Origin of the sequence: Bacillus bruguierae, from assembly GCF_037104725.1 — a bacterium.
GTDB lineage: Bacteria > Bacillota > Bacilli > Bacillales > Bacillaceae_G > Bacillus_A > Bacillus_A bruguierae.
In genome coordinates this window covers 326,436-384,106 of record NZ_JBAWSX010000001.1, presented here as the reverse complement: position 1 = coordinate 384,106, position 57,671 = coordinate 326,436, and the positions used below count along the sequence as shown (strand labels likewise).

Annotated in this window: 60 protein-coding genes and 2 tRNA genes (1 of these 62 only partly in view); 16 read left to right on the top strand and 46 right to left on the bottom strand. The window is 37.0% G+C overall.

The window, feature by feature from the left end; translation table 11 throughout:
- Positions 1-236 precede the first annotated feature (236 nt).
- The 4 genes from tig to WAZ07_RS01875 form a co-directional block, all read right to left on the bottom strand.
- A complete protein-coding gene (gene tig / locus WAZ07_RS01890) occupies positions 237-1,520 on the bottom strand; it encodes a trigger factor (RefSeq protein WP_336471098.1) in 1,284 nt (427 codons plus the stop codon).
- 322 nt (positions 1,521-1,842) lie between these two features.
- Positions 1,843-2,847, bottom strand: a complete 1,005-nt coding sequence (locus tag WAZ07_RS01885) for a hypothetical protein (RefSeq protein ID WP_336471097.1) — start codon at positions 2,845-2,847, stop codon at positions 1,843-1,845.
- 206 nt (positions 2,848-3,053) lie between these two features.
- Complete coding sequence (locus WAZ07_RS01880; RefSeq protein WP_090920311.1) at positions 3,054-3,302, bottom strand: hypothetical protein; 249 nt, start codon at positions 3,300-3,302, stop codon at positions 3,054-3,056.
- Between the two features lie 269 nt (positions 3,303-3,571).
- A complete protein-coding gene (locus WAZ07_RS01875) occupies positions 3,572-3,781 on the bottom strand; it encodes a group I intron-associated PD-(D/E)XK endonuclease (protein ID WP_336471411.1) in 210 nt (69 codons plus the stop codon).
- Between the two features lie 50 nt (positions 3,782-3,831).
- On the opposite strand from WAZ07_RS01875, the gene WAZ07_RS01870 reads away from it, so the two are divergent.
- A complete protein-coding gene (locus tag WAZ07_RS01870; RefSeq protein ID WP_336471096.1) occupies positions 3,832-4,446 on the top strand; it encodes a PH domain-containing protein in 615 nt (204 codons plus the stop codon).
- Positions 4,447-4,887: 441 nt separating this feature from the next.
- Here the strand turns inward: WAZ07_RS01870 and WAZ07_RS01865 are convergent, their stop codons facing one another.
- The 7 genes from WAZ07_RS01865 to WAZ07_RS01835 form a co-directional block, all read right to left on the bottom strand.
- On the bottom strand, positions 4,888-5,373 hold the full coding sequence (locus WAZ07_RS01865; RefSeq protein WP_336471095.1) for a hypothetical protein: 486 nt from the start codon (positions 5,371-5,373) through the stop codon (positions 4,888-4,890).
- Positions 5,374-5,720: 347 nt separating this feature from the next.
- Positions 5,721-5,794 (bottom strand) — tRNA-Arg (locus WAZ07_RS01860).
- Between the two features lies 1 nt (position 5,795).
- A tRNA-Gly gene (locus WAZ07_RS01855) sits at positions 5,796-5,869 on the bottom strand.
- A 101-nt stretch (positions 5,870-5,970) separates the two neighbouring features.
- Positions 5,971-6,477, bottom strand: a complete 507-nt coding sequence (locus WAZ07_RS01850) for a metallophosphoesterase (protein WP_336471094.1) — start codon at positions 6,475-6,477, stop codon at positions 5,971-5,973.
- A 165-nt stretch (positions 6,478-6,642) separates the two neighbouring features.
- Positions 6,643-7,254, bottom strand: coding sequence for an XTP/dITP diphosphatase (locus tag WAZ07_RS01845; protein ID WP_336471093.1), 612 nt, complete (start codon positions 7,252-7,254; stop codon positions 6,643-6,645).
- 11 nt (positions 7,255-7,265) lie between these two features.
- Positions 7,266-8,003 carry a ribonuclease PH gene (rph, locus tag WAZ07_RS01840; protein ID WP_336471092.1) on the bottom strand — a complete coding sequence of 246 codons (738 nt, stop codon included), beginning with the start codon at positions 8,001-8,003 and terminating at the stop codon, positions 7,266-7,268.
- A gap of 135 nt (positions 8,004-8,138) precedes the next feature.
- Positions 8,139-9,179 (bottom strand): GerMN domain-containing protein, encoded by a 1,041-nt coding sequence (locus WAZ07_RS01835; protein WP_336471091.1) that lies wholly within the window; start codon positions 9,177-9,179, stop codon positions 8,139-8,141.
- 606 nt (positions 9,180-9,785) lie between these two features.
- Here WAZ07_RS01835 and nirB point away from each other — a divergent pair.
- Genes nirB through WAZ07_RS01810 form a run of 5 tightly spaced genes read left to right on the top strand, consistent with a single transcriptional unit; the run spans position 9,786 to position 15,154 of the window.
- Positions 9,786-12,191: a nitrite reductase large subunit NirB gene (nirB, locus tag WAZ07_RS01830; protein ID WP_336471090.1), complete on the top strand. Its 2,406-nt coding sequence runs from the start codon at positions 9,786-9,788 to the stop codon at positions 12,189-12,191.
- Positions 12,192-12,203: 12 nt separating this feature from the next.
- The gene (nirD, locus tag WAZ07_RS01825) at positions 12,204-12,521 is read left to right on the top strand and encodes a nitrite reductase small subunit NirD (protein ID WP_336471089.1); all 318 of its coding nucleotides are present in this window, start codon (positions 12,204-12,206) and stop codon (positions 12,519-12,521) included.
- A gap of 59 nt (positions 12,522-12,580) precedes the next feature.
- Positions 12,581-14,005: a uroporphyrin-III C-methyltransferase gene (locus tag WAZ07_RS01820; protein WP_336471088.1), complete on the top strand. Its 1,425-nt coding sequence runs from the start codon at positions 12,581-12,583 to the stop codon at positions 14,003-14,005.
- A complete protein-coding gene (locus tag WAZ07_RS01815) occupies positions 14,002-14,712 on the top strand; it encodes a sirohydrochlorin chelatase (protein ID WP_336471087.1) in 711 nt (236 codons plus the stop codon). Before WAZ07_RS01820 ends, WAZ07_RS01815 begins: the two co-directional genes overlap by 4 nt.
- Positions 14,705-15,154 (top strand): precorrin-2 dehydrogenase, encoded by a 450-nt coding sequence (locus WAZ07_RS01810; RefSeq protein WP_336471086.1) that lies wholly within the window; start codon positions 14,705-14,707, stop codon positions 15,152-15,154. Before WAZ07_RS01815 ends, WAZ07_RS01810 begins: the two co-directional genes overlap by 8 nt.
- A gap of 356 nt (positions 15,155-15,510) precedes the next feature.
- On the opposite strand, the gene racE is transcribed toward WAZ07_RS01810, so the two are convergent.
- Both racE and gerE read right to left on the bottom strand, forming a co-directional pair.
- Complete coding sequence (gene racE, locus WAZ07_RS01805; RefSeq protein ID WP_336471410.1) at positions 15,511-16,311, bottom strand: glutamate racemase; 801 nt, start codon at positions 16,309-16,311, stop codon at positions 15,511-15,513.
- A gap of 179 nt (positions 16,312-16,490) precedes the next feature.
- On the bottom strand, positions 16,491-16,715 hold the full coding sequence (gene gerE / locus WAZ07_RS01800) for a spore germination transcription factor GerE (RefSeq protein WP_020060005.1): 225 nt from the start codon (positions 16,713-16,715) through the stop codon (positions 16,491-16,493).
- A 346-nt stretch (positions 16,716-17,061) separates the two neighbouring features.
- Between gerE and WAZ07_RS01795 the strand changes: the two genes are divergently transcribed.
- Together WAZ07_RS01795 and WAZ07_RS01790 are read left to right on the top strand one after the other, a co-directional pair.
- Positions 17,062-17,253 carry a PspC domain-containing protein gene (locus WAZ07_RS01795; protein ID WP_090919609.1) on the top strand — a complete coding sequence of 64 codons (192 nt, stop codon included), beginning with the start codon at positions 17,062-17,064 and terminating at the stop codon, positions 17,251-17,253.
- Between the two features lie 183 nt (positions 17,254-17,436).
- Positions 17,437-18,072, top strand: coding sequence for an NAD(P)-dependent oxidoreductase (locus WAZ07_RS01790; protein WP_336471085.1), 636 nt, complete (start codon positions 17,437-17,439; stop codon positions 18,070-18,072).
- Between the two features lie 42 nt (positions 18,073-18,114).
- On the opposite strand, the gene WAZ07_RS01785 is transcribed toward WAZ07_RS01790, so the two are convergent.
- From WAZ07_RS01785 to WAZ07_RS01775, 3 genes are all read right to left on the bottom strand, one after another.
- Complete coding sequence (locus tag WAZ07_RS01785) at positions 18,115-18,546, bottom strand: Rrf2 family transcriptional regulator (RefSeq protein WP_090919615.1); 432 nt, start codon at positions 18,544-18,546, stop codon at positions 18,115-18,117.
- A gap of 307 nt (positions 18,547-18,853) precedes the next feature.
- The gene (locus WAZ07_RS01780) at positions 18,854-20,080 is read right to left on the bottom strand and encodes an ABC transporter permease (protein ID WP_336471084.1); all 1,227 of its coding nucleotides are present in this window, start codon (positions 20,078-20,080) and stop codon (positions 18,854-18,856) included.
- A 2-nt stretch (positions 20,081-20,082) separates the two neighbouring features.
- The gene (locus tag WAZ07_RS01775; protein WP_336471083.1) at positions 20,083-20,967 is read right to left on the bottom strand and encodes an ABC transporter ATP-binding protein; all 885 of its coding nucleotides are present in this window, start codon (positions 20,965-20,967) and stop codon (positions 20,083-20,085) included.
- A gap of 211 nt (positions 20,968-21,178) precedes the next feature.
- Between WAZ07_RS01775 and WAZ07_RS01770 the strand changes: the two genes are divergently transcribed.
- Positions 21,179-22,012: a 5'-nucleotidase, lipoprotein e(P4) family gene (locus tag WAZ07_RS01770; RefSeq protein ID WP_336471082.1), complete on the top strand. Its 834-nt coding sequence runs from the start codon at positions 21,179-21,181 to the stop codon at positions 22,010-22,012.
- Positions 22,013-22,243: 231 nt separating this feature from the next.
- Positions 22,244-23,035 carry a M15 family metallopeptidase gene (locus tag WAZ07_RS01765; protein ID WP_396548884.1) on the top strand — a complete coding sequence of 264 codons (792 nt, stop codon included), beginning with the start codon at positions 22,244-22,246 and terminating at the stop codon, positions 23,033-23,035.
- Positions 23,036-23,060: 25 nt separating this feature from the next.
- On the opposite strand, the gene WAZ07_RS01760 is transcribed toward WAZ07_RS01765, so the two are convergent.
- From WAZ07_RS01760 to WAZ07_RS01745, 4 genes are all read right to left on the bottom strand, one after another.
- The gene (locus tag WAZ07_RS01760) at positions 23,061-23,507 is read right to left on the bottom strand and encodes an acyl-CoA thioesterase (RefSeq protein ID WP_336471081.1); all 447 of its coding nucleotides are present in this window, start codon (positions 23,505-23,507) and stop codon (positions 23,061-23,063) included.
- Between the two features lie 269 nt (positions 23,508-23,776).
- The gene (gene sdhB / locus WAZ07_RS01755; RefSeq protein WP_090919635.1) at positions 23,777-24,538 is read right to left on the bottom strand and encodes a succinate dehydrogenase iron-sulfur subunit; all 762 of its coding nucleotides are present in this window, start codon (positions 24,536-24,538) and stop codon (positions 23,777-23,779) included.
- Positions 24,531-26,324 carry a succinate dehydrogenase flavoprotein subunit gene (gene sdhA, locus WAZ07_RS01750; RefSeq protein WP_090919637.1) on the bottom strand — a complete coding sequence of 598 codons (1,794 nt, stop codon included), beginning with the start codon at positions 26,322-26,324 and terminating at the stop codon, positions 24,531-24,533. The genes sdhB and sdhA overlap by 8 nt, the downstream gene beginning before the upstream one ends.
- 13 nt (positions 26,325-26,337) lie before the next feature.
- A complete protein-coding gene (locus tag WAZ07_RS01745) occupies positions 26,338-26,964 on the bottom strand; it encodes a succinate dehydrogenase cytochrome b558 subunit (RefSeq protein ID WP_336471080.1) in 627 nt (208 codons plus the stop codon).
- Between the two features lie 301 nt (positions 26,965-27,265).
- Between WAZ07_RS01745 and WAZ07_RS01740 the strand changes: the two genes are divergently transcribed.
- Positions 27,266-27,715 carry a YslB family protein gene (locus tag WAZ07_RS01740; RefSeq protein WP_336471079.1) on the top strand — a complete coding sequence of 150 codons (450 nt, stop codon included), beginning with the start codon at positions 27,266-27,268 and terminating at the stop codon, positions 27,713-27,715.
- A 198-nt stretch (positions 27,716-27,913) separates the two neighbouring features.
- Here WAZ07_RS01740 and uvrC read toward each other — a convergent pair whose 3' ends face one another.
- The 16 genes from uvrC to WAZ07_RS01660 form a co-directional block, all read right to left on the bottom strand.
- Positions 27,914-29,695, bottom strand: a complete 1,782-nt coding sequence (gene uvrC, locus WAZ07_RS01735) for an excinuclease ABC subunit UvrC (protein ID WP_336471078.1) — start codon at positions 29,693-29,695, stop codon at positions 27,914-27,916.
- A 15-nt stretch (positions 29,696-29,710) separates the two neighbouring features.
- Positions 29,711-31,120, bottom strand: coding sequence for a hypothetical protein (locus WAZ07_RS01730; protein WP_336471077.1), 1,410 nt, complete (start codon positions 31,118-31,120; stop codon positions 29,711-29,713).
- Between the two features lie 47 nt (positions 31,121-31,167).
- Positions 31,168-32,073 carry an FTR1 family iron permease gene (locus WAZ07_RS01725; protein ID WP_336471076.1) on the bottom strand — a complete coding sequence of 302 codons (906 nt, stop codon included), beginning with the start codon at positions 32,071-32,073 and terminating at the stop codon, positions 31,168-31,170.
- An 18-nt stretch (positions 32,074-32,091) separates the two neighbouring features.
- The gene (locus WAZ07_RS01720; RefSeq protein WP_336471075.1) at positions 32,092-32,847 is read right to left on the bottom strand and encodes a hypothetical protein; all 756 of its coding nucleotides are present in this window, start codon (positions 32,845-32,847) and stop codon (positions 32,092-32,094) included.
- A 63-nt stretch (positions 32,848-32,910) separates the two neighbouring features.
- A complete protein-coding gene (locus WAZ07_RS01715) occupies positions 32,911-33,657 on the bottom strand; it encodes a glycosyltransferase family 2 protein (RefSeq protein WP_090916505.1) in 747 nt (248 codons plus the stop codon).
- Positions 33,657-35,129: an alkaline phosphatase family protein gene (locus WAZ07_RS01710; protein ID WP_336471074.1), complete on the bottom strand. Its 1,473-nt coding sequence runs from the start codon at positions 35,127-35,129 to the stop codon at positions 33,657-33,659. The genes WAZ07_RS01715 and WAZ07_RS01710 overlap by 1 nt, the downstream gene beginning before the upstream one ends.
- Positions 35,117-36,079 (bottom strand): lysylphosphatidylglycerol synthase transmembrane domain-containing protein, encoded by a 963-nt coding sequence (locus tag WAZ07_RS01705; protein WP_336471073.1) that lies wholly within the window; start codon positions 36,077-36,079, stop codon positions 35,117-35,119. Before WAZ07_RS01705 ends, WAZ07_RS01710 begins: the two co-directional genes overlap by 13 nt.
- Complete coding sequence (locus tag WAZ07_RS01700; RefSeq protein ID WP_336471072.1) at positions 36,012-36,959, bottom strand: SDR family NAD(P)-dependent oxidoreductase; 948 nt, start codon at positions 36,957-36,959, stop codon at positions 36,012-36,014. The genes WAZ07_RS01705 and WAZ07_RS01700 overlap by 68 nt, the downstream gene beginning before the upstream one ends.
- Positions 36,960-37,197: 238 nt before the next feature.
- Complete coding sequence (locus WAZ07_RS01695) at positions 37,198-38,370, bottom strand: hypothetical protein (RefSeq protein ID WP_336471071.1); 1,173 nt, start codon at positions 38,368-38,370, stop codon at positions 37,198-37,200.
- Between the two features lie 168 nt (positions 38,371-38,538).
- Positions 38,539-38,853 carry a thioredoxin gene (gene trxA / locus WAZ07_RS01690; protein ID WP_336471070.1) on the bottom strand — a complete coding sequence of 105 codons (315 nt, stop codon included), beginning with the start codon at positions 38,851-38,853 and terminating at the stop codon, positions 38,539-38,541.
- 210 nt (positions 38,854-39,063) lie between these two features.
- Positions 39,064-40,041: an electron transfer flavoprotein subunit alpha/FixB family protein gene (locus WAZ07_RS01685; RefSeq protein ID WP_090916497.1), complete on the bottom strand. Its 978-nt coding sequence runs from the start codon at positions 40,039-40,041 to the stop codon at positions 39,064-39,066.
- Positions 40,042-40,072: 31 nt separating this feature from the next.
- Entirely contained in the window at positions 40,073-40,846 is a 774-nt protein-coding gene (etfB, locus tag WAZ07_RS01680; RefSeq protein WP_336471069.1) for an electron transfer flavoprotein subunit beta, read from the bottom strand.
- 78 nt (positions 40,847-40,924) lie between these two features.
- Positions 40,925-41,698, bottom strand: a complete 774-nt coding sequence (locus WAZ07_RS01675) for an enoyl-CoA hydratase (protein ID WP_336471068.1) — start codon at positions 41,696-41,698, stop codon at positions 40,925-40,927.
- Positions 41,699-41,714: 16 nt separating this feature from the next.
- Complete coding sequence (locus WAZ07_RS01670; protein WP_461781904.1) at positions 41,715-42,302, bottom strand: TetR/AcrR family transcriptional regulator; 588 nt, start codon at positions 42,300-42,302, stop codon at positions 41,715-41,717.
- Positions 42,303-42,410: 108 nt separating this feature from the next.
- Positions 42,411-44,096 (bottom strand): long-chain-fatty-acid--CoA ligase, encoded by a 1,686-nt coding sequence (locus WAZ07_RS01665; RefSeq protein ID WP_336471066.1) that lies wholly within the window; start codon positions 44,094-44,096, stop codon positions 42,411-42,413.
- Between the two features lie 318 nt (positions 44,097-44,414).
- Complete coding sequence (locus WAZ07_RS01660; protein WP_336471065.1) at positions 44,415-44,999, bottom strand: RNA polymerase sigma factor; 585 nt, start codon at positions 44,997-44,999, stop codon at positions 44,415-44,417.
- A 365-nt stretch (positions 45,000-45,364) separates the two neighbouring features.
- On the opposite strand from WAZ07_RS01660, the gene WAZ07_RS01655 reads away from it, so the two are divergent.
- Complete coding sequence (locus tag WAZ07_RS01655; protein ID WP_336471064.1) at positions 45,365-45,868, top strand: DinB family protein; 504 nt, start codon at positions 45,365-45,367, stop codon at positions 45,866-45,868.
- A gap of 127 nt (positions 45,869-45,995) precedes the next feature.
- Entirely contained in the window at positions 45,996-46,454 is a 459-nt protein-coding gene (locus tag WAZ07_RS01650) for an NUDIX hydrolase (protein ID WP_336471063.1), read from the top strand.
- A gap of 124 nt (positions 46,455-46,578) precedes the next feature.
- On the opposite strand, the gene WAZ07_RS01645 is transcribed toward WAZ07_RS01650, so the two are convergent.
- From WAZ07_RS01645 to WAZ07_RS01610, 8 genes are all read right to left on the bottom strand, one after another.
- A complete protein-coding gene (locus WAZ07_RS01645) occupies positions 46,579-46,737 on the bottom strand; it encodes a hypothetical protein (RefSeq protein WP_336471062.1) in 159 nt (52 codons plus the stop codon).
- A gap of 190 nt (positions 46,738-46,927) precedes the next feature.
- Positions 46,928-47,620: an ABC transporter permease gene (locus tag WAZ07_RS01640; RefSeq protein ID WP_336471061.1), complete on the bottom strand. Its 693-nt coding sequence runs from the start codon at positions 47,618-47,620 to the stop codon at positions 46,928-46,930.
- 28 nt (positions 47,621-47,648) lie between these two features.
- Positions 47,649-48,329 carry an ABC transporter permease gene (locus WAZ07_RS01635; RefSeq protein WP_336471060.1) on the bottom strand — a complete coding sequence of 227 codons (681 nt, stop codon included), beginning with the start codon at positions 48,327-48,329 and terminating at the stop codon, positions 47,649-47,651.
- Positions 48,322-49,245, bottom strand: coding sequence for an ABC transporter ATP-binding protein (locus WAZ07_RS01630; protein WP_336471059.1), 924 nt, complete (start codon positions 49,243-49,245; stop codon positions 48,322-48,324). Before WAZ07_RS01630 ends, WAZ07_RS01635 begins: the two co-directional genes overlap by 8 nt.
- Before the next feature lie 265 nt (positions 49,246-49,510).
- Positions 49,511-50,446 (bottom strand): HAMP domain-containing histidine kinase, encoded by a 936-nt coding sequence (locus tag WAZ07_RS01625; RefSeq protein ID WP_336471058.1) that lies wholly within the window; start codon positions 50,444-50,446, stop codon positions 49,511-49,513.
- A 1-nt stretch (position 50,447) separates the two neighbouring features.
- The gene (locus WAZ07_RS01620) at positions 50,448-51,143 is read right to left on the bottom strand and encodes a response regulator transcription factor (RefSeq protein WP_336471057.1); all 696 of its coding nucleotides are present in this window, start codon (positions 51,141-51,143) and stop codon (positions 50,448-50,450) included.
- Between the two features lie 189 nt (positions 51,144-51,332).
- Positions 51,333-52,700: a DUF4179 domain-containing protein gene (locus WAZ07_RS01615; RefSeq protein ID WP_336471056.1), complete on the bottom strand. Its 1,368-nt coding sequence runs from the start codon at positions 52,698-52,700 to the stop codon at positions 51,333-51,335.
- On the bottom strand, positions 52,690-53,265 hold the full coding sequence (locus WAZ07_RS01610; protein ID WP_336471055.1) for a sigma-70 family RNA polymerase sigma factor: 576 nt from the start codon (positions 53,263-53,265) through the stop codon (positions 52,690-52,692). The genes WAZ07_RS01615 and WAZ07_RS01610 overlap by 11 nt, the downstream gene beginning before the upstream one ends.
- Positions 53,266-53,722: 457 nt before the next feature.
- On the opposite strand from WAZ07_RS01610, the gene WAZ07_RS01605 reads away from it, so the two are divergent.
- The 3 genes from WAZ07_RS01605 to WAZ07_RS01595 all read left to right on the top strand — a co-directional run bounded on the left by WAZ07_RS01605 (position 53,723) and on the right by WAZ07_RS01595 (position 55,031).
- Complete coding sequence (locus WAZ07_RS01605; RefSeq protein WP_336471054.1) at positions 53,723-54,346, top strand: kinase; 624 nt, start codon at positions 53,723-53,725, stop codon at positions 54,344-54,346.
- A 319-nt stretch (positions 54,347-54,665) separates the two neighbouring features.
- Complete coding sequence (locus WAZ07_RS01600) at positions 54,666-54,839, top strand: hypothetical protein (RefSeq protein ID WP_336471053.1); 174 nt, start codon at positions 54,666-54,668, stop codon at positions 54,837-54,839.
- Positions 54,840-55,031: a YwbE family protein gene (locus WAZ07_RS01595; RefSeq protein WP_020060052.1), complete on the top strand. Its 192-nt coding sequence runs from the start codon at positions 54,840-54,842 to the stop codon at positions 55,029-55,031. It begins immediately after the preceding gene.
- 226 nt (positions 55,032-55,257) lie between these two features.
- On the opposite strand, the gene WAZ07_RS01590 is transcribed toward WAZ07_RS01595, so the two are convergent.
- Positions 55,258-56,454 (bottom strand): class I SAM-dependent rRNA methyltransferase, encoded by a 1,197-nt coding sequence (locus tag WAZ07_RS01590; protein ID WP_336471052.1) that lies wholly within the window; start codon positions 56,452-56,454, stop codon positions 55,258-55,260.
- A gap of 201 nt (positions 56,455-56,655) precedes the next feature.
- On the bottom strand, positions 56,656-57,671 hold the 3' portion of the coding sequence (locus tag WAZ07_RS01585) for a nitric oxide synthase oxygenase (protein ID WP_336471051.1). The gene runs 61 nt beyond the window's last position; 1,016 of the gene's 1,077 nt are visible here — the last part of the coding sequence; its start codon lies off the right edge, out of view — the gene reads right to left on this strand; its stop codon occupies positions 56,656-56,658.

Genomic DNA, 57,671 nt, shown 5'->3' with positions numbered 1-57,671 from the left:
AACCTTGCCTTCGTATGTACACGATAAATGTATCGTATGTAAATACATATTATGTCACTACGTGGCGAGAAATACAAATAATATAGTTAGTTATGTACAAATAAAAATTTTTAAAACTTTTGAAATATGTATATTCGACTTTTGAAGAATCATTTCCTTCTTCATAACAAAATGTTTTACAAATATATTTATATTTATAAAACAAGGCACGAGCAATGTCGCGCCTTGTTATTTTATTATGCAGTCTTGCTGTTATCTACTAAGAAATCTACTGCTTTACGAACTTGAAGATCTTCTTTTACACCTTCAACGTTACCAAGAGCTTGTTTCACAGCGTCTACTGGCATGTTGTACATTTCAGCCATTTTTTCAATTTCTGCATTTACTTCTTCATCTGTTGCTTCAATGTTTTCAGCTTTGATGATTGCTTCAAGAACAAGGTTAGTTGTTACGCGTTTTGCAGCGTCTTCTTTCATTTGTCCTTTTAATTTCTCTTCATCAGTACCTGTGAATTGGTAGTAAAGTTCTAAGTTCATGCCTTGGTAGCTTAAGCGTTGTTCGAATTCGCGAACCATACGATCTAACTCAGTTTCGATCATAGCTTCTGGAATATCGATTTCTGCATTTGCAGAAGCTTTTTCTACTACTTCATCACGAACTTTGTGTTCAGCTTCTTGCTTTTTGCTTACTTCTAAGTTTTCACGAATTTTTGCTTTTAACTCATCAAGAGTTGCAACTTCTTCGTTTGCATCTTTCGCGAACTCATCATCTAAAGCAGGAAGTTCTTTCACTTTAATTTCATGAATTGTTACTTTAAATGTAGCTGGTTTACCAGCTAGTTCAGCTGCATGGTATTCTTCTGGGAATGATACTTCCACGTCTTTTTGTTCGCCAGCTTTTAGACCAACTAATTGCTCTTCAAAGCCTGGAATGAATGTGCCAGAACCGATTGCTAAAGAGTAGTTTTCGCCTTTTCCGCCTTCAAATGCTTCGCCATCAACGAAACCTTCGAAGTCGATTACAGCTGTATCACCGTTTGCTACAGTACCTTCTTCTTTCACTACAAGCTCAGCTTGACGCTCTTGTAAAGATGTTAATTCATTCTCTACATCTTCGTCAGTTACAGTAGCATCCATTTTCTCTACTGTTAAGCCTTTGTATTCGCCTAATTTCACTTCAGGTTTTACAGTAACTTTTGCAGTGAAAATTAAGTTTTGACCTTTTTCGAATTTCTCGATGTCGATTTCAGGATGAGCAACTGGGAAGATACCCGTTTCATCGATTGCTTCTCCGTATGCTTTTGGTAAGATGATATCTAAAGCATCTTGGTATAAAGATTCTACACCGAAGCGTTGTTCGAATAGCGGACGAGGCATTTTCCCTTTACGGAAGCCCGGTACATTAATTGTTTTTACTACTTTTTTGAACGCAGCGTCTAAAGAGTTGTTTACTTCTTTCGCATCAACTTCAATTGTTAAAACGCCAACGTTCCCTTCTAATTTTTCCCATTTTGCAGCCATTTATTCTTTCCCTCCAACTATAATAATGTATGCACATACCTTTAGAGATCGAGGCCTTTATCGTTTCTCAAAAAGAAACAACAAACGCAAACTGATAAATTCAGCCTTCTATCCACTATAAAAAACTTGGGACATATACTTCTCAATCTACTATTTGCCCAAAAGACAAATACGGTATATTTTGTTCGAGAATAATATGAAACATATAAGTAAGAGAATATTTGTTTCTATTCTCTTATAAAAAGGCAGATTTAAGCCTTTTGCAACCCTTACATTATAACATAGAATACTCTCGTTTCAATAACTGAAACATTCTTTTTCATTATACTGGCATAAACCCTTCTTTCTCAATACGTAAAAACCACTGATATGCAATATGGTATTCTTCCAGTGTAATATCATATTCACGAAGAAGCTTTTCTTCATCGATTGGCATTCCAAAGCGCTTCCTTCCAACTCTCTCTAAAACAGCTGCCCATAACTCGTCTTTGTCCGTTAATAGAGGAAACGGGAAGAGACTTGTCTGCATTTCTTTCCAATATGTAATCATTGCCCCATACATCGATGGATTATCATGCTCTAATCGTTCAGATAATATATGTAACACTTCTCCTGTATCATATTGATTATAAGCCAAATTAGCCGGTATAACTGTTATTATCTCACCAAATTTTTCTACATCTATCTTTTCTTGCATTCCAAATTCCATCAATGCGTATAAGATAGAAGTTTTAATATACGGGTGTTTCGTTTCATCTAATAAAAATGTACGCAACGTCGGCAACGCCTTCTCGACATGTTTAGTCGCAAGACGATTCACCGCGCGCAGTTGCTCCCCGTAGTCACCAGTCAGCAAGGCATCCACAAACGCAGGTTCATCAAAAGATAAACCGTCATCTATCTCTACTACTTCTTCACTCTCTAGCATACTCTTTGCAAACAAAGCAAGTTGTGCTAACTTTTCCTTTTGCTCTACTGTTATTTCTTTCGTTTGCAAAACAGACTGAACCGTTTCAATAATACCTTCATAATCATTTATTTGCACTAAAATCGTAATATACGTTTCGAGAATATCTTGAAATAAGAACTCACCTGTTTCAAGCAATTTCTCGCATCGCTCTTTTGCTTCTTTCATTTCCTTTAATTCTAGCAAACAAATAACTGAAGCTAATTCTGATTGCTCTGTCTGCGCACCGTATTGGCGCAACATTTCGAAGTTTTTTAACGCATCTTCAAACCGACGCTCGCGCAATGCAATAAATCCTTCATCGGTAAATCGCGCTGACAATTGCGGAAACAATACGACCGTACTTTCTTTTTTATCCATACGCTCGCCTCTTTTTTTAGATTTTCAATACACTTTAAAGTTAATATAACAAATGACAGTTCGGAACACAATAATTGACATCTGTTCGTTTTTATTGAGAAAATGCCGATTTCTGTTATACAAAAGATTGAACATATCAGCGGGAAATATGAAAGCAGAAATTTCATAAATAAAACAAAAAACTCTCTGCTGCCGATGCGGAGAGTCTAATGGAAAGCTTTTATAATAGTAGGGTATATAAAGAGGGTTATCATTTGAAGAACAATAAACGTCATCACGATGATGCTAAAAAAGACAATAAGCTTACTACGCTTCATTAACAACATAATAATTATGATTGTACCGATGATTAAACAGATGAAAAATATACTTACACTTGAGCTTAATAATCCACTTGGAAACATGAATAATAAGATTACACTACAAACTCCAATCATTCCTAATAGCCATTCCATTCTCTGTCCCCTTAAGTCTGTATTTATGCTATTAACTGTTTTACAACCTCAATCATGTGAGTCAGTTTATCATACGCAATAACTCCAAAAGCAATCGTTAAAGCTGCTACAGCTAATCCTTTCATCATTTTTTCCTCCTCGATTCGTCTTTGTTACCTTTATTATAAAATGTTTAAAAATAGTTACCATCGAACTACCTTACATATACCTTACAGAATTGTAAGATTTCTCAAAAAATACCACCTCAGTTAACATACACTGGGGGAGTTTTATGGTATTTCCCTATATTCATCTGCAAAATTTATATTCTTTTCTTGATAATTTTTAGGAGCTTTAACTCTTAAATTAATTGATTTCCGAAAGACTTTAGGATTGAAATAATAACATAAATCGGTTTGAGGACAATATACACTATAAAGTTTCATTTCACCGTTCGTTTCTTCCTTCTTATATTTAACATTTCTTTCTGCATAAATGATATAATACTATTGCGATTATTCTGAAATTAATAACGAAAGGATGATTCACTATGTTCAAAAAAGTAGCAGCTGATATGCTTGGCTTAAGTGATATTGGAACCGTCATTACCCTTGCTGATTACGATAAAGTAGATGCTGATGATTATGTCATGCATGAAGAAAATGAAAAAATTTATTTTTTAATCAAATCAAAAACAGACGAATATTGCTTTACAAATACAGCTCTTATTCACGTTGACGGAACGAGTGCCGTAAGTAAGAAACGTACACTTCGCCGTTATAAATACAACACTCATAAAATTTCTAACGTCCTGCTCGAAACGGCTGGTACTGTCGATTTAGATATTGAACTTAAATTTACTATGGGCGGGGAGCATTACTCCATTGATATACATAAAAAACATATTGAAGAAGTAAAAGATTTATATAAAGCACTTCTAAAAATCGCTGAAATTACTCACGAAAATGACATCGCAACGCAATACGCACATAAAAGCCTGGAAATGGCATCTTCTACATTAAGTAATGTAAGAAATGCTGAATTAGATCTTGCAGCACAGTTTAAAGAAATTAATCAGATTGCATTCAACTGGCTTGTTGATACGAAGAAACAATACAATGTAAAAGATTTCGGATTTGTATTTGAGAAGTTTATTAACAATTAATGTACATCACGAAAAAGGAAAGCAGTCTTTGCGGCCGCTTTCCTCTTTTTTCTATATTAATCTGTCAGTTCTATAAGACGTATTAAGTATTGTTTTCTTCAAGCACTTCCAAAAGGCCCTCTAGTCTCCTACTGTAGCCAAAAAGCTCTTGCCAACTATCTCTGTTTTTGAATGTACTTTTTTAAATAAATTCCACTTAATCTTTCTTCCATCCAAGAAACTCGATACTAACCCTGCTACAAAATCATCATATTCCACTAACTCGGCATAAATATCACTAAACGTATCATCTTGACAACAACAATTGGAATAATTCAAAAAAGACTATTCACTATGTAGTTTAAATTTTTCTTGAAATTCTGCTTTCAAGGAAGTTTCTTTTGTGTCTTTTTCATTTCAGAAAAATCAATTTAAAACACCAGTCTCTCCTCACAATCTAAATTAAATCGTATACTTCAACTTTTCTATTGTCTTAAGAATCTCATTTCTATTCTTTGAAAGTTTCATCCATTTTGGTAGCCTACTCTCGACGCTTAAATAATATGGTCTAAATGGTCTTAAACGTTTCTGAACATAATCTTCTACACGATGAAGATGTTCGAGATTAAAGAACCAAAGCTTACGACCACAACATTCCCTTTGCAAATATAAAGGTAAACCAAAGTACCAATCAACACCATGTTTTTCATTGAATAATTCATGGTTAAATGCCCACAAATTATCCCATCTTCTTTTAGGATGAATGTCTTTTGTTAATCCACATTTACTACATAATAACCGTTTAGATTCATGACCTATATATCTAGGCTCATCTTTTCCTTTTGCGTTATCTGGAGTAAAAACCCTCGCACAACTATTACATCTAGGACAATGAACTAAGAATAAATCCGTATGCTCTATTAACATTCCACCGTAGTTACCTAGCATATTTTTATTCCACCGCCTCCTTTGACTATTTAGATATAATAACAAAAGTGATTACCTTATAAGCAATCACCACCATGCTCTAAAAATCCCTATTATCATAACCGTTGTTACAACTAAAGATTTTTTCACTTATTTATCTCTTTACAAACTACAAAATCTTCTCATTTAAATATTCTATTCCTTATTCAAATAACCTGCTCTAACTTTTAACATAGTCAAAAGTTAAAGCAGGTTACAGATTATATATTCCTTTATTTCTTTTGAGCAAGACAAAACCCCCTACACCATTTAACTAAACGATGTAAGGGGTATAAAAAAAAGAAGTGCACTCATGCACTTCTCTGTAGCGTCCCAGGAGAGATTCGAACTCCCGACCGACGGCTTAGAAGGCCGTTGCTCTATCCTGCTGAGCTACTGGGACATGGAGCGGGTGAAGAGAATCGAACTCTCGACCAGAGCTTGGAAGGCTCTTGTTTTACCACTAAACTACACCCGCATGATATGAAATTTTTTCTAATGCCTCATCGACAATATTCATTATATTATCGATGATAATTAAAGTCAACATTTTTTTCAAATAGAGTGAAAAAATTCTTTTCACCCTATTTGAAACGTTTTTTGTGCTACAGTTACACCTTCTAAAGTAAGGAAACGTATGTCTATTTGACCTTCTTGTATTTCGAGTACAGCAAATGTTTTTTCTCTTCGCGAACGCGGCAAAAGAATACTTCCTGGATTGATAAACAAAATATCGTCTATGATTTCTGCTCCTAATATATGCGAATGACCGAAGCAAACGACATTTACCTCAGCTTCTTTCGCGCGATATAAAAGTGTTTGCAGTGTCATTTTAATATTGTATAAATGTCCATGTGTGACGAGAAAACGTGTATGTTGTACTTCTGTGATGATGTCATTTGGAAAGTCAAAGGCAAAATCACAGTTTCCTTTCACTACATGAAACCCTTCTAGTTCAACGTGCTGCGATGTTAATTCCGAATCACCGCAATGAATCATCACATCTACGTTTCCCTCGTACTGCTCTTTTAATTGCTTTAGCTCTTTCACAGAACCGTGACTGTCGCTCACAATTAACGCCTTCATCAGTTTCGCTCCCTTATTATCCCGCTATTCGTGGGCAATAAGACCCCCACCTCAATATTCAGAGAGAATCAAAAAAGATGGGCGGGGGACAACTGCCCGTAAAATCCCGATTGGTCGGGCTTTCCATCAACGGGGGATGAAGCCCCCACTGATGGAAGTTTCACTTTATTCTTCGCCTAAAAACCAAACTGGAATTTTTTCTTCTAATTTACGAAGCGCGCGTCCGCGATGACTAATTTTATTTTTCTCATCCGACGACAATTCTGCCATTGCGCTTTTGTATTCTTCTACATAGAAAATGGGATCATACCCAAATCCATTTTCCCCGCGCTGCTGTTCTAAAATCTTTCCTTCACACGTTCCATTTACAATCAATGGTTTTTTATCTTCTTGCGGAAATGCAACAGCTAATGCGCAATAAAAACGCGCTGTACGCTTCTCCATTGGAACATCCTTTAATCCGTCTAACACTTTTTGAATGTTAGCTTGATCATTCTTTTCCTCACCTGCATAACGAGCAGAGTGAACACCTGGTTTCCCCTGCAAAGCATCTACAATTAAACCAGAATCATCTGCAATGACAATTTCACCTAGCTGTTTACACAGATGTTCCGCCTTTAAAATCGCGTTTTCTTCAAACGTTTCACCCGTTTCCTCTACTTCTTCAATATGAGGAAAATCATAAAGTGATTTTACTTCTAAATCAAACTTTTCAAATAGCTCGGCAAATTCACGTACTTTCCCGGCATTCTTTGTCGCTACGACAACTTGCTTCATACTTTCCACCTCTATTCCATATGAGTTACAATATCACCTAATGCTTCTTTTTGCATTTCAACAAGCTGTAAAATCCCTTGTTCTGCTACATCAAGCAACTCGTTCAATTCACCGCGGCTAAATGTCGCTTCTTCTCCTGTACCTTGCACTTCAACAAAGTGTCCTTTTCCTGTCATAATGACATTCATATCAACATTCGCCTTAGAATCTTCTGCATAATTTAAATCTAATACAATGCCATGCTCATCAACGATTCCAACAGACGTTGCCGCCAAGAAATCTTTCACTGGAAGTTTCGATACTTTCCCTGCTGCCACAAGCTTCTCAAACGCTAATACCATCGCTACATACGCACCAGTAATAGAAGCTGTTCGCGTTCCGCCGTCAGCTTGAATTACATCACAGTCAATCCAAATTGTTTTTTCACCAAGTGCTTCTAAATCAACAACAGCACGCAATGCTCGTCCAATTAAACGTTGAATTTCCATTGTACGTCCCGTTACTTTCCCCTTACTTGATTCACGAATGGTACGCTGTTCTGTTGCACGAGGAATCATGGAATACTCTGCTGTAACCCACCCTTTTCCTTCACCTCTCATAAACGGAGGAACTCGATCTTCAATTGTTGCTGTACAAATAACCTTTGTATCACCAACTTCAATTAATACCGATCCTTCTGGATGTTTTAAATAATTCGTATGAATATGTATACGGCGCAGCTCTGATGCTTGTCTACCATCTACTCGCATAAAAAATAACCCCCTTGTAACTACTACTTGTTAGTATAGCCCATTAAAAATTTATGTTATGTATCACAATAAAAGAAGGAGAATTAGATGTATTCCCCTTCTCTTCCTACATTAAGTATATCAAATTATTTCTGTTTAAAAACCACCTGTATTCACGTTTTGTGGACGAGCAACCGGTTTTATTAATTTATCGCCTTTTTCTGTAACAAGATTCGCCTTTCCATCCACTTGAATGGACACATTTTCCACACCTTGTTTTTCTGTTACAGATAATACAAGCGACTGTAGTACATAGTTAGAAATCCTACTTTTATCTTTATTCGCATAAATATTTTCATTAAAGTTCAATGTCAATGTCCCTTTTTCAAGTTTTGGTTCATTGATTAACTTCACACCCGGATTAAAATCATATGTTAATGCCGACTTATGTGACGGTCCTTTCACAAGTTCTTTTACAATTGTTGCTACTTCGTTTTCCTTCCCTTCTGCAACGCGGCGTGTTACTGGCACGTAATAAGTTTGCTTATTACTTTGCGCCAAGAAATAGAGCGTAATTGGTTTTGTATTTGCAAGATCAGCAACTTGCTCATCATCAAAGTTAATGCCGTTTGCTCGGCTTAACCCATTACCAATCGGCGTACCAGCAACAGGCATTTTCGCTAAATCTTGCCCATTCATGCTGAACTTCACATTCTTTACTTCTTTAAACTGCGTTAATGTCCAAGTAACTGCTTCTACAATGCGGCGTTCTTCTTCTTTTTTATAGCTTTTTAGTTCTTTTGAAAAATCAACAACTGCAGTCCCGTCTTTTTTCACATCAACTGTCATTTCTGTGCCTGCTGGGAGCACAGCTTGAAATCCATTTGGCAATACATTTGTTACCGGTCCGTCTTTCACTAAATATTGTAATGACTGCTTAATCACCGCGTTATCTTTCGGAGCAGGTAACTGTACCGTTTGCGGCACAACATAACCATTTTTATCTACAAGATATAAATCTAATTTTTTCGTTTGCCCTTGTTTCGCAGTTTCTTTCTTCTCACCATCCGTATATGTTACTTTCTTAGGCGGATCAATTTGCTCTGTCCCTTTTTCCTTACTAAACAAGCCACACCCTGCTAATAAAACTGTACTTAATGTAGCACAAACAAGCCATTTGAAAGTCGATTTAGGCATACGCTTTCCTCCTAAAAAATCTAAGTTTGTACTATATGTATACGAGCCTGGTCCCCACTTTAGAACAAGCAATGACAACTTATCTTTTAAAAAAGACCTATACAAAATTGTATGTTACATACAATTTTAAAAACGGACACACCCCCCTTTCTTTTTAGAGAAGAGAGTATCTGGTCATGCATAGAAGCGGCCAGGGTCTTTTCCTGCTACGTACGACGGTAAAACAAAGAGAGAAAACGAGTGCAGGTCACTTTTTGTTTTACATAACCGCAACTTATAAAGAAAAGCGGAGCCGACTGTTTAAGCCCTCATGTCTAAGAACCTTCTCGTGTGGAAGGTTCTTAGACATGAGGGCTTAGGAGGCAGAGCTAGACAAAGATGTTGAAAAATCAAAATGGATTTATATTTCTTCAAAATCTTGCTTCTATTAATCAAAGCATCCTCTTAAAGCAGAGAAGACTATGAAGATCAAATACTGTACAAATTTGAACAATTTATGAATCCCCCAAAATTGTGATAAATATCACATCTCCTTATTTCCCAAAACTTTTATAATACAAGCATAAAAGTTTGTTAAACATTTCACAAAAAAGAAGGGAAATGAATATGAAAACACGTTTAGTCATGATCGGGAATGGTATGGCTGGAATACGCTGCATCGAAGAAATTTTAAAACAAAACGATACCTTATACGACATTACCATTTTTGGAGACGAACCACATCCAAACTACAATCGCATTATGCTCTCCCACGTCCTACAAGGAAAAACAAATATACAAGATATCATTATGAACGAATACAGTTGGTACGAAGAAAATGATATTACGTTGTATACAAATGAAAAAGTAATGCAAATCGATCGGAAAGAACAAGTCATTGTTACAGAAAAGAATCGTCTTGTTATGTACGACAAACTCATTATCGCAACAGGATCCAGTGCTTTTATTTTACCTGTAGAGGGTGCAAATCTTCCTGGTGTAACAGGTTTTCGCACAATTGAAGATACACAATTTATGATGGATACCGCTAAGCAATATAAAAAAGCTGTTGTTATTGGCGGCGGATTACTTGGTTTAGAAGCCGCACGAGGGCTTATTGACTTAGGAATGGACGTGCATGTTGTTCATTTAATGCCGCACTTAATGGAACAACAACTCGATGCTAAGGCATCTTCACTACTACGTGAAGATTTAGAATCACAAGGTATGAAGTTCCTTATGGAAAAGAAAACAGTAAAAATTCTTGGTACAAACCACGTTGAGGGCATTCAATTTGCAGATGGCGATATTGTAACATGCGATTTAATTGTGATGGCTGTTGGAATACGTCCGAATACACAATTAGCAAAAGATGCTGGTTTAATTGTAAACCGTGGTGTTGTAGTCAATGACTATATGCAAACAAATGATGAAGCAATATATGCAGTTGGAGAATGCGCAGAACATGACGGGATTGCATATGGACTTGTTGCACCACTTTATGAACAAGGTGCTATATTAGCAAAACACATTACAAGTACACAAACAGATGGATATACTGGCAGCATCGTCGGTACACAACTGAAAGTTGCAGGATGCGATTTATTCTCCGCTGGTCAAATTTATGAAGATGATGTCACAAAAGCAATCTCCATTTTCGACGAATGTACGCGTTCCTATAAAAAGGTACTCATCCGGGACAATAAAGTTGTTGGTGTTGTTTTATATGGTGATACAACTGATGGCACACGCCTCTTCAGCATGTTAAAAAAGGAAGAAGATATACAAGAATACACACCTGCTTCTCTTCTTCATAAAGCTGGTGAAGATAACGGACTTGACGTTGCAAGTATGAGTGCTGATGAAACTGTTTGCGGATGTAATGGCGTCACAAAAGGAACGATTGTTCACGCTATTTTAGAACAACACTTAACGACATTTGAAGAAGTAAAAGGGTGTACAAAAGCAGCAGGATCCTGCGGTAAATGTCGCCCAGTTGTTGAACAAATTTTATCTCATACACTTGGAGATAACTTTGATGCTTCTGTCCAAATTACAGGTATGTGCGGGTGCACAACATTATCTCGCGATGAAGTTGTAGCAGCAATTCACGAAAAAGGCTTAAAGTCACCGAAAGAAGTACGAAACGTCCTTAACTTCTCGCACGAAGAAGGTTGTTCAAAATGCCGTCCTGCATTAAATTACTATTTACGTATGATTTGTCCAGAAGAATACGCCGATGATAAAGCATCTCGCTTCGTTAACGAAAGAATGAATGGCAATATTCAACATGATGGAACATTTTCTGTTATTCCACGTATGTACGGCGGCGTTACAACAGCAGATGATTTAATGAAAATCGCAGAAGTTGCGAAGAAATACGACGTCCCGCTCGTAAAAATAACAGGTGCAAGTCGCATCGGTTTATATGGTGTTAAAAAAGAAGATTTACCAAAAGTGTGGGCTGATCTTGATATGAATTCTGGCTACGCCTATTCGAAGTCTCTTCGCAATGTAAAATCATGCGTCGGATCCCGCTTCTGCCGCTTCGGTACAAAAGATTCATTAGGACTTGGCATGTTGCTTGAGCAGTCATTAGAAATGGTAGATACACCACATAAAATGAAAATGGGTGTAACAGGTTGTCCGCGCAACTGCGCAGAAGCATTAACGAAAGACTTTGGCGTCGTTTGTGTTGAAAATGGCTTCCAGCTTTATATCGGAGGTAACGGCGGTACAGAAGTACGTGAAGCTGATTTTGTAATGATTGTCCCTTCGGAAGAAGATGTAATTCGCATCGCCACAGCGTACGTACAATACTATCGTGAAACTGGTATTTACGGCGAACGCACAGCTCCTTGGGTAGAACGAATAGGTTTACATCAAATAAAAGAAGTGCTGCATGATGAAAGTATGATCGCTAAATTAAATGAACGCTTCCAAACAGCACGAAATACCTATGAAGAAGCTTGGGGACAAGCACTAGAAACACAATCACTAAAAACGATGTATGAAGTAGAGATTGTAAAATAAGGAGCGATTCATATGTTACAAACGAAAGAAAAAATAAAAATTATGCCTGCCGCAGATCTTCCTGTACAAATCGGTAAGGAAGTACACATAAAGGACATGTCTATTGCCTTATTTCGCCTTGCAAACGGCGACATCCGCGCTGTAGAAAATCGGTGTCCTCATAAAAATGGCCCATTAGCAGAAGGGATTGTTTCTGGCGAATTTGTCTTTTGTCCGTTGCACGATTGGAAAATTTCATTACTAACAGGTGAAGTACAAAAACCTGATGACGGCTGTATTCAAACATATGAAGTACAAATTATTGATGGCGATATTTATATATACATGTAACTTATATAAGGGAGCCTCTTCTCGGCTTCCTTTCCAGTAAAAACAGATGAGGTGTAGAGATGAACGGATACGTATATTTAGTTGGTGCAGGACCTGGTGATGAAGGGCTTATTACAAAAAAAGCAATAGAGTGCTTACAAAAAGCAGATATTGTTTTATATGACCGCTTATTGAATCAAAATTTACTTCGCTATACAAAGTCAACATGCGAACTTGTCTATTGCGGAAAAATGCCAACAAATCATATTATGCGCCAAGAAATGATTAACGCTCATTTACTTCAATCTGCCAAAGAAGGTAAGACTGTTGTCCGATTAAAAGGCGGAGATCCCTCTATCTTTGGCCGAGTTGGCGAAGAAGCAGCTGCTTTAGCAGCAGAAAACATTCCATATGAGATTGTACCAGGTATTACATCTAGCATCGCCGCTAGCGCGTATGCCGGCATCCCTCTCACCCATCGCGACTACAGTAATAGCGTGACATTATTAACTGGTCATACAAAGGGACCGATTCAGGATCATGTCAACTACAACTCACTCTTAAATAGTGATACTGTTGCCTTTTACATGGGCATTAAAAACTTACCAACCATTTGCGAAAACTTACTGCAAACCGGAAAGAAAAAAGATACACCAGTAGCAGTCATCGAATGGGGTACAACCGGAAGACAGCGAGTCGTTACAGGTACACTGTCCACAATTGTTGATATCGTCAACAAGGAACACATTTCAAATCCTTCCATGACAATTGTTGGGGATGTCGTATCCTTACGAAAACAAATCGCTTGGAAAGAACGTAAACCATTACACGGAAAAAAAGTTTTACTTGCCTCTTCATCAAATAAAACAAGTAAAGCAGAGAAAAAATTACAAGAAGCTGGAGCAGAAACATATCAAATTCCAACTTTCCAAAAACAAGATTACACTTTAACACAGGAACAACTCCGTGAAATATTTGATGCCAAGCGTCTCGTTTTCTGTTCAGCCGAAAGCGTAGCAATCTTGTTACAATCATGCGCACAGCATCGGAAAGATATCCGTTCCTTACAAGGAGTTCTCCAGCATATGAATCATGCTGCCAAGGAAGCACTTATGCAATATGGACTCTTCAGTGAACAAGCAAGGTTTTCTACAAAACCAACTGTGTATCTAGGACGAAATATTAACCGAATTGCTGTCATTCAAGAAAAAATCGGCCCTGGCTCTTATATAATGACACATGAATATAAAATAGATCATCGTTTTGACGAAATTCATACACGTATGCTCTCTGAATTCACATGGGATGGCATTGTATTTGAAGGGCGCGCCGCAATTGATACATTTATAGCAGAGGTTAAACGCCTTGGTTTCATGCATATTTTCAATTTACCGTTCTCGTATACAGATGAACTAACTTTACAGTACGCAAATAAAATCGGATTCCAGAACATCGATTATGAGTTACAAGCTATTTTTAATGAGAAAGAAGTGGCAGCACAATGAAAGGGATTGTTTATATCGGGCACGGCAGTCGATTACAAGCAGGCAATGAGCAATTCATCCACTTTGTCCAGTCCGTTATAAAGGAGCGGAGTGAAAATATCCAAAAAATCGGCTTTCTTGAACTTACAATACCAACTGTCCAAGATGCGATTACAGAAGCAATTCTAGACGGAGCAACTGAGATTTTACTTGTCCCAGTTTTATTATTTGCAGCAGCTCATTATAAACGTGACGTCCCTTTCGAAATTGAGCAAATGAAAAAGCGCTATCCACATATTACATTTTCAATTGTACCACCCTTTAGTACACACCCGCTCATGATTGAACTTGTAATCAAAAGAATACGTGAAGCCATACCTATACAAGATAGTGAAATCCTAATCGTAGGCCGAGGCAGTAGTGATCCTCAGCCTATATATGAATTACAGCAAATCGGATCAGCAATTGAACAAAAACTTTGCATGCCCGTTTCCTGCTCTTTTTTAACAAAGGGAACACCTTCTTTTACTGAAAGACTCGACGGTTTAGCCTCATCAGCTCAACATGTATACGTCATGCCATACCTTCTCTTTACCGGATTATTACTTCGGAAAATTGAGCGCCATGCACACACATACACGAACGTTACAACATGCAACTGCCTTCAATTTGATCCCTACATGAAGTCCGCATTATTAGAACGAATGGAGGCATATGTACATGTGTAACTTATATCCCCTTGTATGTAATCTGCAAGGCAAGCGTGTTGTCATTATCGGAGGCGGCAAAATTGCCTACCGAAAAGCGTGTGGATTACAAGATACAGGAGCTATTGTTACTGTAGTGAGTCCAGATATTTGTGAGGAAATGAGGAAACTCTCCTATATTACATGGAAACAAAAAACATTTACAGATGAAGATATAAAAGATGCTCATCTCATTTATGCCGCAACAAATCATCATGATGTAAATATGATGGTCAAACAAGCAGCGCATGACTTTCAGTGGGTTAATATCGTAAGCGATGGCACACAATCATCTTTTCACACACCTGCCGTTATTCGAAATAATGAGTATATTGTAAGTATATCTACTTCAGGTAAACATCCAGCATTTGCAAAACGAATCAAACAAGAACTAACAGATGTTCTTCCACAACTTATAAAGTAAAACTTCCATCAGAAGTTACAGCTCTTATGAACAGTAAAGCGTTTATCTTGCATGGGCTCATTCACTTTACACTATGATTTTCAGTCAAAAAAGACCATCCTTATGCAAATACCCATTGAATAAGGATGGTCTTTCTATGTATAAATCCACTTTGATTTTTAACACATAAATTGCTGCTATGCAGAATACAACATGCCCGCTACCGGCCTGCTGCTTTTGTTTAAAACCTGGCATGTGGCAAGAAAAGGCCCTGACCGCTACTACGCGCGGCCAGACGCTCTTGTCCTCCCCTAAAAAAGAGGTTTTATGTTAGTTTTTCAATTTGGATATATATTCTTCTTCACTTAATGGCTACTTTATAAAACGATATGCTTCACGTTCTCAATTGGTTGTCCGAACCACTTCGAAGCAATTTCTTTAAACACATCAATTTCTCCTGTTGTTAAGAACAGATGATCACTTTGCTCTTCTATATCATGCAGCATCTTACTATGATACAAAATCGTACTTACTTCACGAGCTGTTTCATCACCTGAACTAATCAATTGTACAGAATCACCCATAACCCGCCCAATAACTGGTCCTAAAATCGGATAATGCGTACACCCTAAAATTAATGTATCAATTTCTGTTTTCTTCAATGGTTGCAATGTTTCGCTTACCACTTCGTATGCCATTTCACTCTCAAAAATTCCGCTTTCTACAAGCTCAACAAACGGCGGGCAAGATAAACTCTCTACTAATACGCGGTTGTTAATCGATTTTAACGCGTATTCATACGCACCGCTTTTCACTGTTCCAATCGTTCCAATTACACCCACATGGTATGTTTTTGTCACTTTCAGTGCAGTACGTGCACCCGGGTGAATGACACCCACAACCGGAATAGATAATTTCTTTTGCATTTCTTCAAGCACAACTGCCGCTGCAGTATTACAAGCAATTACGAGCATCTTAATATCCTGCGCTAGTAAATGTTCTGTCATTTCCCATGTAAATTGTCTTACTTCTTCACGAGATCGCGGACCATACGGGCAACGTGCTGTATCTCCTAAATATATAATTCGCTCTTTCGGTAATTGCCGAATTAATTCTTTCGCTACTGTTAAACCACCAACACCTGAATCAATTACACCAATCGCTCTATTCAAAACAATCGCCCCGTTTTCTCTTTCATAATCTAACTGTACATTTCAAAACAGCGCACTCATTCATAGAATAATAGAAGGTTCACCTTATGTACATGAATAGACCTTTTTATTTTCCTCCTTTTCCTAGTAATTTGCAAGATACAAAAATAACCGGCTTTTCTTTACATGAAAGCCGGCTTCATTCTTTATAGTTCAAGTTCTCCCATACGAAGGAGCTCGACAACTGCTTGTGAGCGTCCCTTAACTCCTAGCTTTTGCATTGCATTTGAAATGTGGTTACGTACGGTTTTTTCACTAATAAAAAGTTCACTTGCAATTTCTTTTGTTGTTTTATCTTGAACGAGTAACTCAAACACTTCTCTTTCTCTTTTTGTGAGCAACGGTTTAGATTGATATTCTTTTTCCTTCAATTGGTATAACCCTCCTTGCTTAAGCCAGAGCTGTATGTGTGTAAGTTGGGTGTTTATTTAGTCAAGATATTGTATGAATAGAAGCAAGTCGTGGTGAATAAAAATAGGCAGAAATTTAATGTATTTATTTACAAAAAATCGCTTTTATTGATAGTTATCTCCCAGCTATCTTCTTTGACTTCTCAGAACCTTGAGATAGGGGGCTTACTGCCCGCGAATAGCGCGATAAAACTGTAATCTTCTCCCCCAACAGGTAATATAATTCGGTAGTTTCTGTATTTGCTGAAAACATAATGTATTCACTACTACATAAAGAAATGGTGAATCACGAAAAGGAGAGGTGTTCATGACAGAAAAAAGATTGTGTAAATCTTCAACAGATAAAGTGTTTCTCGGCGTATGCGGTGGTTTAGGAGAATATTTCGGTGTAAGCACAAGTATGATTCGCATCCTTTGGCTAATCGCTATCTTATGTTTCGGAACAGGTTTTTTAGCTTATTTCATTCTTATATTGCTCATGCCAAGTTCTTATGAATAAAGGCACTGCTTTCTCTGCGGTGCCTTTTCTATATTTTATTCCCCTTTCTCCAAATTGTTTTTATGTTGACAAAGAAATACAGTTGTAACTATAATGGTTACATATAGTTGTAACTGAATCTGTTACAAATTAAATGCAGATGGATACATTTTATATAAAACAAAGTGAAAAAGGAGAATGAATATGAAACTTGCAGTGGTAGGCGCAACTGGTAACATCGGAAAACAAATCATCGAGGAAGCTTTAACACGCGGGCATGAAGTAACAGCGATTGTACGCGACGCATCTCGCGTAGAAACAACACATGAAAACTTACATGTTGTAACAGGTGATATCTTTCATGTAAGCAGCATTGCAAAAGAAGCAGCAAATCATGACGTTTTAATTAGTGCATTTGGTCCTAAACATGGTGAGGATGAGAAACTTGTAGAAGCAACACATTCTTTATTACAAGCAGCAAAACAAGCTGGCGTCTCTCGTCTTGTGTCAGTTGGAGGCGCAGGTAGCTTAGAAGTAACACCTGGCTTACAAGTTGTTGATACACCAGACTTTCCTGCAGAATGGAAGTCAATCGCATTAGCTCATCGCGATGCATTAGAGGTATATAAACAATCCGATTTTAACTGGACGAATTTAAGTCCTGCTGCAATGATCGAACCAGGAGAACGTACAGGCAAATATGTAACAGGTACAGATCAGTTATTAATAGATGAAAATGGTGAAAGTCGCGTTTCCATTCCAAACTACGCTGTTGCTTTATTAGACGAAGTAGAAACTCCTCAATTCCTACGTCAACGCTTCACAGTGCGTAACGCTTAACGAAAAAGAACCTAGCCTTACATGATAGAAGGCTAGGTTCTTTTATTGTTTTATTTTTTCTTCTAAATTCGTAACGAGCTGTTTTACCTTTACATTTGCAAGAACATTTTCCATTGCTTCTTGCGCTTGCAATAATATAATTTCTAACACATTTTGAATGTTTGCCCCAACTGGACATTGTACATTCGGATTATCATGAAAAGAAAATAAATGTCCTTCTTCCACAACTTCAACTGCTTTGTATACATCAAGTAATGTCACTTCGTCTAAATCCCGAGCTAAAGAAGTACCACCTTTTCCAGCTTGTACATCAACTAGTCCTGCTTTTTTTAGCATTCCTGTAATTCGGCGAATAACGACTGGGTTTGTATTGACACTACCAGCAATCCATTCAGATGTACAACGTGAAGTTTTATCAACTGCTAGTAATGTTAACATATGAACAGCCACCGTAAAACGACTACTAATCCCCACTTGTATTCCCCTCCTTTATTCCATTATCTATCATTCATAAAAAATAACGTACCTTTTATTATATACCACTTTCTTTCGCTATATAAAGTGAAACTTTAATCAGTGGGGGGTTCTTCATCCCCCACTGATTATTAGCCCTCCCAATCGGGCTTTTACGGGCAGTTTATCTCCCACCTTACTTCTTTGCTTTCGCTGAATTTTGAGGCGGGAGTATTACTGCCCACGAATAGCGGGATAAAATAAACTGCATTGTAAATCCAGAGAAAAAATCCTGATTTACTTATAAAAGAATCAGGATTTTTCTGTATTAATGACGCTTTATAAATTTAGCAAGATCTTTAAATTTCACTTTATCGGAATAGCTCATGACACCGTTTACGTAAATACGACTTGCAATAAAGTTTAAGAAGAAGATTGTCGCAAGTAATAACGATAAGGCAATGCTAATTTCTAAAGCGCCAGCTTCTCCAGCTACAACTCGTGAGAATGTGACCATTGGCGTAAAGAAAGGAACATATGAACTAATCACAACAATCGTACTATTTGGGTCTGATAATGATTTAATACTAATGAAAAACGCTGCCATAATTAAAATTGCGACTGGAAATGATACTGATTGTAAGTCTTCTGTTTTTGATACAACAGCTCCAGCCGCTGCATACATCATCGCATATAATAAATAGCCAGTAATGAAAAATACAATAAACAGACTAATAACTTTTACATCTAACTTCGCAAAATCAATCGGAAGACCAAATAAAGACGCATTATCTAAATCTACCCATCCAATTAAAACTGGAACGAGAACACCACATGCAAGGATAGCAATTTGTAGTAACGCTGTTGTAACAACAGCAAGAATTTTAGCGTACATCATATACAGCGGCTTCACTTTCGAAAGCATAATTTCCATAACACGAGAGGATTTTTCTGATGCGATATTCATCGCAATTGTGTTTCCAAACGCTATGATAAACATATAGAGTACAAATATAAACACATATGCAATACCGAAGGAGGAAGCACGATCTTTTATTGCTTCTTCTTTCACCGAAATATCTGTTTGTAATTGCTGCGCCACATCAGACGGCACCTTATGTTTCGAAAGAATCACTTGCGTATATTGCTGTTTCAAATAGTTCGCTATAATAGTAGACGTTTCTTGGCTTGAAAAACCATTGTACATATACGTTACTTCGGGAACTCCATTTTTTTCTTTAACATAAAAGAGACCATCTAACTTTCCTTCTTCAACTTGTTTATGAAGTTTTTCTAACTGTTCTTTCTTTTCTATTCGTATTTGAGCTGATGGCAGAATTTTATTTAGTCCCTCTTCTTGCACTATATATGTCGCACTATCCATTACGATTGCCAACTTATCTTTGTCTTTATTTTTATCTTTATCAGAAGTAAAGTGATTAAAAGCAAAAATTCCAAATACCACTAAAAACAAAATCCCACTTGTAATCAGTGATTTTTTTGAAAGAAATGATTCTCTAAAATAAAATGAAAACACATGAAAAAATTTACGCATTCTTATTTCGCCCTTTCTACAAAGATTTCATTTAAGGTCGGTTCTAGCATTTTAAACTGACGTAAATGCACACCTTGCTCTTGTAATTTTTGTAAGATTGATAGGGCTTCTGTATCTTCCTGAACTTTAATATAAAGATAACCAAGACGCTTCTCATACACAATTTGTAATGTTTGCAATGCTTTTTCATTTTCTTCGTTATCTTCGATTGTTAAGTTTCGAAATCCGTATTCTTTTTTTATATTACTTAAGTGACCTTCTACAACCGCCGCACCTTGCTTTAAAATACACACATGCTGACAAAATGATTCAACTTGTTCCATGCGATGACTCGATAAAATAATTGTTTTCCCTCTTTGAATTTGTTCTTCAATAATATTTGCTAGCATTTCAGCATTTACGGGATCCAATCCACTAAACGGTTCATCTAAAATGAGTAACTCTGGGTCATGTAAAAGCGCTGCGATCAATTGTATTTTTTGTTGATTTCCTTTCGAAAGTTCCCCTGCCAGCTTATACTTATATTCAGGGATTGCTAATTTTCCTAACCAAAAATCAATGGCTGTATCTACTTCTTTCCTTGTCATTCCTTCTAATCTCCCAAAATAGCGAAGCTGATCAATTACTCGACTTTTCGTATACAAACCTCTCTCTTCAGGAAGATAACCAATTGTTACACCACTCTTCGAAATCTCTTTCTTATCCCACGTAATACTGCCCTCATTTGGCGTTAATAAACTTAACAGCATTTTAATGGTTGTTGTTTTTCCTGCACCGTTTCGTCCTAGCAGTCCTAATACTTCGCCCTTCGGCAAGGTAAGATTTAAATGATTCACTGCAACGTTTTCACCAAACTGCTTGGTTAATTGTTGAATCTGCAATGTCATACTTTTCTCTCCTTAAAATTAGTCCTATAAATTTAATAATATGCAAAATACGTATATTTTTACCATATTTTATTATAACATTGCACATACTAATTTATATACGTATATCAATATGCAAAATTGCATATAACTTCATTATATTATTGTGATATAATTAATTATATCACAATAATATAATGAAGAAACGAATTACATACCTTGGGAGGACACTATGAAGAAGAGAAAACTAACAACACTGTTATCTGTTGCATTGTTATCTACAACTTTAACAGCATGCAACACAACAGCAGAACAGACATCAGCAAAAGCAAAAGAAGAAAAAGTCCAACTAACAGATCAACAATTAATGGCTGACTTATGGTATCAAACATCTGGTGAAGCGAAAGCATTATACCACCAAGGCTACAACATTGGTACACTAAAGCTAGATGCAGCTCTTGCTAAGGGAACAAGCAAGAAACCAGCTGTTGTACTAGACTTAGACGAAACTGTTGTTGATAACAGTCCACACCAAGCAATGTCTGTAAAAACAGGAAAAGGCTATCCTTATAAATGGGATGACTGGATTAATAAAGCAGAAGCGGCAGCTCTTCCTGGCTCAATTGACTTCTTAAAACATGCAGAATCAAAAGGCGTAGATATTTACTATATTTCAAATCGTAAAACGAATCAGTTAGATGCGACAATTAAAAATTTAGAACGTATCGGTGCTCCGCAAGCAACGAAAGAACACATCTTGCTACAAGATCCGAAAGAAAAAGGAAAAGAAAAACGTCGTGAACTCGTTTCAACAACGCATGATATCGTCTTATTATTTGGTGATAATTTATCAGACTTCATTGGTTTCGATGGATTATCCACGCAAGATCGTAATAAGAAAGTAGAAGAATTAAAAGCGCAATTTGGCGAGAAATTTATTGTTTTCCCAAATCCTATGTATGGTGACTGGGAAGGCTCTTTATATAACTATGACTTTAAAAAAACAGATGCAGAAAAAGATAAAATTCGTAAAGACAACTTAAAAGCATTTGAAGATAAAAAGTAAAGGGTGGCACTGTGCCATCCTTTATTTTTTTCTTATAACATAAAAATAGAGTTAACGGAAGGTTATAATTGTGCCACTTAAAACAGACGGAATAATAATCGACATTTTTTTACAAATTTTTTTCATTTTCATTACATCACGACTCCCTCGTTCCTTTTTATGTAAGATAGATTTATAATGTAAAAAGATATTCAAGTACGAGCAGTTTAGAAAGGACTATATCGGTTAAAAATGATTAAAAAACGAATTATAAAAAGAACTCTTTTAATTTCGATTATTATTCTCATTGTTATTTCTTTAATAAATTTTCTTTCCAAATCTTTCATACATAATCAGGCAGAAGCAGTTGAAACAAAAAAGCATGCTGAACATCCAAAAGAGGAGATTCCACCGTTCCCAAAAGCAAGTACGACAGCAAAAAAAACAGATGATCAATATAGCCTTGTCAATAATCCGGATTCATTACTCGTGTTAGTCAACAAGCATCGAAAGCTACCAGACTCTTATACACCAAGTGATTTAACAAAACCAAATGTTCCGTTTTTATCTCCGAAAGATAAAGAAAAAACATTACTTCGTAAGCCGGCAGCAGATGCCTTAGAAACAATGTTTGAAACAGCAAAAAAACAAGGAATTGAGCTTTCAGCTGTATCTGGATTTCGCTCTTATAAACGACAACAGTCATTACACAATACATACGTAGATCGTCAAGGAAAAGAAGCTGCTGATTCGTTAAGTGCCGTTCCTGGAACAAGCGAGCATCAAACAGGACTTGCTATAGATATTAGCTCTAATTCAGCAAACCTTCAATTGGAGCCTGTATTCGGAGAAACACCTGAAGGAAAATGGGTGGCAGAGCATGCGCACGAATTTGGATTTATTATCCGTTATCCGAAAGATAAAACAAACATTACCGAATATGCTTTTGAGCCATGGCATCTTCGTTTTGTCGGCAATCCGCATGCCACATATTTATATACGCATCACTTGACATTAGAGGAAGCAATGGAAGACAAAAAATAAGAGAGCTATACGCTCTCTTATTTTTTTAATCTACTAACCTTTGTTTCCATTCCACCGACCAAGGTACTCCTTTTCCTGTTTTTTTAGAAGCCTGTACCATCGCTCCTCGCCCCACCAAACAAATCTCTCCTGCCTCATTCTTCACCATATAGTGTAAATCTAAAGATGAATTTCCGACATTTTCCGCTTTTACATACACTTTTAGGTTCTCATCAAAGAACACTTGTTTTAAAAAATTACATTGTAAATCTGCTACTACAATCATCGTTTCTGACGATTCATGCACCCACTCTTGCATAAAACCAAGTTCTTTAAAAAATTCAATACGAGCTTCTTCAAAATAAGTAAACGCAACACCGTTATTCATATGTCCAAACATATCCGTTTCACAAAAACGAACCTTTACAGGAATGTAGAATGAAAATGCACTCGCCCACTCTTCAAAATGTTCAATATAATGAATCTTCTTCACAAACACCCATCTCCTTCTCGTATACTCTCTTTAATATTATTTGATTTTTCGGAAATTTAAAATCAAAATGCATTGCTATACTAAACAAAAAGGAACCTGCACCTCTCTTTGTTTTACCGACGCCCGTGGTAGAAATAGGCACTGACCGCTTCTATGCATGGCCAGATCCTCTCGCCCATCCAAAAAGAAAGAGGTTTTTTATGTTGTGCTTCAACTTGTATTTATATAACTATAAAAATTGCCTCTTCAAACTGAAGAGGCAATCTAGATTAATAGTTATTGTCACTACCAAAAAAATCTTTAAAAGATTGAATCGTTGTGTCACGGTTTAATGCAGCAATCGATGTCGTTAATGGAATTCCTTTTGGACAAGATTGTACACAGTTTTGTGAGTTACCGCAGTTTGCAAGTCCCCCATCACCCATGATTGCACGTAAACGATCCGCTTTATGCATTTCACCCGTTGGATGTGCATTAAATAAACGTGCTTGTGAAAGTGGTGCTGGACCAATAAAGTCAGATTTGTTGTTTACGTTTGGACATGACTCTAAACATACACCACAAGTCATACATTTTGATAATTCATATGCCCACTGACGTTTCTTCTCTGGCATCCTCGGTCCTGGACCTAAGTCATACGTTCCATCAATCGGAATCCATGCTTTTACACGCTTTAACGCGTTAAACATACGACTACGGTCTACTTGCAAATCACGAATAACCGGGAATGTTTTCATTGGTTTTAAGCGAATTGGTTGTTCTAGTTGATCAATAAGTGCTGTACATGATTGACGTGGTTTTCCGTTGATTACCATCGAACATGCTCCGCACACCTCTTCTAAACAGTTCATATCCCAAGCAATAGGTGTTGTCTTGTTCCCTTTTACATCAACAGGGTTACGGCGAATTTCCATTAATGCCGAAATAATATTCATATTTGGGCGATAGGGAATTTCAAATTCTTGATCATACTCCTGTGAGTTCGGGCCGTCTTGTCTTGTAATAATAAGGCGGATTGTTTTCTCAGACATGTTGCTTATCCCCCTTCTCTTCTCCCTTAGCAGCTACTTCATGTTTTGAAGAATAATCACGCTTACGTGGTTTGATTAATGAAATATCAACGTCTTCGTAATGGAATGCTGGTGCCTTTCCTTCTCCTTCAAACTTCGCCATTGTTGTTTTTAAGAAGTTCTCATCATCACGATCTGGGAATTCTGGTTTATAATGTGCACCGCGGCTTTCATTACGGTTATATGCACCAATTGTAATAACACGAGCTAATTCAAGCATATTTGCCAGTTGACGTGTAAACGAAGCACCTTGGTTACTCCATTTCGCCGTATCGTTAATGTTAATGTGTTTATAACGTTCCATTAACTCTTCGATTTTCGCATCTGTTTCTAATAATTTTTTATTTTCACGAACTACTGTTACGTTATCTGTCATCCATTCTCCAAGCTCTTTATGAAGAACATATGCATTTTCATTACCATCTAACGTTAAAATATTATTGAATTTTTCTGTTTCAATTAATTCATTTTGCTCATATACAGCAGATGAAACAGCATCAGATGATTTTGAAAGTCCTTTCATGTATTCAATTGCATTTGGTCCCGCTACCATTCCGCCGTAAATCGCTGAAAGTAATGAGTTAGCACCTAGTCGGTTACCACCATGCATTGAATAATCACACTCACCAGCTGCAAATAACCCTGGAATACTTGTCATTTGCTTATAGTCAACCCATAGTCCGCCCATTGAGTAATGAACAGCCGGGAAGATTTTCATCGGTAGTTTACGAGGATCATCACCTGTGAATTTTTCATAGATTTCAATAATTCCACCAAGTTTAATATCTAGTTCTTTCGGATCTTTATGAGAAAGATCTAGATATACCATATTTTCACCGTTAATACCTAACTTTTGCTCTACGCAAACATCAAAGATTTCACGTGTTGCGATATCACGAGGTACAAGGTTTCCGTATGCAGGATATTTCTCTTCTAAGAAGTACCATGGTTTACCGTCTTTATACGTCCAAACGCGTCCACCTTCACCACGTGCAGATTCACTCATAAGACGTAACTTATCGTCCCCAGGAATTGCAGTCGGGTGAATTTGAATGAACTCACCATTTGCATAATATGCACCTTGTTGATATACAGCAGATGCTGCTGTACCTGTATTAATAATAGAATTTGTAGATTTTCCGAAGATGATACCAGGGCCCCCTGTTGCCATAATTACAGCATCAGCTCGGAAACTTTTAATTTCCATAGATTGTAAGTCTTGCGCTACGATTCCACGACATACACCTTCGTCATCGACAACAGCGCGTAAGAAATCCCAGCCCTCATATTTCGTAACAAGACCTGCTACTTCATGACGGCGTACTTGCTCATCTAACGCATATAATAATTGTTGTCCTGTTGTTGCACCAGCGAATGCTGTACGGTGATGCTGCGTTCCACCGAAGCGGCGGAAGTCTAGTAATCCTTCTTCCGTACGGTTAAACATTACACCCATGCGATCCATTAAGTGAATAATACCAGGTGCTGCATCGCACATCGCTTTTACAGGAGGTTGGTTCGCTAAGAAATCTCCTCCATAAATTGTATCGTCAAAGTGGATCCATGGAGAATCCCCTTCACCTTTTGTATTTACAGCACCGTTAATGCCGCCTTGCGCGCATACAGAGTGAGAACGTTTCACTGGTACTAAAGAGAATAGTTCTACATTCACGCCTGCTTCCGCTGCTTTAATCGTTGCCATTAAGCCGGCTAATCCACCGCCAACTACGATAAGTTTCCCTTTCATGCTCTCCCACTCCTTACAAGTTTGCTAGATTCGGATTAATGAACGCAAATAATGCGCTCACTCCTACGTACGATAATATTAAGAAAACTGCTAATGTTACATACGTAGAAATACGCTGTGAACGTGGTGATACTGTGATACCCCAGCTAATAAAGAATGTCCATAATCCATTTGCAAAGTGGAAAATAGCTGATAAAATCCCAACTAAATAGAAGCCAAACATAAATGGATTGCCTAAAATATTTGCCATCATATCATAGTTTACCGTTTGTCCAAGCGCAGCCTGAATGCGAGTTTCCCAAACGTGCCAAGCTAGGAATATAAGTGTAAACACACCAGTAAATCGTTGCAGAACGAACATCCAGTTACGGAAATAGCTGTAAGATGTTGCATTGTTCTTAGCTGTAAATGCGATATATAAACCGTATACAGCATGGTACAGCAATGGTAAGAAAATTACAAAAATCTCCAATGCGTACCGAAATGGAAGCTGTTCCATAACATGAGCAGCACTATTAAAAGCCTCTGCTCCTCTTGTTGCAAAGTTGTTTATTACTAAGTGTTGCGTCATAAAGACGCCAATTGGAATGACACCCATTAACGAGTGCCACTTGCGAAATGTATACTCGCGGCCTTTCATGTCCCCATTACCCCCTCGAATGTTTGACTGCTGTTTGTCACATTACTTTATAACAATAGCATTTTTCCACTATTGTTATAAGAAAAACTGAAAAAATTATTCGAAATATTTCAGCATAATTTGATAACAAATTCATTTTACTCCTATTTTTGTCGAAGCGTCAAGAAAACGTATACATAATCTATATATAATTTTCATATTCTTTTTTCATTCTCTACATCAGATTTTTTCCAAAGAAATAGCTGTGTTTATCTATATAAAATGGTATATAATATTGGCAGTATAGAAAGTGGGGAATATTGTGAGTACAAAAAAAATCGAGAGCGAATCTTTACAAAATATTTCAATCAATGCATTTGCCTATGAATTGCTTCGGGGAGAATTACTCCCTGACTTAATAGGGAAAGAATTAGATGCCATTTTATATTGGGCTGGCAGAAACTTAGCACGAAAATATCCGTTAGAAACAATCGATGAAATAAGCCAATTTTTCGAAAAAGCTGGTTGGGGTGACTTAACGGTTATTGAACATAAACGTCGTGAAATGCACTTTAAACTAACAGGTGCTCTTATTGAAGAACGCCAGCAACAAAAGAGACATTCTTCTTACCAATTAGAAGCTGGTTTTATTGCCGAGCAAATTCAAAAGCAGCGTAGTGTGATTGCTGAATCTTACGAAGAGCAGAAAAAGCGCTCTAGCTCTGTTACATTCCTTGTGCAATGGGATGCAAAAGATCCTGTCGAAGTATAATGCACATTCATAAGTCAACTAGACACGACCATGTCCAGTTGACTTTTTTTATCCCGCTATTTGCGGACATGCGCCCCGCTAATGAAAGTTTTACTTTCTCTACATAAATCCATTTTAATTTTTCAATGCATAAACAGTCACTTTATATTATTTGCGACATTTTTTGATTATAACCAAAAAAATAGAAGACATTGCTACCTACAATGTCTTCCCTGTTAAATACGTATGAATGGTTTCGGCTATGTTTTGCGGCATTCCAGCTTCTATAATGTCTGTAACAGATGCTTCTTTCATTTTCTTAAGAGAGCCAAAATGTTTTAAAAGTGTTTTCTTTCGTTTTTCCCCGACTCCTGGTATATCATCCAATGCCGATTGAATAACAGATTTCCCATGAATTTGACGATGAAACGTAATCGCAAAGCGGTGCACTTCGTCTTGAATACGCTGTAATAAGTAAAACTCTTGACTGTTACGCTCTAGCAGAACAGGTTCCGGTGGTTCACCAATTATTAAATGGGATGTGCGATGTTTATCATCTTTCACAAGCCCTGCTGTTGGAATAGAAAGACCGAGTTCATTTTCTAACACATCACATACTGCAGCGAGATGACCTTTCCCACCATCAATTACAATTAAATCTGGAAGTGGTAAGCTTTCTTTTAAAACACGTGTATAACGACGGCGCACAACTTCACGCATCGATTCATAATCATCAGGTCCTTGCACCGTTTTAATTTTATATTTACGGTACTCTTTTTTGGCAGGTTTTCCATCGTTAAATACAATCATCGCGGAAACCGGATTTGTTCCTTGAATGTTAGAATTATCAAATGCTTCAATTCTATGCGGCGTTTCTATCCCTAGCTGTTCTCCTAATTTTTCGACCGCCTTAATGGAGCGTTCTTCGTCGCGTTCAATTAAATAAAATTTTTCATGCAGTGCAATTTTAGCATTCTTACTCGCTAAGTCGACAAGTTCCTTTTTCTGGCCCCGTTTTGGCTGCGTTGCATCTACGTCTAAAAACTTTCCAATCAATTCATGATCAATGCTGCTTGGTACAACAATTTCTTTCGGTTTAAAGTGATTATTTTGTTCATAAAATTGTCCGATAAACGTTAGGAATCCTTCTTCCGGATCATCATAAATCGGAAACATCGAAACATCCCGTTCAATCAACTTTCCTTTTCGAACGAAAAATACTTGCACGCACATCCAACCTTTATCAACCGCATAACCAAACACATCGCGGTCGACTAAGTCACTCATAATCATCTTCTGCTTTTCCATTATTGCATCCATATGAGCAATTTGATCTCGCAATTCTTTCGCTCGTTCAAACTCTAATTTTTCCGATGCTTCATACATTTTCGTTTCCAATTCCGAACGAATCTCTTTATGTCCACCATTTAAAAACTTAATAATTCCATCTACAATTTCTTTATTTTGTTCATCTGTTACCTCTTGTACACAAGGCGCTAAGCATTGTCCCATATGATAATATAAACAAACTTTATCTGGTATATTTGTACATTTCCGAAGCGGATACATACGATCTAACAATTTTTTCGTTTCATGAGCTGACTGTGAATTTGGATATGGACCAAAATATTTCCCTTTATCCTTTTTTACATTTCTCGTAATAAGCAAACGCGGTTGTTTTTCAGCTGTAATTTTAATAAATGGGTATGTTTTATCATCTTTTAATTGGATATTATACTTCGGATCATATTTTTTAATTAAATTTAACTCTAAAATAAGAGCCTCTAAATTTGAAGAGGTGACAATATATTCAAAGTCAACAATTTCTTCTACAAGCCGAAGTGTTTTTCCATCATGTGAACCAGTAAAATACGAGCGCACACGATTTTTTAACACCTTTGCCTTCCCGACATAGATAACTGTTCCTTGCTTATCTTTCATTAAATAACAGCCCGGTTGGTCCGGTAAAATCGCTAGTTTTTCTTTTAAATACTCGTGCACGCGCTCTCTCCTCTCTTACCTTTTCCACTCGTATAACACGATTGTATGATAAACAGGGTCAAATAGCGGGTTAGAACGAAAGACGGCAACTTCTTTTACCTGTCCTTTTATATCAACCCCTTGTTTTTGAAACCCTTCAATTAAATGGTTCGTAACGTATATTGTATCATTCTTATAATATTTTTTATCTTGTAAAAAATAGTCATATGTGTAAAAGCGTTTATGTTCATATGGTACATGCAAATATTCCATAATCCGTGTCTCTTCCCATGTATATACGATGAACGGCTGCTGTTTTTCTTGTAAATACGACACAAGCTGATACGTTGCAGGTACAGCTTCTTTTTGTTCCTGCATAAGCGGTATACTAATAACAAGTTGAAACGTTGCAAATAACAGCAATAAAATTCCGCTATGCCTTTTTAACCATGAAATAGCAAGTACGCAAAGTACTATTGCTACAATTGGATAAGAGTGACGCGGTTTATCAATATTTTGTCCAAGTAAATTCCACACAAAATATACAATGCCAAGCGCGATTAACAATTTCGGATAGCAACGTATGTTCTTCCATTGTAAAACAAATAGAAGCAAAAAGAAAAGAAAGAAACTTGTAAGAACATACGAATGGACACCTATCCCTGCAAATCCAATATTCTCGGAAAGCAAACGAAACAGACGTGATATAAGCGGTTCACTCGTTTCTGTAACAGCACCGCCCCATTCTGTAAAATGACCTTCTACAAATCCAAACGAAATTTTCCATAGTCCCTCTACACCGCCGATATTCCAAATAAGCGCTCCAATCCATACAAGCTGAGAAAGAACAGCTGTACAGCATATGATAATAAACCGCCATTTTTCTTCATGCCACTGCTGCCATACTAGTACAATAAGCGCGATTCCAAACGGTGCATATGATACACGTATTCCCATCAATACCGCGAAGAAAATGACTGGCCAAAATTGAGCTCGAAATTCATTCGTGCGAAATGCACGCTCTACACTCCACAAATACCACCATAGCACTGCTAATGCTGCTCCCTCTGACATTGGCTGTGTTACTAAAATGGAAAAATAACCGCTCGTTTGCAGTGCAGCTACAACAATAAGAGCACTCGTTTTACTTACATAATGACGTGCCATCCAATACATTGGAAAAGCCGCAGTCAGTGCCATAACCGCATTAAAAACCCCTAACGATTGCACAGGACTTTCTATAAAAAGGTGCGTCATCATTCCCCCTAAAATAAAAAATGGATAACCCGGGAAATGAGGTTGCATCGCTAATATGTCATATTGTTTTAGCGCAAGCGAAAAGTCTACTTCATCCCACGAGGCAGCAAACGGACTTGCATAAAAAAAACGAATAACAATCGCACTTGAAAACAGAATAATTGCCCATATACGTAATATTCGATTCATCTTATTTCCTTTCTGCAAAAAAAGTACAAGGAATATTCCTTGTACTTTTAGCTTACTGATTTATTTGCTTCGACTTCAGTTTTCTTTTTTTCAACAGGTTTTTTAAAAACAATTAACATATAAAGGACAACAAAATAACCGATATATGCAAGGATTTCTTCAAGTGATGGCATCGAAGAATATCCTAAAAATGCTTTTAAGAAAATACCGATATCACCGGAAAGAAGCGGCGCAATACCATGATCACGCAAGTAATGATCATAATCAATCGGATGCTCCGGAAGCAGCCACGTAATATCGTATACGTGCGGCATCACACTGCCAAGTATTTTTAAATCTTGGAGTATGGAAATACCTTGTACAAGAAGTCCCGCTGCAATGAAGACAATAAATACTCCCGTTACTCTAAAGAATACTTTTAGTGAAATACGCATCGTTCCTTTAAAGAAAAAGTAGCTGACAAGAACTGCAACAAGAACTCCTGTAATTGCTCCCCACCCTTGCATTGCTGCTTCAATATTTCCGCCTGTAATCGCAGCAAAGAAGAACACTGTTTCAACGCCTTCTCGTAGCACAACAAGAAAGGAGTGTACGACCATCCCAATTACGTTTCCAGTCGTAATATAATGACTCATTTTACTTTCCATAGTGCCTTTTATATTTTTGCTATGTTCTGCCATCCAAAATACCATTTGTGTAAGCAAAATAACGGAAATGAACATAATCGATATCTTTAAATACATCTCACTTCCCATTGCGGCAAAGCCAGTAAACACAACTTGGAAGACAAGAGCAACAATATAACTTGCTACAACCGCAAGGCCTGCTCCTAACCAAACGTATTTCACAAACTGCTTATTATCCGTACGCTTTAAATACGTAGTAATAATCCCAACAATGAGCAATGCTTCTAATACTTCACGAAATGTAATAAGAAATGCCTGTAATTGCATCGCTCTTCCTCCTCATTCTTACTTACGTTTTCGCATTGCGTATACAATAACTCCAACAAGTATAAGTACTATAACAACAATTGGAGCCCAGTTTTTCAATTTGCTTAAATCTGTCCATTCTGTTTTGCCTGCGCTTTTTGAAGCTTCTTCTTTTCCGCTCGCATCAAAATGGCCAACTCTGAAATCTTTAATTTTAAATTCTTTTTGTAAACTTGTTAAAATAACATCTTTACTTTTCTTGAAAGCATCTTGATTTGCTTCCTTTTGTCCTACTCCAAATAAGCCTGGATTTCCAAGTGATTCTAATGCTTTGTTAAATTCATCTTTTAAAGTTGTATCTAACTCTTTATTATGCTGTGCAACAACTGGTGATAACGCTTCATATGTTGCAAATGCTTTTGCTAATAAACGTTTACTTGTATCATAATCTTTAAATTGTTCATCAACATTTGTTAAACGACGATTAATATTAAGAGCAAGAATTTTTTGCATATCAGCAATAAGATCTTCTTTATTTTTCTTATCAAAATCGTTCATAATTGCTTTAGTTGGTTCTTTTCCCATGTGCTGATCAATTTCTGTCTGCACATTTTCATATGCTTTCTTTGCTTCTGTAAAGTTTGGCGGATTTTCATCTAACTTCGCGACCATTTGCTTATATGCCTCTGCAACCTTTTCCTCGTTCGGATTTCCGTACGAATAAGCAAATGCACTTGTATGTATCGAGAATAGTAAAAAAACACCAACAAATAATGAAGTAATTATTTTTTTCATAAACGTTCCTCCTAAAGAGATGATAATAATTATCACTTTCAATGTCAAGAAAAGAAATACTCACTATGAGCATTTCTTTTCTCTTGCTAATACATGCGCTTCATAATCAATTATAACTTTCTCTACCGGGCGTCTCATCTCTTTCCAAATTGCGGGAAAAACGCGCGTCATATACTTACGAAACGAAATAAACGACTCCCCTGTTTCACGCACTTTATACGTAATCGGTACTTCCTGAACTCGAAATCCTTTTCGCACTAAATTTAGTGTAATCACTTGTGCATAATTGTAATCATGCACAATTTCCCCGTGCTCCATCGCTTGCCGTGAAAAAGCACGCATCCCTGATTGACCATCACGAATCCATTTACGTAGCAATATACATTGCAGCATCGTAAAACAATAGTTTCCAAGCCGTCTATGCAGTTTCATACCGCTAATGGTACCGCGAAAACGTGATCCCATTGTATAATCTGCTTTTCCTTCCAAAATGGGCTGCAATATATTCGGAATTTCATCTGCTGGATATTCATCATCCGCATCAATCATCACACTAATATCAGCTCCCAGTCGATAGCTCTCCTTGAGGCCTGCTCGAACAGCTGCACCTAAACCGCCATTTTTTGCAAATGAAACGATATGATCTGCTCCTGCTTCTTTTGCAACTTCTACCGTTCTGTCTGTTGAACCGTCATCAATGATAAGAACTTCTACTGTTACACTCGGATGAAAATGACGCGGTACTTTTCGAATAACATGCGCAATGGATTCTTCTTCATTTAGGGCTGGTATAAATACAATCACTTTCATTACTTTTCCTGCTCCTTTAACGCTTCCACTAACACAGGACCACGGCTATGTGATGGATACGGTGCACCTAATAAATAAGCAAGTGTTGGTGCCATAGAAACGAGGCTTTTCTTCTCTTCTATTTTCACACCTTGTTTAATATGGGGACCGTACATAAAGAATGGCACAAAACGTTCTCCCTCATCTAAATGGCCATGACCGCCAATTCCATCTGCCTGTCCATGATCAGCACAAATGATAAACGTCGTATTCTCTGCTTTTCCTGTTTTCTCTAAATGCTCGATAAAATGTTTCACATGCTGGTCTGCTTCATAAATTTTTTGTAAATACTCATCATATAATACACCGCGGCTATGTCCCGTTTGATCTGTTGAAATGAGTTGTACAATAAAAAGATCTGGGTCTTGTTCATCCATAATTTGTTTCGCCTTCTCCATAATCTTTCCATCCACAACATCATTTTTCATCACAGCTGTAAATGTTTCTACATCTTCACCAAACGCATCGACTAAATGCGCAACGGCTAGCATTTTTCCTGTTTTGTCTACTTTTCGAAGCGAATCAAAAATACTTTCTACGTTCACACCGTGTTTCCAAACCATGTTCGATTTAATGCCATGCTCAAACGAATACGTCCCTGTAAACATAGAGGAGAAACATACAACAGTACGAGCTGGATACACCGTTTCCATGTTTAAAAACTCCGTCCCTTTTTTTCGAAGAGAATCTAAATACGGTGTATGCGCTGCTTCAAAACGATCTTTACGCATGCCGTCAATAACAATGACAACTACTTTTTCATTCAGTGCTTCTTTATTTTCAGGCATATTTTCCGTATAAGTTGGAATTGCTTTTGGCTGCCAATCAAATAAATTACGATGCAAGATAATTGTATATAGTGCAAGAGCACCGTAAAACATAATAATTGTTTTCCAATCTACTGCACCTAGCGTACCGCCTTCTTGGAAGAAAAGATAATAATAATACCAAAGCGATAACAATAGTAAAAACTTTGGCATTTGCTCCTGGGCATTTCCACTTGTAGAATCACTGTTCTTTAACACGAGTTTCCAAAAACGTGTAAAGTTTAGCCAAGACGTTCCAATGCGCAAATGATAATATAACGTTCCCCAAAATAAGATTGTAAAGAAAAAATATAATCCTAATGCAAATAATAATAACGGTATGTGTACCGTTTTAAAGACGATTAAATAGACAACGAACGGTAGCCACAAGTAATTTCGTAAAAACAATGGAAAATCAAACAAATAATATAAAACGAGTAGCGGAACAATGAATAAAAAACCACTAAAAAAGGCAGGAACAAAACCCGGTTGTCCAAACTGTGAAATAGAAAACAACAAAAATGTACCGAATACAAAAATCGGTGTAAATGGTTTCCCTTCATTTAGTAGGTTCCAACAGCGCGCCGCTACTTTTTCAAATTTTGACGCTTTCTTTACTTCTTCCAAAGAATTTTTTCTCCCTTCTGACTGAAAAATGAGCGTAATTCCATCGGATATAATAGTAATAGTATTACGCCCACACCATAAGAAAATATAAATTTAAAACCATGACTCATTAACGACCATTGGTAGGCATCAGATTGCATGGTTCCTACTGCTTGCAATGCTAATGTCATAACGGTCTCATACGTACCAATTCCGCCTGGTGTTAGTTGAAACACTTGTCCAGCAATGGTCACGCTATTTACCCAAACGGCTTGCACAAATGATAAAGGCTTAGCGATTTCATAAATTACAAATGCCTCGCAAATCCAGCTCAGCATAATAAGCAAGAGAATCATTCCGCCTTGTAGAGTAAATAGTGACTCTTTCAGTTGCTTCCACTGCTTTTCTGCAAATTGAGGTACTTTCTTATATAAGAGAAATAACATCACGCTTCCTATACATACACACGTTAGAATAACAGAAACATTAAGTAAAATACTTCTCCATAATAGTAACATACCCGCTGCCCCAAACAGACCGAGAATAAACAGATCTAGTATACGAAGTACAACGACAGATTGCGCCGCTTCTCCTAATGTTACTTTCTTCTCTCTTGTAATCGTCGTAATGCGAACAGCATCTCCTACTTTTAGCGGAGAAACATGATTAATGAATAAACTATACAACAGTCCATATAATGCCTCTTTCATCGTAATGCGATGATGAAGATATAATTTCCATGCATATGCACGAAATAAAAAAGCGATGCTGTACATCATAACGAGAAGCATAATTGTGTACGGCTGTCTCCATAAATCTTGAAGATGTTTCCATAATGAGGATACTTCAAACGATCGCCATGACAAAAGAAAAAAGATACATAGCAAAAAAACACCGCAAATATTAAACAATATCCGAATATTGTTTCGCCCACGCAACGGTTCGTTCCAACCCTTCTGCAAAAGATACACGCGGCCTATATCCAAGTTGTTCTTGCGCTTTTGAAATATCTGCCCACGTTGATGTTACGTCCCCTTTTCTATGCGCTTCTCTCCTTACACGCATAAACGGGAAATGTGTTTCTAACTGCGCGAGTAATTCTGTCATTAAAATAGGCGCGTTAGACCCCAGATTATATACATCACTATGATTTGATTGTAATGTAAGAGCGATTCCTTCTGTAATATCATCGATATACGTATAATCACGACCTGTACCTGTTCCGTACACAACAATTTCTTCCTCGTTTAATAATTTTCGAATGAAGCTTGCAATTGCCATATCCGGACGTCCCCACGGTCCATATACAGTAAAGAACCGTAAAATATTCATTTGAAATCCGTACATATATTGATACGCATGACAAAGAGATTCTGCTCCGTATTTGGATGCAGCATACGGTGAAAGAACACGACCGTTTGCCATTTCCTCTCGCAACGGCATCCCTGTCTGCTCTCCATATACAGAAGAAGACGATGCAAAAATAACATGCTTCACATTTTCTTCGCCGGCACATGTTAATACGTTGCTTGTCCCTTTTATATTAATATCAACGTAAGCACCTGGTATTTCAAGCGATGGTCTTACACCTGGAAAGCCGGCTAAATGAATCACCGCATCGATTTTCTCTTGCTGCATCACAGCTTTCACATCATCTTTTTGTAAAATATCACATTCATAAAATGGAACGTTCCCAACTTTCTGGACTTGTTCTAATTGAAAAAGTTTTCTAGACTTCGCATAATAAGAGTGAAAATTATCAAGAAGCACAACTTGTTTACCTTGCTCTAATAATTTCAACGCAAGGTGACTTCCGATAAAACCCGCTCCTCCAGTAATTAATACTTTCATTTCGTTCACCACCTTCTATCACCCTATGCAAAAGAAGAAACCTTGTCAAGGCAAGGTTTCTTCAAAAGAATATAGACGTTTCGGTTTTATCCCGCATTAACGGACAGTAAGACCCCCGCCTCAAAATTCAGAGAAAAGCAAAGAAAATAGGTGGGGATAACTGTCCGTAAAAGCCCGATTGGTGAGGGCTTTCCATCAGCGGGGGATAAAGCCCCCCCTCACTGATGGAAGTTTCACTTTATTTCGCTGTTTCCACAACTTTATTTAACGTGGATTCAATTTGCGGCAATAACTTGTCTGCTTCTTCTTTCTTTTTCGCTTTTACTGCGTCTAAATAAGATTGTGCTGTTTTTGTTAACTCTGCTGTTTGCTGCTCGCCAAGTACCGTTTTTAAATCATTTTCAATCATGTTAATGAACAATGCACCTTCTAATGCTGTAACAGGACCTTTGTCTTTTCCGAAGTTTTCTTGGCTCTCTTTATACTCACCTAATGCAACTTTTGCGAATCCACGTACAAACGCTTTATTTACCGCTTTTGCGTCAACTGTTTTTACATCTGTTTTTAAATCAAATTGCTTTAAGATAAATTCTGCTTCTTCAGGAGCTGCTTTTTTTACATATGGATAGACAGCTTGATAAAATGCCCATCCCTCAGCTTGCTCAACTTTAGCTTTTTTCTCATCTTTCTTTGCTTCTTCTACCATTTTTGTAGCATAACCGTGCGGCTCAGCGCCCGTTGCAAAGTAGAATGTTTTCATTAACGTTTTATCTACAACTTGCTTGCCAAGAGAAAACGCAAGTTTGTCGCCTTTATCAATTGCTGCGTTCATTTCATCAAAGCCGCCTTTAATCGTAGAAGCCATTTGTGTACCGTATGCCGTATCACGCTTTCCAACTGTACCTTCTACACCTTTATAAAACGCAAGCGCTTCTTCCATTTCTTTTTTCACATCATCTTTTTTGCCCCATTTTGTATCAATTTCTTTGAAATCATGGCGCATAGATTGGAAGAATTCTTTTTGCATTAATTTATCAAATAGTTGTCTTACAACCATTGGTTCCATTTCTTTCTTTTTCCCTGCTTCTAATGCAGCTGTAATTGTTGGATCAATTTGCTCACTAAATTCACCATCACGTTTTTGAACAAGAGATTGTAATTTTTCTTTATATAACTTTGTTACCTTATCAAAGTCAACCTCTTTGCCGTCTTTCGCTTTGTCAAGCTCCGCTATTCCATCTTTGTAAGCTTGTACAAAATCTGCTTCTTGTTGTTTTGTTTCTTCTTTTTTCGCAGTTTGTTCTGTCTTCTTCTCTTGTGCTTCAGACTTTTTCGTTTCCTCTTTCGCACAACCTGCAAAAAGTAAAGTTGTTACCGCTGCTGCAGATAATACTTTTAATTTTAACGTCATGGCTTACGTCCCCCTAAAACTCATTGATAGTGATTTTCATTATTGATAGCTTGATTATAAAAGTAGGGGTGACAAGTGTCAACAACATTTTCGTATCCGTTGTCTTATTTACACAAGGTAATTTTAACCAATATAAAAAGCCCAGCATCATCTGCTGGGCTTTGGAAATTAGAAATGTTTAGATACTAATTCAGCTAACGCTTCTTTCGGCTTGTAACCTAATGCTTGATCAACCACTTGACCGTCTTTTAATACGAAAAGAGCTGGGATGCTCATTACTTCGAATTTACGAGCTGTTTCTTGGTTTTCATCCACATCTACTTTTACTACCTTTACTTTATCGCCTAATTCTGCATCGATTTCTTCTAATACAGGAGCAATCATTTTACAAGGGCCGCACCAAGGTGCCCAAAAATCTACTAATACAAGACCTTCGCTTGCTTCAGCTGCGAAAGTTTGGTCAGTTACGTTTACAATTGCCATATTATTTCCTCCTTTATAAATTTTCTAACCAAAGTATATCATTATCTTATATACGTGGCGAATAATATGTATCGTTAAGTATTTTAACAAATAAATCGACCTTTATACTAGAGAATTTTCTTCTGAGTGAAAAAGCGAGAAGCAGGGGACCTCTCGCTTTTCTTTATTTATATAGGGGTAATTACTTACTAGGAACTCATTATCCGCAACTTAAGAATGTACTTTTAACTTTTTAAATTCTTCTGTTAGAAGCGGTAATACTTCAAATAAGTCACCAACGATGCCATAGTCAGCTACTTTAAAAATATTCGCTTCCGGATCTTTGTTAATTGCTACGATAATCTTTGAGTTAGACATACCAGCTAAATGCTGAATCGCACCAGAAATACCACATGCAATATATAAATCTGGCGTTACAACTTTACCTGTTTGCCCAATTTGCAGTGAATAATCGCAATACTCTGCATCACAAGCTCCGCGAGACGCACCGACTGCTCCGCCAAGCACATCTGCTAATTCTTTTAACGGCTTGAAACCATCTTCACTTTTCACGCCGCGTCCGCCTGCAATAATTACTTTTGCTTCGGAAAGGTCTACGCCTTCTGCTGTTTTACGGACAACTTCTTTAATCACTGTACGTAAATCTTTTACATCGACTGTCATAGAGGAAACATCGCCTGTACGCGCTTCATCTTTTTCAAGCGGCGCAATGTTATTTGGACGAATTGTCGCAAATAAGACTCCATCTGTTACAACCTTCTGCTCAAATGCTTTACCAGAATAAATTGGACGTGTGAACACAACATTACCACCAGCCACTTCTAACGCTGTCACGTCAGAAACAAGACCTGCCTCTAATTTCGCTGCAAGTTTTGGTGATAAATCCTTTCCTAATGCCGTATGTCCAAAAACAATTCCTTCTGGTTTTTCTTCTTCATACACCGCTAGAAATGCTTGCGCATATCCATCAGACGTATATGAAGCCAATTTATCGCTTTCAACTGTCACAACGCGATCTGCACCGTAAGAAATAAGTTCTTGTGCAAATGAAGCGACGCTTTCACCTAGTAAAAGACCGACCACTTCTCCGCCTTCTGCAATTGTTTTTGCGGCTGCTACTGCCTCAAATGAAACGTTACGTAAAGAACCGTCACGAACTTCTCCCATTACTAATACTTTACGAGCCATATGTTTTCCCTCCTGGATATCCTAGTATTTTTTAAACTACTTTCGCTTCTGTATGCAATAACGATACAAGTTCTTTTACTTGATCTTGCAGTTCGCCTTGTAACACTTTTCCAGCATCTTTCTTAGGAGGTAAATAGATTTCAATCGTTTTTGTTTTCGCTTCTACATCATCTTCATCTAAATCTAAGTCATCTATTTCTAAAGTTTCTAGCGGCTTTTTCTTCGCTTTCATAATACCTGGAAGCGATGGATAACGCGGTTCATTTAAACCTTGCTGTGCTGTTGCTAAAAGAGGTAACGATGTTTCAATTACTTCTGTGTCCCCTTCTACATCACGCTCGATTTTCACGTTTGTACCGTCAATTTCAAGCTTTGTAATTGTTGTTACATATGGGATATTCAGAGCTTCCGCTACACGTGGTCCAACTTGTCCAGATGCACCGTCAATCGCTACGTTACCAGCTAAAATTAAGTCAACATCCTTCTCTTTTAAGTACTCAGCAAGCACTTTTGCTGTTGTATATTGATCGCCATTTTCAACATCATCTTCAATGTTGATCAATACCGCTTTATCACAGCCCATCGCTAATGCCGTACGAAGTTCTTTTTCACTATCTTCACCGCCAACAGTAACGACTGTAACTTCACCGCCATGTGCATCTCTTACTTGAATTGCTTCTTCAATCGCATATTCATCGTAAGGGTTGATGATGAATTCTGCTTCGCCATCGTAAATTGCACCGTTTTTAATTGTGATTTTTTCTTCTGTATCAAATGTTCGTTTCATGAGTACGTAGATGTTCATTCTATTTACCCCCTTGTTTTTTAAGGAAAATTTGGTTAATTATAATTTTCTGTTAATTTATATTAAAAAAATAGAGAACTACTTGCCGTTAAAAGAAGGTTTACGTTTTTCTAAAAACGCTGCTACACCTTCTCTTCCATCTGTGCTTGTGAACACTTCACCAAATATTTGCGCCTCACGTTGTACTCCTTCATAATAATGAGAAGACTTCGTTGTTTGGAGAAGTTCTAATACAGCACGGACAGATGCTGCGCTTTTTCCGGCAATCTTTTTCGCTACCTTCAGCGCCTCTTCTAACAATACTTCTTCAGGGAATGCCCGGTTTGCAAGCCCCATCTCAGCTGCTTCCACACCTGAAATCGGATCGCTTGTTAACATCATTTCACAAGCTTTTGCTTTCCCAACATAACGCGGTAAGCGCTGCGTTCCCGCAAATCCTGGAATCAATCCTAGCGTTAGCTCTGGCAAACCGATTTTTGCAGTTTCACTTACAAAGCGCATATGGCAAGACATCGCAAATTCTAATCCACCGCCAAGCGCTGCGCCGTGAATTGCCGCAATAATTGGCTTTGTAAATTTTTCAACACGTTCAAATATCACTTGTCCATGTTGTGATAATTTTGTAGCCTCGTTTGCTTCTTCAACAGAAGTGAACTCTTTAATATCCGCTCCCGCTGAGAAAAAGCGGCCTTCCCCATGAACAAGGACAACGCGCACATTCTCATCCGTTTCTACTGCATCAAGCAGTTCACCAACTTCACTAATAACTTGTGAAGACATCGCATTTGCTGGCGGATGATTAATCTTTACAATTGCTATGTAATCCTCCACCGTTACAGATAGGAAATTCAAATGTACTCCCTCCCCATTAATTGCGGTAACCACAAGCTGCTACTAATAGCTCATGCACCGTTTTCGAAATTGCGACCAAATCATATTTATGATCGCTCATTACCCAGTTGGTGACAACTTCATCTACTGTTCCGAAAATCATTTGTCTTGCCACGCGGACATTTAAATCCGTGCGAAATTCTCCTTGCCTGATGCCAGTTTCTAAAATTTCATCAATGACTTGCAAGTACCCTTTCAGCACTTCATTAATTTTGAGGCGTAAGTCTTGGTTGGATTGGCGAAGTTCTAGTTGCGTAACGATAGCAAGAGAATCATTTTGCGAAAGTAAAGAGAAGTGTGTTTCTACCAACATAAATAACTTCTCTACAGCGCTTTCGATTCCTGCTGTTTTTTGCCGAATTGTTTCGATAAATTCTCCCATCTTCTCCTGAAATAAGGATATTAATATATCTTCTTTATTTTTGAAATATAAATATATCGTTCCATCGGCAACACCAGCTTGTTTTGCTATTTTGGAAACTTGGGCTTGGTGGTATCCATTTTCTGCGATGACAATCACCGCTGCATCAATAATTTGATTATATTTAGGTCGATTCTTTTTCACAGTACTATCCCCTTCAAGAAGATGACTGAATGATGATTCATTCACATTTCAATAATACTGACTATTTTAAATATTGTCAATGCTATTCACTCAAAAAAAGAAAGGGCATTAGCCCGTTTGCTCATCACCTTGCTTTTGCAATTCTTCCTCAACAAGCACACGACGCAAAATCTTACCAACAGTTGTTTTCGGTAATTCTTTTCGAAACTCATATACTCTCGGCACCTTATACGCTGCTAAATATTTGCGAGCAAACGCATTTAACTCTTCTTCTGAACATGTTACACCATCTTTCACAACAACGAACGCTTTTACCGTTTCACCGCGATACGGATCAGGCACACCAAGAACAATCACTTCTTGCACCTTTTCATGCTCATATAATACTTCTTCTACTTCACGCGGATATACGTTAAATCCACTTGCCACTATCATATCTTTCTTCCGATCTTTCACATAAAAGAAGCCGTTTTCATCCATATATCCGACATCACCTGTATACAGCCATCCATCTTTCAGCACCGCTGCTGTTTCCTCCGGCTTATTCCAGTAGCCTTTCATCACTTGCGGGCCTTTCACAACAATTTCGCCAACCTCACCTACCGGCAGCGGTTCACCTGTTTCTAGTGACAGAATACGCGCATCTGTACTTGGCCACGGCACACCAATACTTCCAGGCACTCGCTTTGTCCATAAAAAATTACCATGTGTAACTGGGGACGATTCTGTTAAACCGTATCCTTCTACAAGCTTTCCACCTGTCACACTTTCAAACTGTTCTTGCACTTCAACTGGAAGAGCAGCTGATCCACTAATACATGCACTAATAGAAGAAACATCATATTTATGAAGCTCAGGATAGTTTAATAGCGCAATATAAATAGTCGGGGCTCCAGGAAATAATGTAACGCGATGTTTTTTAATCGCCTCTAATACCATTTTAATATCAAATTTCGGAACAAGAACCATTTTATATGCTTGCATAATCGATAAATTCATAACAGCTGTCATCCCGTATACATGAAAAAACGGCAATACACCGAGAAGAACCTCTTCACCTGCCCTGCAATTATAAAGCCAATGCATTCCCATCCTTGTATTGGACACGAGATTTTTATGAGTAAGCATAACGCCCTTTGGAAATCCTGTCGTCCCGCCTGTATATTGCAGGAGAGCCAAATCTTCTTCTGGATCACACGGCACATCTACCGCTGCATCCTCTGCACGTTCAATAGACTTCCAAACGTGAATATTCTCACTTTCTTTTACATGAACAACGAGGTTCGTTTGCTTCTTTTGTACAAATGGATACAATAAATTTTTCGGAAATGGTAAATAATCTGCGATGCGTGTAACAATGACATGCTCAATATTCGTTGAGGACTGAACATTGCTGACTTTCGGAAACACTATATCGAGGCAAAGAATAATTTTCGCGCCTGAATCATGAAGTTGGTATTCAAGCTCTCTTTCTGTATAAAGCGGATTCGTTTGCACGACAACACCGCCAGCTAATAGTGTTCCGTAATAACCGATAACACCTTGCGGGCAGTTTGGCAGCATAATCGCAACTCTGTCCCCTTTTTCCAACCCAAGTTTGCGAAGATAATTAGCAAATTGCCTGACTTTACGATCTAACTCTGCGTACGTAATATCTTTCCCTAGAAAATGAAGCGCTTTCTTTTCTGGATATTGTGAAGCAGCTTCCTGCAAATACATATGAAGAGGCTTCATATCAAAGGAAATCGTGTGCGGAATTTCCTTTGGATAACTTTGCAGCCATGGTTTTTCCACTTCTAACTCCCCCTTCTCTACTTTTTAAAAGCATATCTCCCCCGCTTTAACGGCACGCCCGTTCTAAAATAAATGAATGTGTATTCATGTTGCTTATTATCATTATAGTATAGGGATTGTTCGGTTACAATCATAATATTCAGACTATTGTAAACCTATTACCACCCTACGAATATTCTCCAACATACAAGTGTAATAACTCCCGTTAATAACGAAAATGTAACTCAAAATTATTGGTGATGAATTCATTTTTGTTAATAAAGACAAGGACAAGCAAAAAAGAAGACTTTCTTAACAAAAGTCTTCTCTCTTTATCAATTATTCTTTCTTCAAATTAATCTCAATATCTTTTCCATTCTCATCTTTCAAAATCACTTTGAGATCTCCTACTTCATCAAAAGAAGTAATATCAAATGTTTTTAACCGCTGCCTTGCTCTACTTAATCTCGATTTTATCGTTCCTTCTTTTTCACTTAAAATTTCACTTATTTCTTTTGTCGTAAATTTATTTACATAAAATAAAACAATCACTAATCTGTACTCGGCACTTAAATGGCTTAAAATACTTTCGAAATCTAATTTTTGTTCTATCTTTTCATTCATCGTATGCTGACTCGGAACTTGCTCGTAATCTTCGACATATACAATTTTATTTTTTCTTATTATATCGTTACACTTATTCATTAATATTTTCATAATCCATGTTTTAAAATAGCGCGGCTCTTTTAATTTCTTCAAATTACTAAAGGCTGCAAGAATAGCTTCCTGCACAGCATCACCTATATCTTCTTCATTTTTGAGACGTGCTTTTGCGACCTTATACATTTGCGGCATTATGATATCAATTGCCTCAATAAAGGCTTCTTCATCACCCTTTTGCGCTCGCTTTAAGAGTAACTCCATATAGCTCCCCCTTTAAAAGATTTATATACGTATATATTTTTGTACACCTATTAGACTATATAGAGATTCAAATGGTTGCATTTTATAGAATTTTTTTCAAATACTATATAAAGCCATTTTAATTTTTCGACATATAAGTCGCTGCTATGCAGAATACAACATAACCGCTTCTATGCGGCCAGTTGCTCTCGTCTCCCTTAAAAGAAAGGGGTTTTTATGTCGTTTTTTAATTTATATATAACTCCTTCTATACATATATCTTTCTGTAACTCTAACAAAAATCTCTCGTAAATTTAAATACTAGAAGGAAACTACAAAACTTTCACGAATTTACCATTTGAATCTAACCATAGGAGGTTTTTTCTATGTTCCAAACTGTAGAAGGTTTTTTAAAGGCGTGGAAATACGAAGCAGATTCAACCCAAAGAGTATTAGATATGCTAACTGATGAATCATTAACACAAGAAATTACACCAGACAATTGGACGTTAGGACGCATTGCATGGCATATTGTGACAACTGTTCCTGTTATAACATCAAGAACAGGCTTAAAATTCGAAGGAGAAACGGAGGATTACCCCGTTCCAACTTCAGCACAATATATCGCGGACAGCTATCGTCAAATGAATGAAGCATTTACTAAAGCATTACAGACACAATGGACAGATCAAGATTTAGAGACAATAAATGATTTCTTCGGAAAACCAATGCCTAATTCAATCTTTTTAATGACTGTCATTAACCACCAAAACCACCACCGCGGGCAAATGACAGTCCTTATGCGCCAAGCAGGATTAAAAGTTCCTGGCATTTACGGACCAGCAAAAGAAGAGTGGGCTCTAGCTGGAATGGAAGCTCCGAAGATGTAATATGTGCTTATGAAATGAAAACGAGGTTCCTCTTTTTTGAGGAACCTTGTTTTTGTTCTATGATAACAAAACAAATTTCTTTGGTATCATTTATAATGGATATAAATGAATATTGGAGCTGAAACACATGGATTATATAAGTTATTTACGAAATATGGTTGGACATGAAAAAGTAATTATGGTGGTCGCAGGTTGTTTTGTATTGAATGAAAAGAATGAAGTGCTTCTGCAATTACGATCTGATAACGGCAAGTGGGGACAGCCTGGCGGATTTATGGAATTTGGCGAGACAGTTGAAGATACAGCAAGGAGAGAAGTGTTTGAAGAAACTGGTTTGAAATTAGGCAAACTGGAATTCTTTAATGTATATTCTGGAAAGAAATACGAAAGAACGCTATCTAACGGTGATCAAGTTGCCTTAGTGAAATTGACTTATATTTGCAAGGATTTTCATGGAACATTACATACTGATAACGAAGAAAGCTTACAGCTAAAATTTTTCCCCTTAGATAATTTGCCTGAACTATGGCAGAATCAACAAGAAGTTTTTGACGATTTGTTGGAGTTTATGAAAATAAAGAACTAATGTTTCCTATCAAGTAGATAAAAGACCTATATGGTTACGCACTCACCTGCGTTCGATATTCTATCAGACTCAGGTGAGCGCGTTTTTCTTGCAATCGTTATGTGTTTTAAAAATAAATCATCACCTATTTTAAAAGCATTCTAATTCCATTTATAACTATACTTGCCACCCCTATCCCCACTAAAAGTAAATAAAACTTCTGCACTGGATTTCTGTAATATAAAAACCCTCCTATTAAAAGCGCTATAAGCCCACCTACTAGATTAAGTACAAGTAAATCCATAATCGTTCCTCCCTAAATAGACCTTCGAGATATAAGCCTTTGCTATACAAAATACAACATGACCGCAACTTGCTTTCTCCCTTTCGCATGTGGCAAAAAAAGGACCTGACCACTTCTACACGCGGCCAGTTGCTCTCGTCTCCCTCTAAAAAAAGGTGTTTTATATTACTCTTTTAACTTATCTGTAAAACTAAATCGCATCCTCTTTCTCAATGTCACGAATTGCCAAGTAGGCAATTATAATTCCAACAGCTGTAAGGACGAGCTGAATGGGAATAATCATAACCATTGAGAACCCTGGATTATAAGAACAAGCGAATGAAACGACAAGCAATGATGATACAATTGTGATGGGAACAGAATGCCTACGCATCCCGAAATACAGCGGAATTAAACTTGTACCTGCAGCAGCGATTGCAAATGGAATCATATTGATCGCTTGCTGCATCCATTCAGTAAATGTGATCGAGTACGATATAAACGAAAAGTATCCATGTAAAAGAAAGACAGCACCTGTAACAATCGTATTAGATAACCAAATTGTTATAAATGTCAGTATCGCTATAATGGCTAATTTACTAGCAATGATTTTCTTCCGCTTAATCGGATAAGAGAACATGAGCATGATTGTCTTATTTTTATATTCTTCAATAACTAATTGCGCAAGTAATACTGCTGCAAACACAATAAATGTTGCTCGCACCAGTGCCCCTATCAATAAAAAAGCCTCCTCAGCATTCGTCATAATTATATCATTTTCTATTTTTTGGATATAGTTCATAAAAATGAATAAGGCCGTAATAATGATGTTGGCAAGCAACGCTCCTTTTACATACCAGCCAAATTTAAACTTTTTCATTTCGAGCTTCATGAGGTGTAGCATAATGACCTCTCCTCCTAGTTCGCCTAATTTATTTAAACAAATCCACTTGCTCTATTTTTCTTACAGTCATATATGCAATCAATAGTCCAGCACAAGCTAATATAATTGGAATCAAAATAATATCGTATAAGGAATAATGATCTTTTAATGTCGATGTTAGCAGGGACATAATAATAACCGCAGATACAATCGTTGTCCGTACAGAATACTTTTTCATGCCAAAGTATAAGGGAATTAAGCTAATTCCAGTTGCTGCGATGGCATTCATTAATAATTTGGATGCATTTTGCAAAAGAATTGTCATCGTTAACGGCTCTGTTATGACTGAATAATATACATTTAATATATAAATGAAACTAAAAATTACAATGTCAGAAATGACAATCGAAAGAAATGTAAAGGTCACAATAATGATCAATTTTGCAATCATCATTTTTTTCCGATTGATCGGATACATAAACATGATTGTCATTGTCTTTTCTATAAATTCTTGAATAATTAATTTAGCAATTAAACTTGCCCCAAATATCATAAAGGTTGCTTTCACAAAACTATCAATAAACCGAAAGGCATCATCGTAACTTTTAAATTCTCCATCAAGCATAATTAATGTAACAAACCCTAGTGCAATAAGAAGCGCTATGAAGGCTCCTTTAATGACTGGCCATAGTTTAAATTTGACAAGTTCTAATCTTATTAAATTAAGCATGGATTCCCTCTCCATTCATAAGATTTAAGAAGTACTCCTCCAATGAACTATTCTTTTTATTGATACTCTCAATTGCTATATCATTCATAATCAATGTTTTTGAAATAGCTTGTTGCGTTGCTGACATGTCATAAATACGAATTATATTTTCACCCATAATTTTATAATTTGTCAGGTGTAGTTTATTTTCTAACAGATAAGCTGCTCGTTTCGCATCTTGAACCGTGACTTCAATATACTCCGCTTGTTGTCCATTAATGCTTTTCATCGAAACTTCTTTTATTAGCTTTCCATTTTGAATGACACCGATTGTATCTGCCATTTGTTCCATTTCAGCTAAAATGTGACTGGACACTAACAGCGTAATTCCATATTCTTTACAAAGCATTTTAAATAATTCTCGTAATTCTTTAATGCCGATTGGATCTAAACCGTTGATTGGTTCATCTAAAATTAACAACTCTGGTTTGGTTGTAATCGCTCTAGCAATCCCTAGTCGCTGTTTCATCCCAAGTGAAAAATCTTTTACTTGCTTATCATCAACATTGTGTAAGTTTACAAGGTCTAACGCTCGGTCAATTGCTTTCTTGTCATAATAGCCCATATATTCGCAGTGTAAATACAAATTCTCTCTAGCTGTTAGTTTTTCATAAAAGATTGGATATTCAATAATTGTCCCCATTCGTTTTAACACTTCATATGATGTACCTGTTAATTTCTCACCGAAAATCTCAATCTCACCGCTCGTCGGCTTCATTAAATTCGTGATCATTTTCATAATCGTTGTTTTACCAGCACCGTTTGGTCCCAAAAATCCATATATTTCACCTTGTTTCACATGCATATTTACGTTAGAAATAACTTCTTTACCATGAAAAACTTTTGTTAATTGATTCGTTTTCAATACGTACGTCATTTTTCATTCCCCTTTCGCACTCGCTTTATGTTTATCCCGCATTAACGGGCAGTAAGACCCCCACCTCAAAATTGAGAGAATCGAAGAAGATAGGTGAGGATAACTGCCCGTAAAAGCCCGATTGGGCAGGCTTTCCATCAGTGGGAAAAGCGTCACTGATGGAAGTTTCACTTTATATAATAAGAAATGGAATTCTCTTTTTTCTTACCTATTCCTTACAAATTTCTTAAGTTAAAAAAGCTTGTAGAATTGCTCTTTCTACAAGCTAAAAATTAATTCTTCTTAACATAACCGTAAACACGGTTTTCTCATAAGGTGTACTAGACAAATGAATTTCTCCCCCTAATGCTTCTACAAGACGCTTCGTAATCGTAAGTCCAAGTCCACTGCCTTGATACAAACGATTTCGTGAATCCTCCAATGTGTACATACGTTCAAATACTTTATCGATATGAGATTCAGAGATTCCTTTTCCTTTATCCCATATGTCCACGTACACAAATTGATCATCACTTCGCAGTGTAATCCCTAATGTTTTTCCGTCTCCCCCGTAGGCAATTGCGTTTGAAATTAAGTTATTCATAATTCTTCCGATAACTTCTGTATTTCCGTGTGCATATATCGGTGTTTCCGGTATATCGATATGAACGTCAAATCCTTGCGTTGTTAATAAATCATAAAATGACAGCATATGTTCCTGACAAATTTCATTCATATAAACCCGCGTCATTACAATATCTTTATCGCCAGACTCTAGTTTTGCAAGATCGAAAAATTTATGAATAAGATCTAACACTTCTAACGTCTTCGTATGAATCTTTTCTAATAATATCTTCTGATCTTTTTCACTTATCGTTTCATCTACATTTAAAATTTCCACATAACCAAGAATAACAGTTAGCGGCGTCTTTAAATCATGCGAAATGTTAGAAAGCATCTTTCTCATGGAGATTTCCAACTTTGAATGCTTAGCGATTGTTTTTTTCTTTTCATCTAATAAATAATTAATCGCCACTAATAATGACTTCAATTCTTTATCATCTGTCACAACTAATAAATTTTCACTCGTTTGCTTTTCTAGAATCATCTGCAGTTTTTCATATGTATAACGTAAATTCGCACTTCGATTTTTCCCCGTGCGATATTGAAAATAAATCACACCAAGTAATAGAAAAATAATTGCCGTTAAAAATATAACCATTCTATATCACTTCCAGCTTATAACCAATGCCCCATAGGGTCTTAATGTACTGCGGCTGAGAGGGATCATCCTCAATTTTTTCCCGCAACCTTCTCATATGCACATTAATAACATTCTCATCACCGTAATATTCTTCATTCCAAATTAAGCTATAAATTTGCGCCTTCGTAAACACGCGATTTTGATTGGTCGCAAATAGCTTTAAAAGCTCAAACTCCTTCGATGTAAGTTTAAGAGCTTCGTTGTTTTTTTGAACAGTAAAATTAGCCGTATCGACTTTCAAACTCCCAATTACAATCATGTCATCTTGTTTTTCCTGCGGAGCGGAATACGTAGTCGACCGGCGAATTCCAGCCTTCACCCGTGCAGATAACTCAATCATAGAAAACGGCTTACAAATATAATCATCTGCGCCAAGCCCAAGCCCTAATGCTTTATCCAAATCCGTATCTTTTGCGGACATAATTAAAATCGGAACAGAACTCTTTTTCCGAATCATATTCATCACTTCTAAGCCATCCTTTTTAGGCATCATAATATCAAGAATAATTAAATCAAACTGATCTTGTGAAAATTTAGCAAGCCCTTCCTCTCCATCCGAAGCTACTGCTACAACAAACCCCTCTTTCGTTAAATACCCCTTCACCATTTCTTGAATAGATAAATCATCTTCTACCAATAAAATTTTATGTTGCACACCATCACCCGTTTTCTTGAAAATTTATACTTATATTGTAATATGGTGGTTGAATTTGGTAAACGGGATATAGGGCATATTTCTCATTGATTTGAAAACAGGTAAGTATCCCTCCTATAGGCTTAAATCTAGACGCATAAAGCAGAAAGAGCCTCCTCGTAACTACGAGAAGGCTCACCTTACTTCATTTTATTTAAACTCTACCGTAAACGCTTGATCATAATACACGATATTCGGATTTACGATAAATAACTTTTTATCTCCAAACGTTGTTCTAAAGACCTCTACAGATTCTTCTCCTTTGACTGTACTGATACGCTTTTCTCGCTTTCCAAATTCTTTTTTTCCGTCTTCGTCTACTAAGAAGAATGGCCATTCATTACTGATTGGTTTCGTTGTTTTATAATATACATAAGTTTCCCCAGCTTTCTCCTCAATTCTAGTTATGGTCATTTCCTCGTTACTACCGAGAGGAACTTTCGTTTCTCCAGCCTTATTAACAGGAATTTTATTTTTCGTGTCATACCCTGAGTGTTTCTTATTATATAGATAAGGAATGACTGTTATTGATTTCGTATCTCGACTAGTTGTTTCAAAAGCTGCTGTTGAGATCGTATTATCATCAATAATATTCATCTGATTCTCCATTTGCTTTAAGACTTCTCCTTTGTCATCCAATACAAGATAATCAAAGCTTCCACCATTTTTCTCTTCCGCGCTTCCTTGCAAGTAAATTCTAAGAGGAGTTACAACGACTTTCTCTAATTTCGCCTTAGGGCGTAACGCACTTAAATCTTTATTAACAATAATTTCCTTCTCACTTTGTTTCGCTGGCACACTTTGAACAGGCAAATCGAAATCCCATTTCCCATGCGTCTTCCCTTCTCTTCCACCTAATCTATCTATATTAAGAGAAAGATTAAAATTATTTGCTATACCGGATACCTTAATTCGATTTCCATCTTCCTTCGCTTGCAAGTCTGGATTAAAGCTACTGTTATTGAAATCAAATGTCATAGCTCCGGAATATACTTTATGATCTTTATCTTTAAATTCACCATATTCTTGTTTCTGTTCTACGAAATTTTTCTCCTTTGATACAACAATATAGCTATTATCCGTCTCTATTTTCGGCGCTTCATCAAACGGTTTACTACCTTCTACGGTGTAAGAAACGATTAATGTCACTCCGTCGTACACAGTATTATTAATTGTCACTTTCACCCCGTTACTCTCCTTAACGGTAGCAGATTCTTTCGTGATCTTTTCTGTCCCTTCTTTGATATGAAAATAATCTAATACGGGCTTAAAGATTGGGGTTAACGAAGACATATTCGCATAACTTGGCATAGCGGTACTAAATACAGTTATAGCTCCAATACATGCTGCGGCAGCAGCACCTATTAATACTCGTTTCTTGATCAAACTTTTGGATGTTACCTTCGTTTGACGATATTCTTCAAACGAATCACTCACTCTATTTTTCAATTTATTGGATGGTTGCATATACTCGGCCTCTCTCTGAAATTCTTCACGCAATTGTTTTTCAAAATCCATTTACTTTGTCCCCCTCTCCAATCGGTGACTTTTCCATCTCTTTTCGCAACTGCCTATGCGCCGTGTGCAACCGGGATTTCACTGTACCGACCGGAATGCCGACAAGTAAGGCAATCTCCTCCAAGCTGTATTCATGAAAATACCGCATAATTATCACTTCACGATGCTTATACGATAGTGTTTTCACTAATTCTAGCAATTCACTGCGTGTTTCCATATGCAGCACCTCTTCATCTGTTCTATGAAACTGGTCCTGCCAAAATTCTTTGCTCTTCTCGAGAATCCGGAATCTGCGCCACAATTTCCTTCTCCAATCTTGTATCTCATGTACAATTAAGCTATGTAACCAAAATGAAAACGGGCGGCTGGGGTCATACTTCGCAAATGATTTCCACATGCGAATATAAACTCCATTCACAATGTCATCTACATCATGCTGATCTACAACGAGAAACGATACCGTTCGATATACATCTTTACTCGTCGCTTCATATATATGTTGAAAGGCCTTTTGGTCACCAGCAACCATCCTTTCTAGCCATTCCTGCCATTCTGTTTTGTCCATGGTTAGGACCCCCCTCTGCTTCTCGTAAAATAGTCTATATTTCTAGATTCACTCCATACCTTAAATGGTGTTGAACCTCTTTCTAAGGGGTGTATAACTTCCTACTGTATATAGTGCCATTTTACAAATTCATTACAATCTAGTGTTATTTCATCTTGCTATCCATCCCTTTAATAATACCAGCCTTTATAACTCACCAGCCTTTCCACCATCAATAGATTCAAGATTTTTGTAAATCTTTTCCCTTAAAGTATTTTTCACTCTTATATTCGCTCTTTTATGTAAAAAGGTTCAGAATTTTTTCGTGAATATAAAAAATAATGTAACTACTCAATCACTCTATGAAAAAAAGCAGCAATCTATATGCTGAAAAACGATAGCATAACAAGGTTTTTGGAAATATTTGCAGAATAATAACTTGTAATAAAAGAAAAAGGCAGAAAGGACAATAATTTGAATGGATAAATGGGATTGTTTAAAGCAACAAATAAAAGAAAAGTACAAAAAGCATAATGGAGATAGACCCTTTATTCTTGCGATAGATGGTTTAAGTGGTGCTGGGAAAACGACATTAGTACATCAACTGAAAAATGTCCTAGATAATGTAGTAATTATCCATATAGATGACCATATTGTTGAGAAAGCTAAAAGATATAATACAGGGCACGATGAATGGTTTGAATATTATCAGTTACAATGGGATACTAATTATCTAAAAGAACACTTATACGACAAATTGTATCAAAACAAAAAGTATCTATCTTTGCCATTTTACAACAAGGAAAAAGATACATTTACACAGAGAACGATAAAGATATCACCTAAAAGTATTGTAATCATTGAAGGTATTTTTCTTTTGAGGGAAGAATGGAAAACAGTTTATGATTACGTAGTATTCTTAGATTGCCCTAGAGAGATAAGATACGAGCGTGTACTTCATCGTGATACATACATAGGGAATTTGGAAGAGAGATTAAAGAAATACCAAAATAGATATTGGGTAGCAGAAGATTATTATTTAAAAAAGCAAAAGCCTTTAGAACTTGCTCATTACGTTCAACAACTAGATGGGGCTGATTAATAATTATTTGCTACTCTAAAAAATAAGCGTATTCGAGTTTCATTTCGAATACGCTTATTAATTTGAAGAAAATAAAAAAACAAGTTAAACAGAGCCAAAAAATTTAAAAATGGTGGAGGGTTCTTCATGGACTATCTTTAACCAACCCCGTCGTCGCTCTCCCATGTTTATTACACTATTAAAGACCCATTTCCCACCCGAAAATCCCTATAGAACTTCTTATTTCCCTATAGTGTAGCTTCATTTCTTCCTTCAACAATGATATGATGGAATTCACTATGAATGTTTACAATTCAATGTATATAAAAGGAGATTTCATATGTCAGAAAATAAAAAAGTAAGCTTAGCCGATTTAATGCGTGAGCAACTTGCGAAGAAAAAGCAAGGAAATGGAAATGGAGCCAATGCGCAAAATCAAAGTCAAGCAACGAAGAAGCTACAAAATCAACAAACGAAGAAACCGAACAATCAACGCAGACGCACAGGTGTTTAAATGAACGGACAAAAGCGCGCAAACATATCGCCTGGTCTTGAGGTTGATATTGTACTAAAGCAAGATCAGCGTACGGGGAAATTAACGAGAGGGATTGTGAAAGACATTTTGACAAACTCACCTTCTCATCCACATGGCATTAAAGTACGTCTACAAGACGGACAAGTTGGTAGAGTACAGCACATTGTGTAATAAGAAAAGGAGCTCATTTTATAGCTGAGCTCCTTTTTTGATGTCTTCTATTACTAATTTATAAATCCATTTTGATTTTTCAACGTATAAGTCACTGCTAAGCAAAACAAAAAGTGATCTCCACTCGTTTTCTCCCTTTGTTTTAACATTGCACGTGGCAGAAAAAGGAACTGACCGCTTCTACGTATGGCCAGATGCTCTCGTCCATCTAAAAAGAAAGAGGTTTTTATTTCATTTTTTTAATGAACACTACCTTTAAATAATCACCTTCAGGAAATTGTGAAATAGTTCGGAAGTCCTCTGGTAATGAATGTTCTTCTAATACTTTATACTTGCCATTCATTTCTTTAAATGCTGTATCAATGAAGCCTTTAAACTTTTTCATACCGAAAGCACTGCAATTTGTTGAAGCTACAATAATACCGTTATTTTCTGTAATAGCAATTGCTTCTTTTAATAAGTTTTTATAATCTTTCGCAGCGCTAAATGTATATTTTTTTGAACGTGCAAAGCTTGGTGGATCTAAAATGACCATATCAAACTTCAGCGCTTTTTTTACTGCATATTTGAAATAGTGAAATACGTCTTCTACGATAATATCTTGTGCTTCATAATCAACGCTGTTTACACTAAATTGCTCAATTGTTTTACTTAAGCTGCGGTTCGCAAGGTCTACACTTGTCGTCTTTGCCGCCCCGCCAAGTGCTGCAAAGACAGAAAACGCCCCTGTGTAAGAGAACATATTCAAGACCGTCTTGCCATTTGCATATTTATCGCGAATTTGCTTTCTAACATTACGTTGATCTAAAAATACACCGACCATTGCTCCGTCGTTTAAATATACCGCAAAGTTGACACCATTCTCTTTAACGATGATTGGAAACTCTCCGCGTTCCCCTGTTACGAAATCGTCTTCTTCAATATATTGACCTTTCGTATCAAAGCGCTTTTTCTGATAAATTGCTTTAAATGTAGTCACATTCTGTAAGGACTGGATAATCTCTTTACTAAATCGATAAATCCCCTCGCTGTACCAACTAATTACGTAATACCCATCATAATAATCAATGATTAAGCCGCCGATTCCATCACCTTCACCGTTGAACACGCGAAATGCTGTTGTATCTGGATCCTCATAAAAGTTTTGACGTTTACTTAAAGCGGATTTAATCTTCTTTTCAAAGAAGGCTTGGTCGATTTGTTCTTGTTCTTTTCTTGTTAGGATCCAGCCATATCCTTTATTTTGCTTTCCATAATATCCTGTACCAATAAACTTATTTTTGTCGTCTACAAGTTTTACGATTGTACCTTCTACATTCACATCATGTAAATTTATAATTGCTTCTTTTGAAATAAGTGGATAGCCACTTTTTAATTCGTTTACGTATTTCGTCTTAACCTTTAAAATAACTTCTGTTTTCATTACCTATCCTACCTTTCCATTCCAATGCTTTCTAGCTGTTAAGAAAGGCCCTATACGAAGTCAGAAGTTTTGTCCCAACTTTTTTTATGTATGAAACCACTCTATGTTAGAAGCACAAAAATAGGGCCGTTTATTTAGTATCACCTATAAACGGTCCCTTCTAACTATACCACGTTATTCTTTTATCCACATAACAAGCTCTTACCCTTTTTTATGAAAAAAATTAGGTTTATGAATTTGATTTGGATAAGGCTTATGATAAATATGCGTTGCTGCAGGGGATACAGGTGGAATTAACCATACCCAGTTCCCTGTTACGAGACGGCCGCATGCTGCTTCTTGTTTCTCAAATTGACTAAACTGCTGCGCTGCTGTATGGTGATCTACAATTGTTACTCCTTGTTTTTTGAAAGAGTGTAAAACTGCTATATTTAATTCTATTAATGCTTTGTCTTTCCAAAGTGTACTGTTTCTTGATGTATCTAAACCCATCATCCCCGCAACAGCTGGAAGAAGATTATAACGATCATGGTCAGCTAAATTGCGTGCACCAATCTCTGTTCCCATATACCAGCCGTTAAAAGGAGCAGCTGTATAGGAGATACCGCCAATTTCTAAACGCATATCAGAGATCATTGGAACACCATACCATTTTACTTCCAAAGACGAGAATGAATACTCTGGGTGTTCTAAAGGCACTTCTTTTACATATTCCTCTGGGATTGGCATGTAAACCGGTTCATTTCCATCAATTGAAAATACGAGCGGCAGCACATCAAAATGTGTTCCTTTCCCACTCCAGCCAAGTTCTTGACAAAATGATGAAAATGATAGGGAATGAGAATCCCCGATAATGCCTTTCTCGGTTTCATATCCAGCGTAACGAATCAATTGGTGATTATAAATTTGAATATGATTTTGCTCATTTCGGTATTGTTTAAAAATAGTAATCGTAGGTAGGATTTTCCCGTCGTTTGTAGCATATTGAATATGATGAAGCAATGCCTCATATATACCCTCTGCATCATTTACATCGCGTGCATCTAATACATGAAGCTTATTCCAAAAAAGACGACCGATGCAGCGATTACTATTTCTCCACGCCATTCGCGCCCCGTGAACAAGCTCCTCAAAAGTATGTTCATACGTTCCCGTCATTTGTATTTCAGATTCAATTTGTGATAATCTATCTTGTATTTCATGAGATTTTTCTAGCT

Excerpts from the sequence above, each read along its gene's own strand:
- WAZ07_RS01630 (WP_336471059.1), bottom strand. The coding sequence starts at position 49,245 with ATGACGTACGTATTGAAAACGAATCAATTAACAAAAGTTTTTCATGGT.
- WAZ07_RS01695 (WP_336471071.1), bottom strand. The coding sequence starts at position 38,370 with ATGACGTTAAAATTAAAAGTATTATCTGCAGCAGCGGTAACAACTTTA.
- WAZ07_RS01780 (WP_336471084.1), bottom strand. The coding sequence starts at position 20,080 with ATGCGTAAATTTTTTCATGTGTTTTCATTTTATTTTAGAGAATCATTT.
- WAZ07_RS01730 (WP_336471077.1), bottom strand. The coding sequence starts at position 31,120 with ATGAATCGAATATTACGTATATGGGCAATTATTCTGTTTTCAAGTGCG.
- nirD (WP_336471089.1), top strand. The coding sequence starts at position 12,204 with ATGTTACAAACGAAAGAAAAAATAAAAATTATGCCTGCCGCAGATCTT.
- sdhB (WP_090919635.1), bottom strand. The coding sequence starts at position 24,538 with ATGTCTGAGAAAACAATCCGCCTTATTATTACAAGACAAGACGGCCCG.
- WAZ07_RS01820 (WP_336471088.1), top strand. The coding sequence starts at position 12,581 with ATGAACGGATACGTATATTTAGTTGGTGCAGGACCTGGTGATGAAGGG.
- trxA (WP_336471070.1), bottom strand. The coding sequence starts at position 38,853 with ATGGCAATTGTAAACGTAACTGACCAAACTTTCGCAGCTGAAGCAAGC.
- WAZ07_RS01720 (WP_336471075.1), bottom strand. The coding sequence starts at position 32,847 with ATGAAAAAAATAATTACTTCATTATTTGTTGGTGTTTTTTTACTATTC.
- WAZ07_RS01700 (WP_336471072.1), bottom strand. The coding sequence starts at position 36,959 with ATGAAAGTATTAATTACTGGAGGAGCGGGTTTTATCGGAAGTCACCTT.
- WAZ07_RS01635 (WP_336471060.1), bottom strand. The coding sequence starts at position 48,329 with ATGCTTAATTTAATAAGATTAGAACTTGTCAAATTTAAACTATGGCCA.
- sdhA (WP_090919637.1), bottom strand. The coding sequence starts at position 26,324 with ATGAAAGGGAAACTTATCGTAGTTGGCGGTGGATTAGCCGGCTTAATG.
- WAZ07_RS01815 (WP_336471087.1), top strand. The coding sequence starts at position 14,002 with ATGAAAGGGATTGTTTATATCGGGCACGGCAGTCGATTACAAGCAGGC.
- WAZ07_RS01650 (WP_336471063.1), top strand. The coding sequence starts at position 45,996 with ATGGATTATATAAGTTATTTACGAAATATGGTTGGACATGAAAAAGTA.
- WAZ07_RS01865 (WP_336471095.1), bottom strand. The coding sequence starts at position 5,373 with ATGCTAGGTAACTACGGTGGAATGTTAATAGAGCATACGGATTTATTC.
- WAZ07_RS01745 (WP_336471080.1), bottom strand. The coding sequence starts at position 26,964 with ATGAAAGGCCGCGAGTATACATTTCGCAAGTGGCACTCGTTAATGGGT.
- WAZ07_RS01835 (WP_336471091.1), bottom strand. The coding sequence starts at position 9,179 with ATGCCTAAATCGACTTTCAAATGGCTTGTTTGTGCTACATTAAGTACA.
- WAZ07_RS01795 (WP_090919609.1), top strand. The coding sequence starts at position 17,062 with ATGACAGAAAAAAGATTGTGTAAATCTTCAACAGATAAAGTGTTTCTC.
- etfB (WP_336471069.1), bottom strand. The coding sequence starts at position 40,846 with ATGAACATCTACGTACTCATGAAACGAACATTTGATACAGAAGAAAAA.
- tig (WP_336471098.1), bottom strand. The coding sequence starts at position 1,520 with ATGGCTGCAAAATGGGAAAAATTAGAAGGGAACGTTGGCGTTTTAACA.
- WAZ07_RS01615 (WP_336471056.1), bottom strand. The coding sequence starts at position 52,700 with ATGGATTTTGAAAAACAATTGCGTGAAGAATTTCAGAGAGAGGCCGAG.
- WAZ07_RS01625 (WP_336471058.1), bottom strand. The coding sequence starts at position 50,446 with ATGGTTATATTTTTAACGGCAATTATTTTTCTATTACTTGGTGTGATT.
- WAZ07_RS01765 (WP_396548884.1), top strand. The coding sequence starts at position 22,244 with ATGATTAAAAAACGAATTATAAAAAGAACTCTTTTAATTTCGATTATT.
- WAZ07_RS01775 (WP_336471083.1), bottom strand. The coding sequence starts at position 20,967 with ATGACATTGCAGATTCAACAATTAACCAAGCAGTTTGGTGAAAACGTT.
- WAZ07_RS01685 (WP_090916497.1), bottom strand. The coding sequence starts at position 40,041 with ATGGCTCGTAAAGTATTAGTAATGGGAGAAGTTCGTGACGGTTCTTTA.
- WAZ07_RS01600 (WP_336471053.1), top strand. The coding sequence starts at position 54,666 with ATGTCAGAAAATAAAAAAGTAAGCTTAGCCGATTTAATGCGTGAGCAA.
- WAZ07_RS01645 (WP_336471062.1), bottom strand. The coding sequence starts at position 46,737 with ATGGATTTACTTGTACTTAATCTAGTAGGTGGGCTTATAGCGCTTTTA.
- WAZ07_RS01770 (WP_336471082.1), top strand. The coding sequence starts at position 21,179 with ATGAAGAAGAGAAAACTAACAACACTGTTATCTGTTGCATTGTTATCT.
- WAZ07_RS01880 (WP_090920311.1), bottom strand. The coding sequence starts at position 3,302 with ATGGAATGGCTATTAGGAATGATTGGAGTTTGTAGTGTAATCTTATTA.
- WAZ07_RS01660 (WP_336471065.1), bottom strand. The coding sequence starts at position 44,999 with ATGGAGTTACTCTTAAAGCGAGCGCAAAAGGGTGATGAAGAAGCCTTT.
- rph (WP_336471092.1), bottom strand. The coding sequence starts at position 8,003 with ATGCGAGTAGATGGTAGACAAGCATCAGAGCTGCGCCGTATACATATT.
- WAZ07_RS01870 (WP_336471096.1), top strand. The coding sequence starts at position 3,832 with ATGTTCAAAAAAGTAGCAGCTGATATGCTTGGCTTAAGTGATATTGGA.
- WAZ07_RS01850 (WP_336471094.1), bottom strand. The coding sequence starts at position 6,477 with ATGAAGGCGTTAATTGTGAGCGACAGTCACGGTTCTGTGAAAGAGCTA.
- WAZ07_RS01810 (WP_336471086.1), top strand. The coding sequence starts at position 14,705 with ATGTGTAACTTATATCCCCTTGTATGTAATCTGCAAGGCAAGCGTGTT.
- WAZ07_RS01655 (WP_336471064.1), top strand. The coding sequence starts at position 45,365 with ATGTTCCAAACTGTAGAAGGTTTTTTAAAGGCGTGGAAATACGAAGCA.
- nirB (WP_336471090.1), top strand. The coding sequence starts at position 9,786 with ATGAAAACACGTTTAGTCATGATCGGGAATGGTATGGCTGGAATACGC.
- WAZ07_RS01640 (WP_336471061.1), bottom strand. The coding sequence starts at position 47,620 with ATGCTACACCTCATGAAGCTCGAAATGAAAAAGTTTAAATTTGGCTGG.
- WAZ07_RS01590 (WP_336471052.1), bottom strand. The coding sequence starts at position 56,454 with ATGAAAACAGAAGTTATTTTAAAGGTTAAGACGAAATACGTAAACGAA.
- WAZ07_RS01790 (WP_336471085.1), top strand. The coding sequence starts at position 17,437 with ATGAAACTTGCAGTGGTAGGCGCAACTGGTAACATCGGAAAACAAATC.
- WAZ07_RS01845 (WP_336471093.1), bottom strand. The coding sequence starts at position 7,254 with ATGAAGCAAGTTGTCGTAGCGACAAAGAATGCCGGGAAAGTACGTGAA.
- WAZ07_RS01725 (WP_336471076.1), bottom strand. The coding sequence starts at position 32,073 with ATGCAATTACAGGCATTTCTTATTACATTTCGTGAAGTATTAGAAGCA.
- WAZ07_RS01885 (WP_336471097.1), bottom strand. The coding sequence starts at position 2,847 with ATGGATAAAAAAGAAAGTACGGTCGTATTGTTTCCGCAATTGTCAGCG.
- WAZ07_RS01610 (WP_336471055.1), bottom strand. The coding sequence starts at position 53,265 with ATGGACAAAACAGAATGGCAGGAATGGCTAGAAAGGATGGTTGCTGGT.
- WAZ07_RS01605 (WP_336471054.1), top strand. The coding sequence starts at position 53,723 with ATGGATAAATGGGATTGTTTAAAGCAACAAATAAAAGAAAAGTACAAA.
- WAZ07_RS01595 (WP_020060052.1), top strand. The coding sequence starts at position 54,840 with ATGAACGGACAAAAGCGCGCAAACATATCGCCTGGTCTTGAGGTTGAT.
- WAZ07_RS01715 (WP_090916505.1), bottom strand. The coding sequence starts at position 33,657 with ATGAAAGTGATTGTATTTATACCAGCCCTAAATGAAGAAGAATCCATT.